Below are 57,671 nucleotides of genomic sequence, written 5' to 3'. Positions count from 1 at the left end.
ACCCGGACTCGGTGGCCTGATGGGTGAGCTGGATCCGCAAGGGGTCGCACGCGAGCAGTTGCGGCCCGGAGAGCACCTGTACTGGGCGGGCACGAGCGACCCGGCGAAGCTCCTGACCGGGCGGGACGTCTTCCTCATCCCGTTCTCGCTGTTCTGGACCGGGTTCATCGCCTTCGCATTCGTCGACGCCGTCCGGAACGGCAACGCCGGCATCGGTGTCCTCATCCCCGCGTTCATGTCGATCATCGGCCTGCACCTCGTCCTCGGGCGCTTCCTCGTGAAGATCCATCGGAAGCGCACGACCGTGTACGCCGTGACGGACCGCCGTGCGCTGGCCATCACCCCCCGAGGCTCACGCGAGGTCCCGGTCGGCCGGACCGACCGCACGATCACGTGGAGCGGCGGGCGACGCCATTGCTCCGTCGAGTGGAACTCCGGCGCACCGTCGGGCATGGCCGTCTTCTCCGGATGGGCTGCGACCGCTCCGGATCTACGCCAACACCGGGCTCGACGGACTGTTCGGCCCGCAGGTGTTCGCGTTCTGGGACGTCCGCGACGGCGAGGAACTCGTGCGGGAGCTCGACCGGGTGCCGCGCTAGCCCTTCCGGTCCTCCTCGGACTGCCACGGCAGGTTGAGGTCGCCCGGCTCCGGCATCGACGTCGCCCGCGTCGTCAGCACCCCCGGTCCCCGGTGCCGCGACGATCCGCGAGGGGTCGATGCCGTCCTCCTCCAGGTCGGCTCGATCGCGCTGCTGGGTCTGCGACGCTTCCGTCTCCCGCTCGCTCGACGGGCTGTAGGAGGTGTCCGCCGCGCGCTGCTCCCGCTCCCCCGAACCCTGCTCGTCGTCGTGTTGCGTCCGCTCGCGCAGGGCGTCGGTGCGGGCTCGGTCGTCGGACGGTTCGGGGCCGGGTGCGTTCGGGATGCTGTCGCTCATGGCACGGACGGTAGTCCGTGGGTCCCGGGGTACCAGTTCGGTCACGACGTCCGGGTCGGGGCCGGGATGCTCGCTACGATCTCGGCGAGGGGGAACGACGATGCAACGAGCAACGACGCGACGGGGACGCACGGCCACGGCGCTGGCCGTCGGGACGGTGGTGACGGGGCTGCTGCTCACCGGGTGCACGGCGTTCGGTGGGGACGACAGCGTGCCGAAGCCGACCCGGCAGGCCTCGGTCGACGGCGGCGGCGGGACGCCTGGGCCGAACGCGACGCCCGGCACCGAGCAGGCCAGCTCCGATCAGGCCTTCCCCGAGGGGACCGTCGTCGCCGAGACCGAGGCAGTGTCGAAGAGCGGTGACACCCGGATCCACGTGCGCGTCGTCGCCGACGACCGAGGGACGTTCGAAGCGGAGTTCTCCGGCTACCACACGACGGAGCCGCAGCCGATGACGGTCGAGTTCCGGCGGAAGGCGGCGTACGGCGACTACTGGGACAACCAGGCGATGGGGCAGGCGACCTGGGACGTCGCCGGGCCGGTCCCCACCGGCGTGACCCTGCGCACGGCTGGGCAGCACCCGGACTTCCTGCACGACGTGGTCCTGGTCCCCGCTCCGTCCGGCAACGGCGACGACGCCGAGCGGCCCTGGGTCGGGTCGGTCCTCGGGCTCGGCACGCTCGATTGGAAGATCCCGAACCCGTTCCCGGACATGCGGGTCACCGTGGGGAAGGCCCGTCCCGGCGCCTACGGGTACGTGTTCGACCGGGACGGCGAGCACTACGACGGGCAGCACGGCACGCCCACGCGGTACCAGGTGGCCCACGGTGACGACCAGACGACGGTCGCGAAGCGCTTCGGGATCACCGTCCCGGAGCTCCGCTGGCTGAACCCGACCATGCAGATCGGGAACGACGGCTGGATCTACGAGGACACCGTCCTCGACCTGGACCCGGCCGCGCGCTGAGCGACGGGGGTCGGTGCCGTCCGTTACGGTTGACCAGCACTCGCACCAGCAGGAGGTCCCCGTGACGATCGTCGCCGCAGCAGACGGCTCAGCCCTCGGCAACCCCGGCCCCGCCGGATGGGCCTGGTACGTCGACGACGACCGGTGGGCAGCCGGCGGCTGGCCCCGAGGAACGAACAACCAGGGCGAACTCACCGCCGTGCTGCAGCTCCTGCGTGCCACGAAGGACACCGGCGAGCCGCTGCACATCCTCTGCGACAGCCAGTACGCCATCAAGGCCTGCACCGAGTGGCTCGCCGGCTGGAAGCGCAAGGGCTGGCGGAAGGCCGACGGCAAGCCGGTCCTGAACGTCGAGATCATCAAGGAGCTCGACGCCGAGCTGCAGGGCCGCAAGGTCACCTTCGAGTGGGTGCGCGGCCACATGGGTCACGAGATGAACGAGGCCGCCGATGTCCGCGCCCGCGGTGCGGCGACGGCGTACCAGCAGGGCACCGACGTGCCGCACGGCCTGGGCTGGCCCGGTGTCGAGGTCACCGAGCCGGCTGCGCTCCCCGAGGCGACCCCGCCCGCGACCCTGTTCTGACCAGCGCCGCGACGTTCTGGAGCAGCGCCGCAACGACCTGAACGCCCGCCGCGTCCGGTCGAACGACCGACCGCGGCGAGCGCGTCACTCAGTACGTGCCGTCGCGGCGGTCCTGCCGCGTGATCTGTTCCCCCGACGCCGGGTCGACGCCCGAGCGGGTGGTCGTGGTGGTCCGGCGTCCGCCGAAGGCCACGGCGAGGCTGATGATGAGCAGCACGACGCCGGCCGCCATCAGGATGTAGCCGATCAGTCGCAGGTCGATGCCCGCGAGCTGGATGTTCAGGGCGAACGCCACGATGGCGCCGATGACGATCAGGGCGATGCTCGATCCGATGCGCACGGTGGGGTGTCCTTCGATGGCCCCGCGACCGGGCGGCCCGGGGCTGGCGTCGAACCTACCCGGTCGTCAGGCTGGCCGTTCCCAGAGCGCCACGGTGCTCTCGAGGTGGTCGTACCGGTACGGCTTCCGTTCGCCCGTCGGCTCGTAGCCGAGTGCCCGCCAGAACGGTTCCGCGACCTCCGCGTTCGTCGCGACGATGCCGAGCCGGAGCCGCGCGACTCCCGGTGCTGAGCGGGCACGATCGACGACGGCCTGGTGCATCGCCGCTCCGAGCCCTTCCTGCTGCCGGTCGCCCCGCACGACGAGCAGGCCGATGAAGGCGAACGACGACGACGGGTACCCGATCAGCACGTCCGCGAACGCGACCAGCTGTGCGCCGTCCCACAGTCCGATGCCGTACTTCCCAGAGGCGTCGCGGCCGCCGACGCCCGGACCGCCGGCCCCGAACCCGTCCGGCACCGACAGCAGCGCGCTGAGCCCGTCCGACGGCCCGGGCGGGTACCCGGTGATCCGCTCGGCGTAGTCGGGGACGCTCTCGAGCAGCCCCTGCAGCGCATCGACGTCGTCCGCGCCGAGGTCACGCACGGTCACCGCCACGGGTTCAGTCCACGTCCACTTCGGACCACCCGTCGAACCGGCCGATCTCGGTCACCCGCACGACGGCCTCGCCCGCTTCGTCCGAGGCGTCGAGGTCGATCGTCGCCGAGAACCCGAAGTCCCGGTCCCCCGACGGGTCGGCGAAGGTCTGCCGCGCCCGCCACACGCGCGGGCTCGACGCCGCGCCCGTCTCATCGAGCGCCAGGTACTGCATCGACCGGGCGTCGGCATCCGTCCCGACCTCGTCGTGCGACTCGTAGCCACTCCTCGAGCACGGTGTCCCACGCGGACCGGTCGAACCCGTCCTGCGCGTCGAGCTCACCGAGACCGTCGGGGTCGTCCGCGGCGGCGAGCAGGACCCGCTGGAACAGCGCGTTGCGGACGAGCACGCGGAAGGCCCGCACGTTGCCGGTGAGCCGCGCGGGCTGTGGCGGCGCGATCTCCTCGTGCTCCTCAGCGGCGAGCAGCACGTCCCCGTTCATGAGCGCTTCCCACTCGTCGACGAGCGAGGAGTCGGTCTGCTTCCACGACCTCGCCGAGCCACTCGATCAGGTCGTCGAGCTCCTGGGTTCGCTGTTCCTCGGTGATGGTCTGCCGCATGGTGCGGTAGGCGTCGGACAGGTAGCGGAGCACGAGCCCCTCGGACCGGGTGAGCTGGTAGAACCGCACGAAGTCACCGAAGGTCATCGCCCGCTCGTACATGTCGCGCACGACGGCCTTCGGGGACAGCTGGAAGTCGAGGACCCAGGGCTGTTCGGCCGCGTACGCCTCGTACGCGGCCCTCGAGCAGCTCGTTGAGCGGCTTGGGCCACGTGACCTCCTCGAGCAGCTCCATCCGCTCCTCGTACTCGATGCCCTCGCGCTTCATGCGGGCGACCTCTTCGCCGCGCTCCTTGAACTGCTGCTGCGACAGGATCGCTCGCGGGTCGTCCAGTGTCGCCTCGACGATCGAGACCATGTCCAGCGCGTAGCTGGGGGAATCGGGGTCGAGCAGCTCGAACGCGGCGAGCGCGAACGGTGACAGCGGCTGGTTGAGCGCGAAGTTGGGCGCGATGTCGACCGTGAGTCGGTAGGCGCCGTCGACCTTCTCGATCACCCGCGCGTTGATGAGGGTCCGGGCGATGACGAGTGCCCGCCGGGCCATCGCGAGCTGCCGAGCCCGGGGCTCGTGGTTGTCGTAGACCAGCGACCGGACGTCCGCGAAGGCATCCCCTCCACGGGCGACGACCGAGAGCACCATCGCGTGGGTGATCCGCATCCGCGACACCATCGGTTCGGGCTCGGCGCCGATCAGCCGCTCGAACGACGCCTGCCCCCAGGAGACGAACCCCTCGGGGGCCTTCTTCCGCTTGATCTTGCTCTTCTTCGGGTCGTCGCCGGCCTTGGCCACGGCCCGGGCGTTCTCGATGTCGTGCTCGGGGGCCTCGGCGACGACGTCACCCTCGGTGTCGTACCCGGCTCGTCCGGCACGTCCGGCGATCTGGTGGAACTCGCGCGCGGACAGCTGCCGCATCTTCGTGCCGTCGAACTTGGTCAGCCCGGTGAACAGCACCGCGCGGATCGGCACGTTGATCCCGACGCCCAGGGTGTCGGTCCCGCAGATCACCGGCAGCAGTCCGCGCTGGGCGAGCTGCTCGACGAGCCGTCGGTACTTGGGCAGCATGCCGGCGTGGTGCACGCCGATGCCGGCGCGGATCAGGCGGGACAGGGTCTGTCCGAAGCCGGCGCTGAACCGGAAGCCCACGATCGCCTCCGCGATCTGGTCACGACGCGCCCGATCAGCGACGCGAGCCGACATGAGCGACTGTGCACGTTCCAGCGCCGCGGCCTGCGCGAAGTGCACGATGTAGATCGGCGCCTTGCCCTCCTCCAGCAGCCGCTCGACGGTCTCCTGCACGGGCGTCATCACGTACTCGTACGCGAGCGGCACGAGGCGCGAGACACCGGTCACGCGGGCCGTCGGCCGTCCGGTCCGCCGCGACAGGTCGTCGGCGATGGTCGTCACGTCGCCGAGGGTCGCGGACATCAGGAGGAACTGCGCCCGCTCGAGCACGAGCAGCGGCACCTGCCAGGCCCAGCCGCGGTCGGGGTCGCCGTAGAAGTGGAACTCGTCCATCACGACGACGTCGACGTCGGCGTCCGACCCCTGTCGGAGCGCGAGGTTCGCCAGGATCTCGGCGGTGCAGCAGACGATGGGTGCGTCGGCGTTGACGCTCGAGTCGCCCGTGACCATGCCGACGTTCTGGGCACCGAACAGGTCGACGAGCTGGAAGAACTTCTCCGAGACGAGCGCCTTGATCGGTGCCGTGTAGTAGCTGCGCTTCCCCTCGGCGAGCGCCGCGAAGTGCGCTCCGGCTGCCACGAGCGACTTGCCCGTGCCGGTGGGGGTGCTGGAGCACCACGTTGTTGCCGGACACGAGTTCGATGTAGTGCTTCGTCCTGCGCCGGGTAGAGCGGGCGACCCCCTTCGGCCGCCCAGGCGGCGAACGCCTCGTAGACCTCGTCGGGGTCGACGGCGCCGCCGTCGGCCGCGGGGAGCGCCGCGACGAGCGGTGGCAGGGTGGTGACGTCCGTCATGCGTCCATCCTCCCAGGTGACACCAGGACCGACTGGAGGCGCGGTGCGGGGCCGCCACGTGCCTCCAGTCCGGATCGGTGCCGGACCAGCGCGCTTGTCGATACGCGCGCACAGACTCGCGTCGTGCGCGAACTCGGCTTCCTCTCCTTCATCCCGAACCACGGCGGTACCGCCGGCGCGGCCCCGCGCTCGAGGACGGGCTCCGCCTGTTCGAGACCGCCGAGGCCCTCGGCTACGGCACCGGCTGGGTCCGGGGGCGGCACTTCGAGCCGTTCCTGACGAGCCCGATGACGTTCTTCGCGGCGGCGGCGCAGCGGACCAGCACGATCGGCTTCGGCACCGCCGTGCTCGGCATGCGCTACGAGGACCCGGTGCGCCTCGCCGAGGACGCCAGCACGGTCGACCTGCTCAGCGGCGGTCGCGTGCAGCTCGGCATCAGCACGGGCATCGCCGGCTACGGACCGATCCTCGACCCGGTGTTCGGCGCCTCGGAGCGCAGCTTCCGCGACGAGGCCGAGGCGCGGGCCGCACGCCTGCTCGAGGTCCTGCAGGGCGAACCGCTCGGAAGCGCGGGCAAGGGCTACGAGAGCATCCCCGCCGGTGCCGACCTGACGCTCCAGCCGCTCAGCCCGGAGCCCGGAACCGCGTCTGGTGGGGCGGCGGCCAGCATGGGAACCGCGGTGCGCACGGCCGAGAAGGGCCTGCTGCTGCACTGCTCGACGCTCAACACCGAGGACACCGGCGCACCCTTCGCCGAGGCGCAGGCGGACCAGATCGCGGCGTACCGCGAGCGCTTCGCCGCGTTGCACCCCGACCGCACGTCGAAGGTCGCCGTCGGCCGGATCGTCGTGCCGCTGCTCGACGACCACGACCGCGCCGTGCACGAGGAGTTCCTCACCGGGTACGCCGCCGGCATGGACGACGAGGGTCGCCCGCTGTCGGGCACGCCGCCGTTCCGGTTCAGCACGGTGCTCTCCGGCGAGCCGTCCGCGATCGTCGACGCCCTGCTCGCCGACCCGGCCGTCACCGCGACGGACGAGCTCGTCATCACCCTGCCGGCGAACGGCGACGCGGCGTCCCACGAGCGCATCCTGCGCATCGTCGCCGAGGAGATCGCGCCGGCCGTCCGCGTCGCGGGCTGAACCGCGGTCGACGCGGGCTGAGCCACCATCGAGGGGGCCGACGAGACTCCCCACGAGGACCAGGGCATCCGGCTGGGCCCGCGCCGAGGTTGGTGAGTCCCCGGGAGCCCGGCCGGATGACCATCTCGTCCCTGATCCGCACGGGATGGTGCACTCATCGTTCCACCTACCGAGCGGTTTGTCACACTGACTTGCGGTTACTGGCCGGGAAACATGACGATCGATCACCCGTTTCTCCAGCGCCGCAAGAAGTCAATCGGTTGACGTGAGGAAAAACGAATGCGTCCCCGCGCGGACGCGGGACGCATTCTTGACGCACCGGGGCCACCAGGGCTCCATCGGCCGGATCAGGAGACCGTGTCGCACGCGTGGCGACCCCGTTCTCGGTGCGCACGCCGACGGTAACCAGCCGCCTGGCGCAAGTAGATGCTACTGAATGAAGATCAGGTCAGCGCGGAAACCGGACGAATCACTCCAATTCGAGGGCCACTGTCCCGGATACGTCAGCAACCGACGCACCCACGTGCAGTGTGAAGGCGCCCGACTCGTACTGCCACGAGCCGCCCCAGTGCGCGAACGCCCGCGCCGGAACGTCGATCGAGACCTCGGTCGACTCCCCCGCGCCGAGGCGGACCGGGGCGAACCCGACGAGCCACCGCACCGGACGGTCGACGGCGGAGTCCTCCCGCGAGGCGTACACCTGCACCACGTGCTTGCCGGCCCGGTCGCCCGTGTTCGCCACCGTCGCGGTCACGATCACCGCGTCGCCCTCGCGGACGGTCAGGGTCGCCGTGACCCCGTCGATCGTCCAGGTCGTGTAGCCGAGGCCGTGCCCGAACGGGTACGCCGGCTCGGCGCCGGCGCGCAGCCAGGCCCGGTAGCCGATGTGCACGCCCTCGTCGTACGCGACCTTCCCGTCGACCGGGGTGACGTCGAGCACGGGGACGTCGGCCATCGCCACCGGCCACGTGGTGGGCAGGCGACCGCCGGGCTCCTGCGCGCCGGTGAGCACGTCGGCGAGGGCGTTGCCGTACTCCTGCCCGCCGAACCAGGTGAGCAGGACCGCGGCGACGTCGTTCCGCCACGGCATCTCCACCGGCGACCCGGCGTTGACGACCACGATCGTGTTCGGGTTCGCGGCGGCGACGGCACGGACCAGGTCGTCCTGGTGCCCGGGCAGCGCGAGCGAGCTGCGGTCGTAGCCCTCGGACTCCACCTTCGAGTTCGTGCCGACCACGACGACGGCGACGTCCGCACCGGTGGCAGCGGAGACGGCGGCGTCGATGAGCGCCGCCGGGTCCTCGTCCGAGGGCTCGGTGCCGAACTGGTACGCGAGCACCCCGCCGAGCGTCTCGTCCTGGATGACGTCGTACTCGATCCGGATCGCCATGTCCTGCCCTGCGGTCACCGACACGGGCACCGAGCGCGCCGGCGGGTTGAGGAACGCCGCGCCGAGCTGGTCGCCCTCGAACGGCACGTCCTCGTCGAGCACGAGCTCCCCGTCGATCCACATCCGCGACCGGCCGGCCGCACCGATGCCGATCCGCACGGTGCCGGTCGACTCGGCGGTGTAGGTCGTGGTGATGTCGAGCCGGTCGGCCTCGCGCGTGGGGGCGTCGCCGCCGAACCAGAACAGTGCCGTCGCGCGGCGGTCCTCGACGAACAGCTCCTCGCCGTCCTTGACGAACGCGACCCGCGCTCGGGCTCACCGGTGCCGGGGTTCGTGATGGTGGACAGCGGGAACTCCGCGATGCCCTCCTGCACGACGGCGCCGATCGCGTAGTCCACGCTCGCCCCGGGGAACGCCGAACGGATGCCGTCCAGCGGCGACACGACCTGCGACGGCACGACCGTGGCCGAGCCACCGCCCTGCGTGCGGGCCTGGTCGGCGTTGTGGCCGATCACCGCGATGCGCGAGACGGCGGGGGCGTCGAGCGGCAGGACACCGGTGTTGCGGACCAGGACGGCGCCCTCGGCCTCGGCCTCGCGCACGAACGCGATGCCGTCCTCGACGTGCACCGGGGACGCGGCGACGGGCTCGAAGCCCTCGAGTGCGCCGACGCGGGCGGCCAGGGTGAGGATCCGGCGGACCTTGCGGTCGATCGCCGCCATCGACACCTCGCCGGACTGCACGGCGGCGAGCAGCGGCCCTTCGCTCCACCACGGGTTCGGGCCGGGCATCGCGACGTCCTGCGACGCTTTCGCCGAGTCGACCGAGCGCACGCCGGTCCAGTCGGACACGACGATGCCGTCGAAGCCCCACTCCGAGTTGAGCGGCGTCTCGAGCAGGTCGTGCTCCGACGCCGTGACGCCGTTGATCGCGTTGTACGACGACATGATCGCCCAGGCGTGCGCCTCGGCCACGGCCTTCTCGAACGCGAGCAGGTACAGCTCGCGCAGCGCACGGTCGGAGACCTCGGTCGAGGCCGTGAAGCGGTCGGTCTCGTAGTCGTTCGCGATGTAGTGCTTCGGGGTGGCGGCGACACCGTTCTCCTGCACCCCGTCGACGTACGACGCCGCGAGGTCACCCGTGAGCACCGGGTCCTCGCTGAAGGCCTCGAAGTGCCGGCCGCCCAGCGGCGAGCGGTGCAGGTTGATGGTCGGGCCGAGCACGACGTCGACGCCCTTGCGGCGGGCCTCGACTGCGGCGGCGGCGCCGTAGCGCTTCGCGATCGCGCGGTCCCACGACGCACTGAGCGCGGTCGCGGACGGCAGGTTCAGCGACGGGTTGCGCTCGTCCCACACCTCGCCGCGGACACCGGAGGGCCCGTCCGACATCAGGATCCGGCGCAGCCCGATCTTCTCGATGGGCCAGGTGGTCCAGAAGTCGCGCCCGGTGAGCAGCTGCACACTTCTCGTCGGTGGTCAGTTGGTCGACGAGCGCGTCGATGCGCTCGTCCGTACTGGAGGCAGCGGTCACGTCGTTCACGGTAGTCACGGTGGTCGGTCCTTTCGTTCAGAGCCTGGGAAGCATGGTCAGCGCACGCCGCGGATGCGGGACACCGAGACGATGCCGAGCAGCCCGACGACGGCGCCGGTGATGAAGAAGCCGCTGTAGCCGCCGGTCAGGGCGATCACCCCGGGGGCGGCAGCGGGCACGATCGACTGCGGCAGGGCCTGCGCGATGTTGACGACGCCGAGGTCCTTCGCGTTGTCCTCGTCGGACGGCAGCACGTCGGTGATGAGTGCCAGGTCGACGGCGTAGAAGACGCCCATCCCGGCGCCCATCACGAACTCGCCGACCAGGACCATGCCGAGCGACGGCGCGAGAGCGATGATCACGAGCCCGACGACGCCGACGATGCCCGCGACCGCGACGAAGAGCTTCCGGCGGCCGAGCTTGTCGGACAGCCAGCCGGCGACGAGCGACGTCAGGACGATGCCGACCACGTTCCAGAGCGTGCCCTGGAACACCGCGTTCGCCAGGTTCGAGGCGTTCACCCCGATGTCGTCACGGAGGAAGTAGGTCAGGTAGCTCACGGCCGTGTACTGCGCCGCGACCATCATGAAGCGCGTCAGCCAGGCCCAGCCGAGGTCGGGGTGCTTCACCGGGTTGAACACGAACGAACCGAAGAGCTGCCCGATGCCGAGCCGCGAGGTCGGACGGTTCGGCAGCACACGGTCGCGGAAGAGCAGCGCGTAGAGGACGACCACGACCGAGCCGATGGCGCCGGGGACGATCATCTGCGTCGCCGAGGTGGAGAACAGCTGCACCAGGAAGGTCCCGCCGACCAGCGCGAGGTTCTGCGCGAGCCCGAGGAGCGCCGCCACGCGACCGCGCTGGGACCGGGTGACGTGGTCCGGCAGGACGGCGGTGAGCGCGGCGATGGTCGCGTTGTAGGCGATCTGCGCGACACCCCAGCCGATCACGAGCACGACGGTGGACGACGTCGTCGCGACGACCACGAGGGCCGCGAAGCCGACCACGGTGCCACCGATGATCCACGGACGACGCATGCCGAGCCTCCCGGCGGTCCGGTCGCTGAACCGACCGGCCAGGGGGTTGGCGACCATCGCGGCGAACGCGCCGATGCCGAGGGCCAGGCCGAGGACACCGGCCTGGTTGTCGGGCGCGATCTCGGCGACCTTGAGCGCCATGGCGACGAGCACCGGCGGCAGCAGCGCGATGTACAGGCCGAGCATCGCGATCGGCATGCCGAGCGTGTACATCAGCGGTCCACCGCGGCCGTGGGTCAGGGCGACCGCAGTCGGGGTGTCGGAAACGGTCAGGGCGTCGTTGGCCACCCGCAGCCTTCTCTCGGGTACGCCACCGACGTCGGTGACTCGCACGCCTCCGTCGGCGGCTCCGGCCACCGTACCACCAAAACCAACTACCGCTAGGTTTTGCGGATCGACGGCGGGCGGTAGGGTCCTGCCATGGCACGACGGGGTTCGTACGCGAAGGGCATCGCGAAGCGCGAGGAGATCCTCACGGTCGCGCTCGACCTCGTCGCGCAGCAGGGCTTCCGTCGCACGAGCATCAAGGACATCGCCGACGCGGTCGGCCTGACCCAGGCCGGGCTCCTGCACTACTTCGACTCGAAGGACGAGCTCTGGGTCGAGATCCTCCGGCGCCGTGACGAGATCGACCTCGCGCACGACTGGCACGCCGAGGACCCCGCTGCCCTGCTGGCGGCGATCGTCGGCACAACACCGAGGTTCCCGGGCTCGTGCAGATGTTCGTGAACCTGTCCGCGGCTGCAGCGACCGACCCGGAGCACCCGGCGCACGAGTACTTCCGCGAACGCTACGAGCGCAGCCGGCGCGACCTCTCCGCCGACTTCCGCGCCATGCAGGAGGACGGTCGGCTCCGCGCCGACGTCGACCCCGTCGAGCTGACCAGCGTGCTGCTCGCGGTGTCCGACGGCATGCAGATCCAGTGGCTGTACGACCCGACGCGCGACATGGCGCAGCACGTCGAGCTGGTCGCGCGGCTCGCGATCGCGCAGACGGTCGCGTCGGCCTAGCCGGGAGGCGCGGCGAGCCCCGACGGGCAGGTACCGCCAGTGCCTGGTTGCGTCCAGGGCGCGCACGGCAAGATGGGGCTCCCGACGACGATGTGGAGTGACGCGATGACGCGTGTAGTGGTGACCGGTGGCAGCGGCAAGCTCGGACGAGCGGTGGTGCGCGACCTCGATGCGCACGGGTACGACGTGGTCCTGGTCGACCGCGTGCCCTCCCCCGACAAGCCCGAGCGGGTCCAGTTCGTCCGCACCGACCTGACCGACCACGGCCAGGTCCTGAACGTCCTGCTCGGCGTCGACGACCGGTACGACCACGTCGACGCGGTGGTGCACCTGGCGGCGGTCCCGGCTCCCGGGCAGGTGCCCGACGTCGCCCTCATCACGAACAACGTGACGTCGTCGATCAACGTCTTCCACGCCGCACGGGCCGCGAAGATCAAGAACGTCGTGTGGGCGTCGAGCGAGACCCTGCTCGGCATCCCGATGGGCGAGCACCACCCGCCGTACCTGCCGGTGGACGAGGACTTCGCGGTCCGCCCGCAGTCCTCGTACTCCCTCGGCAAGGCCGTGGAGGAGGAGATGGCTCGCCACTTCACCCGCTGGGACCCTGAGCTGAAGATGATCGGCCTGCGGTTCTCCAACGTCATGGACGAGTCGGACTACCCGGCGTTCCCGTGGGACGCCAGCCCCGAGGCGAAGACCTTCAACCTGTGGTCGTACATCGACTCACGGGACGGCGCCCAGGCCGTCCGGAAGTCGCTCGAGGCGGAGCTCACCGGCTTCGAGGCGTTCGTCATCGCGAGCCCGGACACCGTCATGGACACCCCGACGATCGAGCTCGTCGAGCAGTTCGTGCCGGACATCGAGCGCCGCGCGGACATCGACGGCGTCAGCTCGCTGCTGTCCTCCGAGAAGGCGCGCGAGCTGCTCGGCTACGCCCCGAGCACACCTGGCGCAACCACCGCGCCTGACGCCCGCCCGCCGGTCCCGCCCCGCCCCGCCCCGCCCCTTCCGCAAAACGCAACGTCGGCGGTTGCTCGCAGCGACACAGCCCTGCGAGCAACCGCCACAGTTGCGTTTTGCGGGCGGGGGCAGAGTCGAGGCGGGGAGCAGCAAGCCGTCGAGCACGAGGTCACGGGCGCGTGGCAGCAGGTCCGCCGTCAGCGCCCCCTCGTCCGCCCCGGTGATCTGGGCGATCGCGCCGATGATCGCCGCGACGGACAAGTCACCGTCGCACGCACCGACGAACGCGGCGAGCGCCGTGTCCGCGTCGACCCGTCGGCCGAACCCGCCGCCCTGCACGAGCGTCATCACCGTGGGGTCGTCGTTGCCCGGCCAGTAGAAGCGTTCCTCGGTCACGTCACCGGCGACGCGGAGGTGCGCCGCGGCGAGCGCCTCGTCGTCGTGCGCGCCGAGCCAGGCGGCGGCGTCGAGGACCCGGGCGACGGTCGCGCCGAGCCCCGCGGGGTTGGAGCCGAGCGTCTCGGGGACGCGCTCGAAGCGGCGGAGGCAGGACGTGCCTCCCGGCCGTGGCTTCCGGACCACGACGTAGCCGAAGCCGACGCCGGTCACCCGCCGATCGTGGAAGTCGTCGAGCCACGCGTCGACCAGACCGTCGAACTCGGCGGTGCCGGGCTTCGTACCGCCGTCGCGGATCCACGTCTCGGCGTACGCGGCGGGGTCCTGGCGTTCGCGTTCGATGACCCAGACGTCGAGCCCGGTGTCGGCGAACCAGGCGCGCACGCGGTCGAGCCCGTCGGAGCCCCAGCGGTACTCCCAGTTGCCGAGCAGCTGGGCGGTCCCGCCGGGCTCGAGGTGGTCCGCGAGGCCCCGGAGCACGGTCTCGACCAGGGTGTCACCGACCATGCCGCCGTCGCGGTACTCGTACGAGGGCACGCCCTCGCGGCGCGGGGTGATGACGAACGGCGGGTTCGAGACGATGCGGTTGAAGCGCTCCCCCGTGACCGGCTCGAACAGCGAACCGAACCGGAAGTCGATGCCGTCGATGCCGTTCAGCTGCGCGTTGAACCGGGCGATGTCGAGCGCACGACGGGAGATGTCGGTGGCGACGACCTCGTCGGCGAAGCGCCGCGCGTGCATGGCTTGGATGCCACAGCCGGTCCCGAGGTCGAGCACCCGGCGGACGGGCACGGGGACCTGCAGGCCGGACAGCGTCGTGGTGGCACCGCCGATGCCGAGGACGTGCTCCTCGCCGAGGGCCGTGCCGAGCGCGAGCTCCCCGAGGTCGGACACGATCCACCAGCTGCCGGCGCCGAGGTCGTCGACGAAGGCGTAGGGGCGGAGGTCGACCGCGGGGTGCACCGCGTCGGCCGTGACGCCGTAGCGCACGAGGCCGGCCGCGACGGCGGCGTCGAGTCCGGCTTCGGGGAAGGCCGCCGCGGCGTCGGCGCCGGGCGCCGGCAGGCCGAGGACGAACAGGGTGGCGAGGGTGCTCAGCGGGGTGGTGTCGCGCCCACCCAGGGCACGGAGCGCGGCGACGCCGGAGCCGCGGTGCAGCGACGCGGCTGCCTCCGCGCCCCAGAGCGCGTCGAGCCGGTCGACGGTGAAGCCGGCGGCGGTGAGGTCGTGACGAAGCGCCTCGGTGACCGCGGGTTCCGCGACGATCGTCGGCAGGGTGTGCACCAGGGCCGGTCCGCCGCTCACGCGGGGACCTCGTCGCGCATCAGGGCCGCGGGGACCTGCCAGGCGAACACGAGGTCGAGCAGACCGGGGAACCGCTGCTCGGCGTCCTCGATGCGGGCGCGGCTCGAGCGGGTGAGCCCTTCCTGGTGCTGTTCGAGGAGCCCGGCCTCGCGCAGGACGCGGAAGTGGTGCGTCAGCGTGGACTTCGGCCGGTCGATGCCGACCCAGCCGCAGCTGCAGATCCGCCGGCGGCGTCGACCAGGTAGCGGTGCAGGATCGCGAGCCGGATCGGGTCGCTCAGGGCGTCCATCACGACCGGGAGGTCCATCTCCGCCACCGACGGTTGCGGCGGGTGTTCGGGGGCTTCCACGTGCGCGGGCATGGACGGGACGCTCTACCGTTCCCCTCACAGTACGACTTGCGTCGTACAGCCATCTCCTGTACCAATGCAGTCGTACATCAGCGTCCCGAGGCGCACGAAGGAAGGGGCGCCCATGGCGCAATCCAGCTCGCTCTGGTCGCCGGGTTCTGGATCCTCGCGGCGATGCTCCTGGTCTCGGTCGCCTCGTCGGCGGTCCCGTCGCCGATCTACCCCGTGTACGCCGCTGAGTGGCACCTCACCCCGCTCATGCTCACCGGCGTCTTCGCGATCTACGTCGCCGGACTGCTCGCGAGCCTGCTCGTCGCCGGTCGCCTCTCCGACCACGTCGGTCGGAAGCCGGTGCTCGTCGTCGGCGGGCTCGGCGTCGCCTCTCCCTCGGTCTGTTCGCCGTGGCGGACGGCGTCGCGCGCTCATCGTCGACCGCATCGTGCAGGGCGTCTCGGTCGGTCTGCTCATCGGCGCGCTCGGTGCCGCGCTCATCGACAACTCGCTCGAGCGGCACCCCGCGCTGGCCGGCGTGCTGAACGGCGTCATCCCGCCGATCACCCTCGCCACCGGAGCACTGTCGAGCGGCGCCCTCGTCGAGTGGGGTCCCGCGCCCGAACAGCTCGTGTACGTCCTCTTCGGCGCCCTGCTCGTCCTCATGGTGATCGCGCTCGTGGTCGTCCCCGAGCGCGTCACCCCGACCCGGGCGCTCCGTTCCCTGCGCCCGCGCATCAGCGTGCCCCGGACCTCGCGTCGCCTGTTCCGCAGCGTGGCCGGTTCCCTCGTCGCCAGCTGGGCCCTCGGCGGGATGTTCCTGTCACTCGTCCCGTCCGCCCTCGGCGCCGTGTTCGGCATCGAGAACCACTTCGCCGCCGGCGCGCTCATCGCCGTCGTCACCGGTGTCGGTGCGCTCACCGGGCTCACGATCCGGCGGATGGACGCCCGCAAGGCCGTGCTGATCGGCCTCGTCGCCCTCGTGCTCGGACCGGTCGTCACCGTCGCGTTCGTGATGGCACTCCTCCTGCCGGGCCTGGTGATCGGCAGCGCGATCGCCGGCGTCGGCTTCGGTGCCGGGTTCCAGGCGCCGCTCCGAAGTGCTGCTCGCGACCGCGGCCCTGACCCACCGCGCGGGGCTCCTGTCGACGATCTACGTCGTGAGCTACCTGGCGTTCGGTGTCCCCGCCGTCATCGGTGGCCTGCTCGAGCCCTCGATCGGCCTCGGTGCCCGTCATCGCCGGGTACGGCGGGTTCATCGTCCTCGCCGCGGTCGTCGCCCTCGTGCTGCAACTCACGTCGAAGGAGGCCGCCACCGTCGAGGAGGCGGCCGCGCCGGCCGCCGTCGAGCGCACCGCCACCGGCACGATCCGGGTCGCCCCCACCGACTAGAGCGCGCCCGCCGTCCGGCACCCCGCCGCCCGGCACCCGCCGTCCGGCACCCGTTTGGTGCGAGGTTGACCACATGGTGCGAGGCCACAGCAGCCGCACGGAGTGATCAGCCTCGCACCAGCTGATGGCTAGTGCCCCGGCCGCGCCGAGTTCGTCCCGCGAGCGCGAGCGCGCACCCGACGATCCGCGCGGCGCCGGTGTGCGCAGCGTCGACGTCGGCCTTGCCCCAGTCGGCGGCGTCACGCAGACGCTTCGGTCCGTGCCGCTTCGCCCAGTCCCAGAAGCGGTGCAGCTGCCGCCTTGAGCCACACGATGATCTTGTGGAAGAAGTGGAACTCGCTGGCCAGGACGGTCAGACCGATGAAATACGAGCGAAGCCAGCCCGGGCCCGGCCAGGGGCACCAGGATCAGTCCGATGATGACGACCAGCCCGCCGACGATCCCGATGAGCACCTTGTAGAAGAGGTGCACGTACGGAGACGCGCGTCGGATCCAGGCGCGCATCGAGGTGCGAACCACTGGAAGCGCTGACGAGGAGCGTCATCAGGCCGGACTCGACGGCTCGCTCGTTCCGGGTCGCCTTCCATGCCGAAACGGTAGGGCTCCCGGCTGGGAATCCGCGGCGCACGCGGTGGACACACGGGTGCGCATGACGGGAGGTGCGTGACGGCGCCGACTCGCGCCTCCCGTCCGTCAGGTCGTGACAGCCTGGAGGCGCGTCATGCGTGTGCAACACACGTCGCGGCCCAGCAGGACGGCGGCGAGACGGGCCTCCGGGATCGGCTCCCCGCCGACGGCGCACCGCCCGTAGGTGCCCGCGTCGAGCCGCGCGAGCGCGGCGTCGACCAGACGGATCCGCTCGCGCGCGTCGTCACGGACCGCCCCGAGCGAACCACGCTCCCACGCCAGCGTCGCGCCCTCCGGGTCGTTGCTCGTCGTCCGAGTTGGCGTCCTGCCGGGCGTCGCTCACGTCGCGCATGCTCCGCTCGACGTCGGCGAGGAGCCACTCGTTGCGTGCGTTCGGCGTCGAGAGCCGCGCGGGGGTCGTCCATGCCGGACACGGTAGTCGCGAGGAATGGCTCCGGCGTCGGATGCGTTCGTATCGACATGACCAAGATCGGGTTCCTGTCATTCGGACACTGGCGCGACGTACCGGGGTCGAAGGTGCGCAGCGGGCGTGAGGCGCTCGTGCAGGCAATCGACCTCGCGGTCGCCGCAGAAGGAGGCGGGCGTGGACGACTCTACTTCCGCGTCCGCACCACTTCGCGCCGCAGCCGGCCGGCACCGTTCCCCTGCTCTCGGCGATCGCCGCCCGCACCAGCCGCATCGAGATCGGCACGGGCGTCATCGACATGCGCTACGAGAACCCGCTCTACATGGCAGAGGAGGCCGCGGCGACCGACCTGATCTCCGGCGGACGACTGCAATTGCTCGGCGTCTCCCGCGGGTCACCCGAGACCACCCTCGCCGGTTACCAGCAGTTCGGCTACGTGCCGGACGCCTCCGACGAGAACGGCGGCGACATGGCGCGGTCGCACACCGACGTGTTCCGCCGCGCGATCTTCGGCGAGCCGATGGCGAACGCGAACCCGCAGATGACCGGCTCGGTCAAGGTCCTGCCGATCTCGCCGCTCTCCGACGGCCTCGGCGACCGCATCTGGTGGGGCGCGGGCTCCCGCGCGACCGCGGAGTGGACCGCTGAGCAGGGCATGAACCTCATGTCGTCGACGCTCCTCACCGAGGACACCGGCGTGCCGTTCGACGAGCTGCAGGCCGAGCAGATCGAGCGCTTCCGTCGAGTGTGGGCGGAGTCGGGCTGGGAGCGCACCCCGCACGTCTCCGTCTCGCGCAGCATCATCCCGATCATCGACGACGAGTCCCGGCACTACTTCGGCGTCCGAGCCCAGGTCGAGGGGCAGGACCAGGTCGGACACCTCGACGGCGGACTCGCCCGCTTCGGCCGCTCGTACATCGGGTCGCCCGAGGACCTCGTCGCGGAGCTCGCGGCGAGACCAGGCCGTCCGTGCCGCCGACACCGTGCTTTCGTCACGCGTGCCGAACCAGCTCGGCGTCGACTTCAACGCCCGGCTGCTCGCCGCGGTGAAGGACGTCTTCACCGAGGTCGACGCGGCGCCCGTCCCGGCCTGACCGACCAGGTCGCGGCCGTGGGGGTCGTGCTGGAGGGTCCGAACCTCGTCCACCTCGCGCGCGGGCACCCGCATGTGGGTGCAACGAACCCACTTCAGCCTGACCGGCTCGGCGGAGGTGTCCGGCGACGAAGTACTCCAGTTCGCTTGCTCTCGGCGGACTGGAACGTGGCGCACGACTACGCGGCGCCGTTCCCCGGGCGCAACACCGACGGCCACGTCGCCGTGCACGGACGGTGGACCCTGCAGAGCATCACCGCCGGTTCGTTCGAGCGGACAGCCGTCGCCGAAGGCGGCCGTGTCATCCGGGAGGTGGTCGGCCGAGCAGGACTGGACCCGACCCCGGACTTCCGGCAGCCCGAGGAGGTCGTCCATGGCCTCGACGACGTGATCGACGGACTCGGCTTCAGGGCCCTGTACCGGCTGCGTGACCCCGGTCCCGAGTGCGAGCACGACTACGGCTGGGTGACGGGCGGCAACGGCTTCCACGAGTTCGTCGTGATCGACCGTAGCGCGCGCCGGGTGTCGGTCGTGGTCGCCTCGGACGACTGACGGTCCCCCTACCCTGCCGGCACCCGGGATGGGACTGTGGCGGCTCCTCGCGCACCCGTAGCGTCGAGGAGCACCATCCGCCGCACCTCGAGGAGCACCAGTGACACTGCCGGCCGCCGGCTGGTTCCCGGACCCGCAAGTACACGCCAGTCGCCTGCGCTGGTGGGACGGTCACGCCTGGGGGAGCGGCGACCCGCGTGCTGCCGAGCCGCGCGGAGTCGATCGTGCCGGTTGTCGTGACGCCGGTCGGGCCGTCGTTCTCCGTCCAGCCCTCGGTGGTGCAGACCGTGTCGTGGGCGTCCGGCGGCTCGCGGGTGCACCGTGTCAGCGTGTTCTCGTCGCTGGCGGTCCTGCTGGCGGCGGCCTCGGTCATTGTTCAACCCCTGGGGGCGCTCTGCAGCGCAGTGTTCGCGGCGCTCTTCTGCGGGGTCGTCGGGATTGCTCCGTCCGGGTAGCGACGGGCGGCTGGCGAGTCGTCGCCCGCAGCGCTTCGGCGAGCGCCCTCGTCGTGGCCGTGGCGACGGCCGCGGTGGCTGCATCGACGCAGTTCCACCTGTTCCTGAGTCGTCGCTCGCCCGCGCGGACGATCGTCGAGGGCGCAGAAATCGTCCGAGGTCGATCGAGACCAGCACGACGATTCCTGCTCCCTCGACGCGAGGACGCTCGACGCACGACAGCGGCGCCCGCCCGCGCCAGCTACCGCCGCGCCCGCGGGTGCGACGTCTGGTACACGTCGCCGGAGCATGTCCGCCGTCAGCCATCGTGTAGATCTGCGTCGTCGCGACGCTCGCGTGCCCGAGCGGCTCCTGCACGACCCGCACGTCGGCCCCGCCCTCGAGCAGGTGCGTCGCGAACGAGTGCCGGAAGGTGTGCGGCGACACGTGGTCGGCGAGCTCGGCGCGTGACCGCTCGCCGCCTGGATCACGAGCCAGGCACTCTGCCGCGATAGCCGCGCTTCCCCGAGCACCGAGGAACAGTGCCGGTGTGGAGGTTCCCCGCGCGGCGAACACCGGTCGCGCCCCGCACCAGGTACGCATCGATCGCCGCCCGGGCGAAGCTGCCGAGCGGCACCACGCGCTGCTTGTTGCCCTTGCCCGGTGAGCCTTCACCACGGCGAGGCCCGTCAGCATCCGGCGCCGAGTCGTCCGACAGCGTCGTCACGTCGTCCACCGACAGGCCGACCGCCTCGGAGATGCGCGCCCCCGTGGCGTAGAGCAGCTCGAGCAGGGCCCGGTCGCGCAGCTGCACGGGGTCGTCGTCGAGGAGGTCACCCGCCGCTCCCGAGCAGCCGCTCCATGTCGTGCACGGAGATCGCCTTCGGCAGCCACATCGCAGACCTTCGGCGGTCGCACTGGACGCGCCGGGGTCGAGCGGGAGCCAGCCCGCCGCGGCGGCGAGCGCCGTGGACGACCGGACGGAGCCTGAGCATCGGGCAATCGACCGCCGTGCGAGGGGGCCCGACGGCCGGGTCGCCAAGGTATCTCGACGAACCCCGCGAGGTCAGCGCGGGCGATCCGGGCACGACGTCGTCGAAGCAGCGGCCGCGCCCCCGGCTCGGTCTGGCCCGTCGGAGGTCGACGACCAGTGCCATCGCTCAAACCAGTCGGCGAACATCGGCGAGATCGCGCCGGTACGCCGACAGGGTGTGCTGCGAGAGCCCACGCTCGATCGCGATGTGCCGCAGGTACGTCTCCGTCGCGCGGTCGAGGGGCATCACGTCACGAGGCTAGCCGCAGAACGACCGAACCCTCACCGAGAGCGACCCCACCCGCTCAGTGCAGCGACCCGTCCGGCTCGCCCACCCGGTACCCCGTGAACGCCACGGTCAGCCCGGCCCGCGTCGGCGCGGCGCACAGCAGCCCCGCCGACACCACGGCATCCAGGTCGAGGTACGCGACCCACTACGAGCCGCAGCTCCTCGCCCTCCGCCCACGCCCGCACCATCATCGGCGTCGCCGTCACGACTCGCTCGGACCGTCACGACGCGTCCGGCCCACTCGGCCACAGGCGCCACCGACCAGTCCGAGAACTCCCGCGTGACGACCGCACCCAGCTTGCGGCACGCCGTCCGAGAACTCGACCCCCGCCTTGATCCACGTGTGGTCGTCGACGCGGAGGAACACCCCGGCCTGGTCGAACTGCTCCGTGTAGTCGAGGACGAACGACACCTCGACCGAGGACCGTCCGGCGATCGGCTGCAAGCAACGCGTGCTAGGAGTCGTGCACGAACCCGTACGAGGTGGTCCGCCAGGCATCGCTGCCATCGACCGCGGTGACCACCAGGACGTCGCCGTCGAGCGTCACCGCTTCCGGCTCGTGCGTCCGACGTCCCGACGTCGAGCAGCAGTCCCGCAGCCCCTGCGCAGCCGACTTCGCCCGCTCCGCTTCCCGCGCGCTGCTCGATCGCCTCGACGGCGAGGGCCGCGCGGCGACGAAGGGCGGAGTTGTTGAGCCGACCCGCGAAGATCCCGTCGATCACCTCGGAGCGCGGCACCCACCGCGTCACGATGTCGGCCTCTTCGGCCTCGCGCTCGAACGCCGACGCGGTCGCACGCACTCCGCGCGCGCGGTAGATCTGGATGAACTCGTCGCTGCCACCCGACGACGTGTTGTAGCGAACGAGCGGCTCCCATTGTCGGCCTCGGGGTCGGCTTCCTCACCCAGCTCGCGCTGTGCGGCGGTGAGGTGGTCCTCGCCCTCCATGTCGAGCAGGCCCGCGGGCAGCTCCCAGTCGCGCAGCCGCACGGGGTGTCGGTACTGCTGGATCACCAGGACGCGGCCCTCGTCGTCCTCGGCGTACACGGCGACGGCGCCCGTGTGGTCCACGTACTCCCGGACCATCGAGTCGCCGTTGTAGGCGATGGTGTCACGACGGATGTCCCACACCGCCCCCTCGTAGACGACGGTGGAGTCGGTGACCTCGAAGGAAGGCGGATTCGTCGGAGGAAGGGGCGCGTCAGTCACGTCCCCATCCTGGCACGCGCCCCTGACGCGGCGCTGACCCCAGGAGCGGTCGGGAGGCGCGGTGCCAGCTTGGCGCCGCTCGCCCCGTCCGGCCGTGGGGACCGGCGCTTACGCGACCTGCTCCTCGGTCTGCGGGTCGAAGAGGCTGGACTGCGCCTCGTGCCGCTCGATCGCGGCGACGACGGGCCCCGCGAACAGCGGGTGCGCGTCGGTCGGACGCGAGCGGAGCTTTCCGGGTGCGCCTGCGTGGCGATGTAGAACGGGTGCACGTCGCGCGGCAGCTCGACATAGCTCGACCAAGTGCAGTCAGGGCGACGTGCCCGAAGGCCAGGCCGGCGTCCACGATCTGCTCCTTGACGCGCACTTGTTGTTCACCTCGCTGGCGGTGGCCACGAATTGCCGCTCGGAGGCCTCGGGCGCGCCGTACAGCTCCGCCGCCAGCGAGCCTTCCGTGAACGACGCCGGGTACAGGCCCAGGCGCATCGTGCCGCCCAGGTCGCCACCGGCGATGATGTCGACCTGCTCCGCCATCGTCGCGATGACCGGGGTCGAGGTCTCCGGGTCGAACTCGGTGCTCGACGCGTCGGTCAGGCCGACCTCGTGCCGGGCGTACTCGATGACCATGCACTGCAGGCCGAGGCACAGGCCGAGCGTCGGGATGCCCTGCTCGCGCGCGAACTTCAGCGCGCCGAGCTTGCCCTCGATGCCGCGCACCCCGAATGCCCGGGATGCAGATGCCATCGACGTCGCCGAGCTGCTTCGCCGCACCCTCGGGCGTGGTGCAGTCGTCCGACACGACCCACTTCAGCGTGACCTTCGCGTCGTGCGCGAAGCCCTGCGCGGAGCGCTCGGTGACGGACAGGTACGCGTCGGGCAGGTCGATGTACTTGCCGACCAGCGCGATCGTGACGGCCTTCTTCGGCTCGTGCACGGCACGCAGGACCGGGGTCCACGCGGTCCAGTCCACCGGACCGGCGTCGAGCCAGGGCGCGTCGACGATGACCTGGTCGAGGCCCTGGTTGTTCAGCAGCGTCGGCAGGTCGTAGATCGAGGGGACGTCCACGGCGTTCACCACGGCGTCCTCGTCCACGTCGCACATCAGCGCGATCTTGCGCTTGTTCGACTCCGACACCGGGCGGTCCGACCGCAGCACGAGCGCGTCGGGCTGGATGCCGATCGAGCGGAGCGCGGCGACGGAGTGCTGCGTCGGCTTCGTCTTCTGCTCGCCCGAGGCGTTCATGGAACGGCACGAGCGAGACGTGCACGAAGAAGACGTTGTTGCGGCCGAGCTCATGCCGCACCTGACGAGCGGACTCGATGAAGGGCTGCGACTCGATGTCGCCGACCGTGCCGCCGACCTCGGTGATGACGTCGGGCTGCGGGTCGTTCTGCGCCTGCTCGCGCATCCGACGCTTGATCTCGTCCGTGATGTGCGGGATGACCTGGACCGTGTCGCCGAGGTACTCGCCGCGACGCTCCTTGGCGATCACCGTCGAGTACACCTGACCGGTGGTCACGTTGGCCGACTGCGACAGGTTGATGTCGAGGAAGCGCTCATAGTGCCCGATGTCGAGGTCCGTCTCCGCCCCGTCGTCGGTCACGAAGACCTCGCCGTGCTGGAACGGGTTCATCGTGCCCGGGTCCACGTTGAGGTACAGGTCGAGCTTCTGCATGACGACCTTGAGGCCCGTGCCGTGAGGAGGTTGCCGAGGCTCGCGGCCGTCAGGCCCTTGCCGAGAGACGAGACGACCCCGCCGGTCACGAAGATCTGCTTCGTCACCTTCGGGGTCGGGGTGTTCGAGTTCTGGGTGCTTGCCTGGGTACCGCTGCTGAGAGTGTCCGCCACGGGATTCCATCGTACGTCAGAACTGCCGGGAGGCGCGACCTCGGTTCGCCCTGGGCGTTGCGCGGGCGGGTGGCCGGGTGTTCGGGCCCCGCTCGGCCCCGCCTTCCGGCCGTCTGTCCGCCTGTCCGCCTGTCCGTGTCCGTCTGTCGGTCTGTCCGTCTGTCAGGCCTTCTGGCCGGCGACGTCGAGCAGCTCGCGCGCGTGTTCGATGCCGCTGGCGCTGTCCCCGAGCCCCGAGAGCAGCCGCGCCATCTCCTGCAGGCGCTCCTCGCCCTCGAGCCGCCGCACGTCTCGACGAAGGTCACCGCACCGCTGGCGTCCTTCACGACGTTGAGGTGGTTGTTCGCGAACGCCGCGACCTGCGCCAGGTGCGTGACGACGATGACCTGCGTGCGCTCCGCCAGCTTCGCCGGCCGCCGCCCGATCTCGATCGCCGCGGCGCCGCTACCCCGGCGTCGACCTCGTCGAAAGACGAACGTCGGCACGGTGGTGCTGCCGGCCATGACGACCTCGATCGCGAGCATCACGCGTGAAGGCTCGCCACCCGAGGCGCCCTTGCTGATCGGCCGCGGATCCGTGCCGGAGTGCGGCTGGAGCAGGATCGACACCTGGTCGCGTCCGTGCCGCCGGTACTCGCCGGCGTCGGTGACCTCGACCACCAGGGTCGCACCGGCCATCGCGAGGGTCTTCAGCTCCGCCGTCACGCGCTTCGCGAGGTCCGTCGCAGCCTTCGTACGGGCTGTGGTGAGGGCGGCGGCGGCGGCCGCGAGTGCCTGTTCGTCCTGTTCGACCGCCGCCTGCAGCGCCACGATCCGGTCGTCGTCACCGTCGAGTTCGAGCAGGCGGTCGCTCGCGCGTTGTCCGTACGCGATGACGTCGTCGATGGTGTCGCCGTACTTGCGGGTCAGCCCGGCCAGGAGCGCTCGACGCTCGTTGATGAGTTCGAGGTCGTGTCCGGCATCCGGCTCGAGCGACCCGATGTAGCTCGACAGGCTCGCCGAGGCCTCGCTCGCCTGGATCCCGAGCTCCGTCAGCTGTTCGAGCACCGGCTGGAGAGCCGCGTCGGAGCCGGCCACACGCTCGATCGCCCGGCGGGCGGGCCTCGACGAGCCCCACCACGTCCTGCACACCGTCGAGGGACTCGCTCGACGCCCAGCGCTTCGTGGGCGAGCCCGGCGGACGGCCGGAGTTCCTCGAGGTTGCCCAGGCGATCGGCGCGTTCGCCGGGCTCGACGTCCTCGCCGGGCTGCGGGTCGGCGGCTTCGATCTCGTCCGACGCCGCGCGGAGCCGCTCGGCCTCGGCCAGGCGGTCGTCACGGTCACGGGTGAGGGTCTCGAGGTCGCCCGTGTGCTGCCGCGTGTCGTACGCCGAGACGTACCGCCGCAGGACCTTCTCGAGCGCGGAACCACCGAAGCCGTCGAGCGCCGCACGCCGGGCGGTCGCCGAGGTCAGGCGGATCTGGTCCGACTGCCCGTGCACGGTGACGAGCTGGTCGGCGAGCTCGCCGAGCACCGCCACCGGGGCGCTCCGGCCGCCGACCGTGGCCCGGCTGCGGCCCTCGGCCGAGACGGTGCGGGTCAGGATGAGTTCGCCGTCCTCGACCGTGCCGCCGGCGTCCTCGACGCGCTCGGCGACGGCGTCGTGGTCCGGCACGTGCCAGCGGCCCTCGACGACGGCGCTCGATGCACCGCGACGGCCGAGGTCGCGTCGGCCCGGGCACCGAGCAGGAGTCCGAGGGCGGTGACGATCATCGTCTTCCCCGCACCGGTCTCGCCGGTCACGACGGTGAAGCCGGGGCCGAGCTCGAGCGTGGTCTCACCGATCACGCCGAGGTCGGAGATCTGGATCTCCTCGATCACAGCGCGACCTCGCAGCCCTCGGCGATCACTGCTGGTCCTCGTCGTCCTGCTGCGGGCCGCGCCACCCGGCGACGGAGCAACTGGAACTTGGCCACGAGCCGATCGGTGAACGGAGCGTCCTTGAGGCGCGCGACACGCACCGGGTCCGGCGACCGCGCACCTCGACACGAGCGCCGGGCGGGGGGGGGGGGGGGCAGGTCGTGCCGTCCGCCGGCCGTCGCACCAGAGCACTCCGACGCCGCTCGTCCGCCGCAGGACCTCGACCGCGAGGACGCGGTCCGGCCCACCACGATCGGACGGGCGAACAGGGCATGGGCGCTGAGCGGCACCATGAGCAGCGCGTCGACGTCCGGCCACACGATGGGACCGCCGCCGGAGAACGAGTAGGCCGTGGACCCGGTCGGCGTGGAAGATGACGACCCCGTCGCAGCCGAAGGACGACAACGGGCGCCCGTCCACCTCGGTCACGACCTCGAGCATGCGCTCCCGCGAGGCCTTCTCGATCGTCGCCTCGTTGAGCGCCCAGGACGTGTAGAGCGACCTTCTGCCCGACGACCACGTCGACCTGGAAGATCACGCGTTCCTCGACGTGGTACTCGCCGGCGAGGACCCGCTCGACCGTCGAGGTCAGGCCGTCCCGCTCGCTCTCGGCGAGGAAGCCGACGTGGCCGAGGTTCACGCCCACGATCGGGGCACCGGTGCCCCGGACGAGTTCGGCGGCGCGCAGGATCGTGCCGTCACCGCCGAGGACGATGACGATCTCGAGCTGGTCCGCCTGGATGTCGACCCCCAGGATGTCGACCTGGCCGACCGAGGCTTCGGCACGGCGGATGTCGGCGTACTCGTCGAAGGGCATCACCGGCACGAGGCCGGCCGCGTGCAGGAGGTCGCAGACCTCGACCGCGGCGTCGATGGAGTCACGGCGACCCGTGTGGGACACCAGGAGGATGTGCCGGTCGTCGCTCATGCCGTCCCTTCCGTCAGTTCTGTCGCCCGGACGATCCATTCTGTCGGATTGGCACCGACATCCCGCTGGAAGCGCGCCAGGTACTCGTGGTTGCCGTGCGTGCCGACGATCAGCGACGCGGCGAGCCCGGTCGTGCCGAGACCGAGGTCCCAGGCCGCCCAGAGCACGTTCATGAGCGCGTCGTTCCGGAGCGCTGGGTCACGGACGATGCCCTCGCGGACACCCGTGCGCCCGACCTCGAACTGCGGCTTCACGAGCAGGACGAAGTCGTCCGCCGGGACCGCCTCGACCAGCGCGGGCAACACCAGGCGCAGCGAGATGAACGACAGGTCCCCCACCACCAGGCTGGTCTCCGCCGCGGCGGGATCGAGCGCCGCGTAGTCCGCGGCGGTGAGGTTGCGTGCGTTGACACCCTCGACGACGACGACGCGCGGGTCGAGCGCCACGGCCGGGTCGAGCTGGCCGTGGCCGACGTCGAGTGCCACCACCCGACGAGCCCCGCGGTGCAGCAGGACCTGCGTGAACCCGCCCGTGCTGGCGCCGACGTCGAGCACGACGCGGTCGGTCAGGTCGACGCCGAGCGTGTCGAGCGCGCCGACGAGCTTCCGGGCCGCGCGGGAGACCCACTCGTCGACCGTGTCGACCTCGATCGCCGCGGAGGGCACGAACGCGGCGGAGGGCTTCACCACCGGTGTGCCGGCGACGGTCACCCGCCCGGCCTGGATGAGTTTGGCCGCAGCGGTCCGCGACTTCGCGAGCCCGCGCGCGGCGAGGAGCGCGTCGAGCCGGACGGGCGCGGTGTCCTGTCCGACCGTGGGGTCGTCAGGCACTCGCCGAGCCACCGCTATCGAGCCGTGTCCGGAGTTCGTCGTGCAGCGCGGCAAACGCGTCGGCGCGCTCGGTCAGCGGGAGCGCCTCCACCGCAGCGGTGCGCTGCGCGAAGTCGTCGGTTCCCTGCTCGTCGTCCGGCACGTGGGACACGCTACTCGCCGCCGTACAGCTTCGGGTCGACGTCGAGGCCGTAGATCGCGAGCCCGGACTCCCAGATGAGCGCCGTGCCGGCACGCAGCAGATCGAGGGCGTCGCCGTCGTCCAGCACGCGCACGACGTGGCCGCGCATGGCGACCGTGACGTCGCCGACCACGTCGCGTACTTCGTGCCGTCCGGGTCCTCGCGCCGGATCGTCACCAGGTACGGCTTCGAGAGACCGCGCAGGTCACCGAGGATGTGCGTCGGACGCGAACGCTGGTCGGCCGCGAGCACCTGCTTCGCCGTGTCGATGCCGGTCAGCACGAGCACGCTCGGGATACCGGCGTCGTTCGCACCCTTGATGTCCGTGTCGAGACGATCGCCGATGAACAGCGGGTGTTCACCGCCGAAGCGGGCAATGGCCGCGTCGAAGATGGGCCGCTCGGGCTTCCCCGACGACCGGCATCCGGCCGACGGCCTGGTGCACGGCGGACACGAGCGTGCCGTTGCCGGGCGCGATGCCGCGCTCGACCGGGATCGACCAGTCCATGTTCGTCGCGACCCAGGGCACGTCCGGGTCGGCGAGGGCGAAGGACCGCCTGCGAGGTGCGTCACCCGAGGTCCGGCGAGAACCCCTGGATGACCGCCGCCGGGGAGCTCGGCACTGGCCGTCACGGTGAACCCGGCTTCCTCGACGATGCTCGTCAGGCCGAGGCCCCAGTCACGAGGACCGTCGACCCGGCGGGCACGAGAGTCTCGAGCAGCCGGACGCCGGCCTGCGACGAAGGTCACGACGTCGTCCGCCGACACCTCGAGCCCGTAGCGCTCGAGGTGCTCGGCGACGTCGACCAGGCGACGGGACGCGTTGTTCGTGATGTACCCGACGCGCTGTCAGCGAGGGCGCGGGTCAGCGCCTCGACCGCGTGCGGGATGGCGTTGCGCCCGCGGTAGACGACGCCGTCGAGATCGGTGAGGACGACGTCCACACCGTCGCCGTCGGCGGCTTCGGGGTGTCAGTCGGCTGCGGAGCCGTCGACGTCGACGGGGTTGTCGTCGTCGATCTCGCCGAGGTCGTCGTCGGGCTCGTCGTGCTCGGGGTCGGGGTCTCCGAGCGGCTCGAGCTGGTCAGGCTCGCCGGGTTCGTCGGACTCGAGCTCGTCGGACTCGGGCCCGTCGGAGCTCGGGCTCGCCGAGCATCGTCGACGTAGCCTTCGACTTCTTCCTCGACCACATCAACTGTCTCCAAGGCGTTCTCGTCGGCGACCTCGGCCAGGGCCTCGGCAGCACGATCGGCACGGGCCCACCACTCGTCGGCCTCGTCCTGACGGCCGAGCTCCTCGAGCGATGGCCGCGTAAGCACTGTAGAGCGCGCCGGGGACCAGGTGTAGGCGGTGGACGAGGTCGAGCTGTAGGAATCTCCAGCTCACCGTGCGCGGCTGTACCGGGATTCCCGAGGTCGAGGCGGGCCCCGGACATCGCGATCGCCAGTTCCGCACCACGCCGTGTCCAGCTGCCGCACGGTCGACCGAGCGCCCGAGCTCGAGCGCACGCTCCGGACGGCCGAGACCACGCTCGCAGTCGACCATCATCGGCAGCTGGTCGTTGCGACCGGAGATGCGCCGGTAGGTCCGGAGCTCGCGGAGCGCCGTTGGCGAAGTCGAGGCGAGTAGGCCGTGATCGCGGCCGGTCTCGCGCACGACACCGACCCGGCCGGCACGCCGAGCGGCGCTGAGGGCGTGCTGGTTCGCCAGCGTCTCCAGATGTCGTCGTCGACGAGAAATCGCGGCTGCGACGAGGGTGGCGGGCCGCCCGGTTGGCGTTGTCCTTGCTGAGGGTCTTCGGCGCGGCGCGACCTTGTCGAGGGTCGCGCGCCGTCGATCTCCTCGGAGATCTCCGGGTCCTCGTGACGCGGGCGAATGGACTTCGTGCCGTACGGGTCGCGGTCCTCCCAGTCGTCGCGCGCCTTCGCCGAAGCGGGCGCCGGCGATGACGGCTGCCGTCGCCGAAGCGCTGGCGGTCGTCCCGGCCACCGCGGTCGCGGTCGGAACCGCCACGGAACGGACGGTCACCGTCGCGCTGCGGCCGGTCGCCACGCGGGCGGTCCGATCCTCCACGGAACGGAGGGCGGTCTCCGTCGCGACGGGGGCGATCACCGTCGCGGGCAGGGCGGTCCGGTCGGTCGAAACGGTACGGACGGTCGCCGTCGCGAGCGGGGCGGTCCGAACGGAACGGACGATCCCCATCGCGACGCGGACGATCCCCATCGCGCGAAGGACGGTCGGAACGGTACGGTCGATCGCCGTCACGCGAAGGACGGTCGGAACGGTACGGACGGTCTCCATCGCGAGCGGGGCGGTCCGAACAGAACGGACGGTCTCCATCAGCGACGCGGACGATCACCGTCACGAGCCGGACGGTCCGAACCGGAACGGACGATCCCCGTCACGCGAAGGACGGTCGGAACGGTACGGACGGTCGCCATCACGAGCGGGACGGTCCGAACGGAACGGACGATCCCCATCGGAGCCGGACGGTCCGAACGGAACGGACGATCCCCACCACGAGCCGGACGGTCCGAACGGAACGGACGATCCCCATCACGACGCGGACGGTCAGCACCGCGAGGACCGTCCCCCCGGGAGGGCCGGCTCGACTCATCACGGTCACCGCGCCACGCCGGACGACGGTCACGGGGGGGGGTCGCCGAAGGACCGGTCGCCGTCACGGAACGAGCGACCACCATCCCGAGCGGGTCCACCAGTGCGCGGACGATCTGCGTCACGACGGGGCGCATCGCGCCGCTCGCCTTCACGACGCTCGAAGTCACGGGGGCCGGACGACCAACGATCTCCGCCGTCACGCCGGGGAGACCGGTCGCCATCGCGCCGAGGTCGGTCTCCGCGCTCGCCGTCGTTCCGTCGCTGCTCGTCGTCGTTCGCCACCGTTGCTCCTCGTTGCGTGCACGAGCTCGAACCCGTGCGATCGTCCGCTGTGTCGTTGTGTCGGTGCCGCACCAGTCACCCGGCGCTCCGCTCTAGTCCATCACGGACCAGGGCGCACGTCGAGTGACCTGCGGCAGAAACAGAAATGGCCACCGGCCTCCCGAGAACGAGGGAGTCCCCTACGAGTTCTCGATGGAGGCGCCGATGGCCACATCTGGTGTTGCAAATTGAGTCCGGCGGCGTCCTGCTCTCCCACAAGGTCCCCCTTGCAGTACCATCGGCGCTGAGAGGCTTAGCTTCCGGGTTCGGAATGTGACCGGGCGTTTCCCTCTCGCTATGACCACCGGAACACCTTCGACTTGACCTGTTACGGATCAAGAAAGCTGTCCCGCGCGTCGGCGCGGTATTCAGTTTCATGTTCCCGATCGTCTGTCGGGAACCACAAAGTGGACGCGAGCCCCACACCCGAAGGTGTGGGAAATAGTTGTGTTGTCAAGTCTTCGGCTTATTAGTACCGGTCAGCTCCACGGGTCGTTAGTCCCCGCTTCCACATCCGGCCTATCAACCCAGTAGTCTGCTGGGAGCCTCTCACTCAAGGTGCATGGAAATCTCATCTCGAAGACGGCTTCCCGCTTAGATGCTTTCAGCGGTTATCCGGTCCGAACGTAGCTAATCAGCGGTGCCCTTGGCAGAACAACTGACACACCAGAGGTTCGTCCATCCCGGTCCTCTCGTACTAGGGATAGATCTTCTCAGAATTTCCAACGCGCGCAGCGGATAGGGACCGAACTGTCTCACGACGTTCTAAACCCAGCTCGCGTACCGCTTTAATGGGCGAACAGCCCAACCCTTGGGACCTACTCCGGCCCCAGGATGCGACGAGGCCGACATCGAGGTGCCAAACCATGCCGTCGATATGGACTCTTGGGCAAGATCAGCCTGTTATCCCCGAGGTACCTTTTATCCGTTGAGCGACAGCGCTTCCACAAACCACTGCCGGATCACTAGTCCCGACTTTCGTCCCTGCTCGACCTGTCAGTCTCACAGTCAAGCTCCCTTGTGCACTTACACTCGCCACCTGATTGCCAACCAGGTTGAGGGAACCTTTGGGCGCCTCCGTTACTCTTTGGGAGGCAACCGCCCCGGTTAAACTACCCATCAGGCACTGTCCATGAACCCGATCAGGGTCCTACGTTAGACATCCAAAGTGACCAGAGTGGTATTTCAACAATGACTCCACGAACACTAGCGTGCCCGCTTCACAGTCTCCCACCTATCCTACACAAGCCACTCCGAACACCAATACCAAACTGTAGTAAAGGTCACGGGGTCTTTCCGTCCTGCTGCGCGTAACGAGCATCTTTACTCGTAGTGCAATTTCGCCGAGTTCGCGGTTGAGACAGCTGGGAAGTCGTTACGCCATTCGTGCAGGTCGGAACTTACCCGACAAGGAATTTCGCTACCTTAGGATGGTTATAGTTACCACCGCCGTTTACTGGGGCTTAAATTCAGAGCTTCGCCCAAAGGCTAACCCCTCCTCTTAACCTTCCAGCACCGGGCAGGCGTCAGTCCGTATACATCGTCTTGCGACTTCGCACGGACCTGTGTTTTTAGTAAACAGTCGCTTCCCACTGGTCTCTGCGGCCTTCAACGCTCACGGAGTAAATCCGGTCACGTGTCCGGCCCCCTTCTCCCGAAGTTACCGGGGCATTTTGCCGAGTTCCTTAACCACGATTATCTCGATCTCCTTGGTATTCTCTACCTGACCACCTGAGTCGGTTTCGGGTACGGGCGGCTGCAACCTCGCGTCGATGCTTTTCTCGGCAGCATAGGATCACTGATTTCCCCTTACGGGTACGCGTCGGATCTCAGGCACACAGACGACGGATTTGCCTATCGTCAGCCCTACATCCTTACACCAGGTTCACCTTACGGATACCATCGCCTGGCTCAGCTACCTTCCTGCGTCACACCTGTTCATACGCTAACCGCACCAGCATGGGTTCGAGCGTTAGGACCGGACCGCATCACCCCGAAGGGATCCGCTGGAACCGGGTTAGGACTCTTAGCACCACTGGATTAGCTTGGGCGGTTGTTCGCCGGTACGGGAATATCAACCCGTTGTCCATCGACTACGCCTGTCGGCCTCGCCTTAGGTCCCGACTTACCCAGGGGCGGATTAACCTGGCCCTGGAACCCTTGGTCTTTCGGAGGACGGGTTTCTCACCCGTCTTTCGCTACTCATGCCTGCATTCTCACTCGTGTAGCGTCCACGGCTGGATCACTCCGCCGCTTCACTCGCCACACGACGCTCTCCTACCACTCCGCACGACTGAACCACGAAGGCTTATCGAGTGTGCGAAATCTACAACTTCGGTGGTGTGCTTGAGCCCCGTTACATTGTCGGCGCGGAATCACTTGACCAGTGAGCTATTACGCACTCTTTCAAGGGTGGCTGCTTCTAAGCCAACCTCCTGGTTGTCTATGCAACTCCACATCCTTTCCCACTTAGCACACGCTTAGGGACCTTAGTTGGTAGTCTGGGTTGTTTCCCTCTCGACGATGAAGCCTATCCCCCACCGTCTCACTGCTGCGCTCTACTCACCGGCATTCGGAGTTTGGCTGACGTCAGTAACCTGTTGAGGCCCATCGGCCATCCAGTAGCTCTACCTCCGGCGAGAAACACGCAACGCTGCACCTAAATGCATTTCGGAGAGAACCAGCTATCACGAAGTTTGATTGGCCTTTCACCCCTATCCACAGCTCATCCCCTCCATTTTCAACTGAAGTGGGTTCGGTCCTCCACGACGTCTTACCGTCGCTTCAACCTGGCCATGGATAGATCACTTCGCTTCGGGTCTAGGACATGCGACTGAATCGCCCTATTCAGACTCGCTTTCGCTACGAGCTGCCCCACACGGGTTAACCTCGCCACATATCACTAACTCGCAGGCTCATTCTTCAAAAGGCACGCCGTCACCCCTACAAGGAGGCTCCGACGGTTTGTAAGCAAACGGTTTCAGGTACTATTTCACTCCCCTCCGGGGAGTCTTTTTTCACCTTTCCCTCACGGTACTTGTCCGCTATCGGTCATCTGGGAGTATTTAGGCTTGTCAGGTGGTCCTGACAGATTCACACGGGATTTCTCGGGCCCCGTGCTACTTGGGATACACATCCGGCCATAACACCATTTCGTCTACGGGGCTATCACCCACTACGGCCCGGCTTTCCAACCAGTTCGACTATGATGCGCTGTAACCGCCCCAATCCGGCAGAACTGAGCGACGTGTCCCACAACCCCGACCATGCAACGCCCGCCGGCTATCACACATGATCGGTTTAGCCTCATCCGCTTTCGCTCGCCACTACTCACGGAATCACATGTTGTTTTCTCTTCCTGTGGGTACTGAGATGTTTCACTTCCCCACGTTCCCTCTACCCGCCCTATATATTCAGGCGGGAGTCACCCAGGTCACAAAAGCGCCCAGCGGGGTTTCCCCATTCGGAAATCCTCGGATCGAAGCTCGATTATCAGCTCCCCGAGGCTTATCGCAGATTTCTACGTCCTTCTTCGGCTCCAGATGCCAAGGCATCCACCGTTTGCTCTTAGAAACTTGACCACAAAGATTAAAATTGCGACCAACTCGTCAACAACAACCACCCGAAGGTGATCATCATCGCGAGTGATCTAAAAGATGCTCGCGTCCACTGTGTAGTTCTCAACATACGATCGGCACCACACTCCCCAGGCAAACCTGCCCAGCTTCACGTGGCCCACCGAAGGACACCCACAAGCCAGTAACGACTCATGCAGCCCAACCCCCACCAACACCACCCTCACGGGCATGCGGCAGGAAGCCTGGTCCCTCAGGACCCAACAACGTGCACCAGCCAGCAGCTCCACCCCGACCTGTTCCGACCCTGCAAGCAGGATGTACTACGACCGGAAGCTTCACTCCCGACTGCACTGTCAATGTTCCACCCATGAGCTACCGGCAACCACGTTCGGGTTACTAGGCGCCTGGATCCCAGCAAGCTGGAACCAGATGCTCCTTAGAAAGGAGGTGATCCAGCCGCACCTTCCGGTACGGCTACCTTGTTACGACTTAGTCCTAATCACCGATCCCACCTTCGACGGCTCCTTCCACAAGGGTTAGGCCACCGGCTTCGGGTGTTACCGACTTTCATGACTTGACGGGCGGTGTGTACAAGGCCCGGGAACGTATTCACCGCAGCGTTGCTGATCTGCGATTACTAGCGACTCCGACTTCATGAGGTCGAGTTGCAGACCTCAATCCGAACTGAGACCGGCTTTTGGGATTCGCTCCACCTTACGGTATCGCAGCCCTTTGTACCGGCCATTGTAGCATGCGTGAAGCCCAAGACATAAGGGGCATGATGATTTGACGTCATCCCCACCTTCCTCCGAGTTGACCCCGGCAGTCTCCTATGAGTCCCCGCCATAACGCGCTGGCAACATAGAACGAGGGTTGCGCTCGTTGCGGGACTTAACCCAACATCTCACGACACGAGCTGACGACAACCATGCACCACCTGTACACCGACCACAAGGGGGCGACCATCTCTGGCCGTTTTCCGGTGTATGTCAAGCCTTGGTAAGGTTCTTCGCGTTGCATCGAATTAATCCGCATCGCTCCGCCGCTTGTGCGGGCTCCCGTCAATTCCTTTGAGCTTTTCTTTCTTAGCCTTGCGGCCGTACTCCCCAGGCGGGGCGCTTAATGCGTTAGCTACGACACAGAAACTCGTGGAAAGGTCCCTAGGCATCTAGCGCCCAACGTTTACGGCATGGACTACCAGGGTATCTAATCCTGTTCGCTCCCCATGCTTTCGCTCCTCAGCGCGTCAGTTACGGCCCAGAGACTCTGCCTTCGCCATCGGTAAGTTCCTCCTGATATCTGCGCATTCCACCGCTACACTCAGGAATTCCAACCTCCCCTACCGCACTCTAAGTCTGCCCGTACCCACTGCGAGCCCGAGGTTGAGCCTCGGGATTTCACAGCAGACGCGACAAACCACTTACGAGCTCTTTACGTCCAATAATTCCGGACAACGCTTGCCCCCTACATGTATTGCCGCGGCTGCTGGCACGTAGTTAGCCGGTCCTTCTTTTCTTGTAGGTACCGTCAAGAGCAAGCTCCCTTCTTCCCTACTAAAAAGAGGTTTGCAACCCGAAGGCCGTCATCCCTCACGCGGCGTTGCTGCATCAGGCTTTCGCCCATTGTGCAATATTCCCCACTGCTGCCTCCCGTAGGAGTCTGGGCCGTGTCTCAGTCCCAGTGTGGGCCGGTCACCCTCTCAGGGCCGGCTACCCGTCGTCGCCTTGGTGAGCCATTACCTCACCAACAAGCTGATAGGCCGTGAGTCCATCCCCAACCAAAAAATCTTTCCACCACCAGACCATGCGGCCGGCAGTCATATCCAGTATTAGACGTCGTTTCCAACGCTTATCCCAGAGTCAGGGGCAGGTTACTCACGTGTTACTCACCCGTTCGCCACTAATCCACCCAGCAAGCTGGGCATCATCGTTCGACTTGCATGTGTTAACCGCCGCCAGCGTTCGTCCTGAGCCAGGATCAAACTCTCCCGTAAAAAATTACAACCAACACCGAAGTGCCAGCGAGTTGATTCTGGACTGTTGACTGTCTACTGACAATCTTCAATCCAAAAGGAATTGTCTCCGAACCCACCAGCAAGCTGATGAGTCACGGGGTCAATAGAATTGGTATTGACAATGTGCACGCTGTTGAGTTCTCAAGGACCAGACGCACTACCCACTCGACCCCGAAAGAGGTTCCGCCAGAGAGGGCATTTCGATCTTGGTGTCCACCCGGTCAGACCGAAGCCCGCCGTCCGGACCAGAGGCCCTGTGGCTCATCCCGAGGGAGAGAACCGGTGGAGTAGTCATCCTAGGCGTCGAAGCCGATCCAGCGCAAGGCCAGATCTGAACTTCAGTGGAGGATGGTCCCGCTTGAGGGCCGGCGTGCTCTGGGCTTTCAGCTCCAGCCGCTCCGCCGCACCTTTGGGGTGACGAGTAAGAACCCCATACGCAGCGTTCGGCGGGTGCGCCAAGACGCGTCACATCCCGGGCGTGTCGCCTTCTGCAACAAGGGGCCCCGAACGGGGCGGTGCCCGGCTCCCACCAGGGGAACCGGGCACCGACGGACGACGACGATCAGGAGAGGGTCACGCCCGCGAGGGTCTTCTTGCCACGACGGAGGACGAGTACTCCCCCCCCCCCCCCCCCCTTTTCGCAGTGGGGCAGGGGCGAGGTCGGACAGCGGGGTCGCCGGATCCTCGGCGCGGGTGTTGTTCACGTACACACCGCCCTGGTCGATCGCACGACGGGCTTCGCCGAGGGACTTCACGAGTTCGGTGTCGACGAGCGCCCGGGCCACGTCCGCATCGCCGGCCAGGGTCACCGAGCCCGGCAGTTCCGGGCGGATCGCCGAGCGCAGGGTCGCGGTGTCGAGCGCCCCGAGGTCGCCGTTGCCGAAGAGCGCAGCCGACGCGTCGAAATCGCCGCTTGCGTCGCCTCGGGCCCGTGCACGATCGTGGTGACCTCGACCGCCAGGGTCCGCTGGGCCTCTCGGCGGAAGGGCTCGTCGGCCACCGCCTGCTCGAGCCGCTCGACCTCTGCGCGGGACAGGAACGTAGACTGCCGCAACGCGGGATCACGTCGGCGTCCGACGTGTTGAGCCAGAACTGGTAGAAGGCGTACGGCGACGTCATCTCCGGGTCGAGCCAGATCGCGTTGCCCTCGCTCTTGCCGAACTTCGTGCCGTCCGAGTTCTTCGTGATGAGGGGCGTCCCCAGCGCGTCCACCGCCTTGCCCTCCCGGTCCGCCGGATCAGTTCCGTCCCCGAGGTCAGGTTGCCCCACTGGTCGGAACCGCCCGTCTGGAGCGTGCACCCGTACTCAGGAAGAGCTCGCGGTAGTCGAGCCCTTGCAGGATCTGGTAGCTGAACTCCGTGTAGCTGATCCCCGCGTCCGAGTTGAGACGCGCGGCGACGGCGTCCTTCTTGAGCATCGAGGTTGACGCGGAAGTACTTGCCGATGTCGCGGAGGAAGTCGATCACGGACAGCGGTGCCGTCCAGTCGAGGTTGTTCACCAGCCGGACGCCGTTGGCCCCGTCCTCGAACAGGAAGCAGCGGAGACCTGGTCCTGCAGGCGGGTCACCCAGTCGGCGACCGTCTCCGGGGTGTTCAGGGTGCGCTCGGCGGTGGGACGCGGATCGCCGATGAAGTCCGGTCGATCCACCCACCAGCGCGAGCAGCCGGTGCCCGGCCAGCTGGATCCGCCGCATCGTCAGGAGCTGCAGGAGGTTGCCGCGGTGCAGCGACGCCGCGGTCGGGTCGAAGCCGCAGTAGTACGTGATCGGCTCGCCGTCGAGGGTCTCTTGCAGTGCGGTCTCGTCGGTCGAGACGTGGCCAGGATCGCGCCAACGCAGTTCGTCCAGGGACCGAGGCGAAGGTCGGGTCGTTCTGCTGGCGCGTCAGGACATCGTGAGCGGCTTCACTGGACACCCCGCCATCGTAGCGGCGCGGGCAGGCCTGGAGGCGCGGTGCGGCCCCCGCTAGTCCAGGGCGCCCCCTTGTGCCGTCGGTACGTCGAGACCGTCGGGTCACCCGTCAACCAGAACCGCCAGGGGAGACCCCGCACCGCCGGCTATGCCGCCGACGCCGGTGCGCGCGCCCGCGCGAGATGCGCGGGGACCGGACCGGTCCCGCGGCTGCCGCGGGGAGGGTCTCGAGCAGGAGTTCCTCGACGACGCGGGCCGGACCGGCGGAGGTGAGCTGCGCCCCAGCGCCAGCCGGGTGCGAGCGTCAGCATGTACGGACTCGGAACCGTCCGAGGAGCATCGTGCCCGTCGTCCTCTGCCGAGGACCGCTCCGGAGCGCGCCGCCGAGGTTGCCGGGTCCCGCGCCAGGGCGACGTCCGCGACGGGACGGGCCACGCCGCGCACGAGCCACCTCGACGCCGTCGGTCACCACCAGCGCCCCGCAGCAGCGAACCGGAGGACGTCCCCGCCGGCGCACTCACCACGTTGACGCAGGTGTGGATGCCGTACGACCGGTACGCGTCCACGGTCCCCGGTGGACCGAACAGGTGCCGGTTGCGCGGCGTCGGCCCACGGTGACCGTGCGAGCCGGGGTCGGTCGGGCCGAAGTAGGCCCTCGACCTCGGTGATGCGGAGCGTCACGCCCTTGCCGGCGATCGTCGCACCGAGGAGCGCCGGTGCGGACCACCGGGGCCGGCTCGGAGAGGAGCGCGAGGACGGGGTCGGTCATCGCGTGAAGGGCGCGCCCTCTGCCAGGTCGTGCACGCGACGGGTGAGCGAGGCCGAGCTGCTCGGCGACCCGGTCGGGCGCCGTACCGCCCACGCCGGAACGCGACGCGACGCTTGCCCTCGATCGTCAGGACGGCGCGGACCTCCGGCGTCAGGTGCTCGGACACCGAGCGGTACTCGTCGTCGGTCGGCTGGTCGAGCTCGAGGCCGTGGTCCTCGCAGTACCGGACGAGCGCACCCGAGGATCTCGTGCGCATCCCGGAACGGGACGCCCTGGCGCACCAGCCACTGGGCGACGTCCTCGATCGCGAGGGCGAAGCACCTGCGGGGCGAAGCTCGGCCATCCGGTCGGCGTCGAAGGACAGCGTCGCGACCATGCCGGTGGAGCTGCCGGCAGGAGCACCTCGAGCTGGGCGACGGAGTCGAAGACGGAGCTCCTTGTCCTCCAGGCAGGTCGCGGTTGTACGCCATGGGCAGGCCCTTAGCGTCGCCAGGAGACCGGTCAGGTTGCCGATGAGCCGACCGGACTTGCCGCGTGCGAGGCTCGGCGATGTCCGGGTTCCTCTTCTGCGGCATGATGCTCGACCCGGTGGAGAACGCGTCGTGCAGCCGGACGAAGCCGAACTCCTTGGTGTTCCAGAGGATGATCTCCTCCGCCAGACGCGACACGTCGATGCCGACCTGCGCCAGGACGAACGCGAACTCCGCCACCACGTCGCGGGCCGCCGTGGCGTCGATCGAGTTGTCCGCGGGGCGGGCGAAGCCGAGCTCGCGGGCGATCGCCGCCGGGTCGAGGCCGAGCGAGCTCCACCCGCACCCGCGCCAGCCACGGGCTCACGCTCGCCCGGTCTGCCCAGTCGCGGAGCCGTTCGGAGGTCGCGGACCAGCGGCCAGGCGTGCGCGAGGAGGTGGTGGGCGAGGAGGACCGGCTTGCGCGTGCAGCAGGTGGCGTGCGGCCCGGCATGATCGCGCCCGGGTGCTCGTTCGCCTGCTGGCTCAGCGCGTCCACCAGGTCGATCACGAGCCGACCGGATGCGCCGGCCGTGGTCGAGCATGTGCATGCGGCCGAGGGTCGCGATCTGGTCGTTGCGGCTGCGCCCGGCGCGGAGCTTGCCACCCAGCTCGGGACCGACGTCCGCGATGAGGGAGCCGCTCGAGGGCGCCGTGCACGTCCTCGTCGCCGTCGTCCGGCACGAGGGTGCCGTCGGCGTGCGCGCTCTTCGAGACGGTCCAGCCCGGCCAGCATCCGCTCGAGCTCGTCGTCGGTGAGGTACCCGGCGGTCTGCAGTGCGCGGGCGTGGGCGCGGGACCCGGCGATGTCGTAGGGGGCGAGCTGCCAGTCGAACTGCGTCGACCGGGACAGCGCGGCGAGTTCGGCGCTCGGGCCGTCGGCGAAGCGGCCGCCCCAGAGGGCGCCGGTGTTGGTGGCGTCGGTCTTGGCGGCGGGCTGGTTCGCGTCGGTCATGTCTCTGCTCTGCTCGTTCGTGGGGGTGGCTTGGTGTCCGTGGTGGGGCGTTCTTCGTGGTGGGGCGTTCTTCGTGGTGGGAGCGTTCTTCGTGGTGGGTGTTTCGTCGTGGCGGGCGTTCGTCGATGCGGTCAGTTGGCGCGATCGCGGCGGGCGGTGATGCGGCTCGGCAGCGCCCAGATGTCTGCTGGAACCCCTTCGCCTGCTCGATGGTCGAACCCGTCACCGGCGTCGGAGGTGGCGAGCTCGAAGTCGTAGAGGCTCTGGCTCGACCGGCGCCCCCGTCACCACCGCGCGCCCGCCGTGCAGCTGCAGCACTGACGTCACCCGACACGTGCAGCTGGGTGTGGTCGATGAAGGCGTCGAGGCTGCGCTTGAGCCCCTCGAACCACAGCCCGTCGACCGAGGAATCCCGCCCACTCGGCCTCGACGTGCCGCTTGTACCGGTTCACGTCGCGCTCGAGCGTCAGGCTCTCCAGCTCCTCGTGCGCCGCGATGAGCGCGACCGCGGCCCGGTACCTCGTACACCTCGCGCGACTTGATGCCGACCACGCGGTCCTCCACGACGTCGATGCGCCCGACGCCGTGCTTGCCGGCCAGGGCGTGTCAGCTCCTGCACGATCCGCAGCACGCTGAACCGCTGCCCGTCGATCGCGACCGGGACACCCTGCTCGAACGTGATCGTCACCTCGTCCGGGTCGCGCGGGATCGTCGAGGTCCTGCGTGTACACGTAGAGGTCCTCTGTCGGCGCGCTCCACGGGTCCTCGAGCGGTCCGGTCTCCACCGCACGCCCCCACACGTTCTGGGTCGACCGAGACGTTGCCGGTCGGCCGGGGCGCGCTCCTCGATCGGCAGCCCGTGCTCGTTCGCGTACGCGATCGCCCGGTCGCGCGGGAGTGCGAGGTCCCGCACCGGCGCCAGGCTCGTCAGGTCGGGGGCGATCGAGGCGACGGCGGCCTCGAAGCGGACCTGGTCGTTGCCCTTGCCGGTGCAACCGTGCGCGACGCTGTCCGCGCCGAGCTGCTTCGCCGTCAGGGCCAGGTGCTTCGCGATGAGCGGACGGCTCAGGGCGGAGACCAGCGGGTAGCGCTTCTGGTGGAGGGCGTTCGCCTTCAACGCGGGTGCGACGTGGTCGTCGGCGAACTCGTCCTTCGCGTCGACGACGATCGCCTCGACGGCGCCGCAGTCGAGGGCGCGCTGCCGGATCGCGCCGAGGTCCTCGCCGCCCTGGCCGACGTCGACCACGAGTGCGACGACGTCCTTGCCCGTGACGTCGCGCAGCCGACCGATCCCGACGGAGGGTGTCGAGGCCGCCGGAGTACGCGAGGACGACGCGGTCTTGCCACTTCGGACTCCTGGTCAGACGCCTGCGGTCGCGTTCGCGGCGGTAGCGCCCGAGGCGGTCGCGCCTGCGGCGGTCGCGCCTGCAGGCGGTCGCGCCGCGGCGGTCGCGTTCGCTGCGAGGAGCCAGGCGAGGAGGGCCTTCTGCGCGTGCAGACGGTTCTCCGCCTCGTCCCAGATGATGCTGCGCGGGCCGTCGATGACCTCGGCCGTGACCTCGAAGCCACGGTCGGCGGGCAGGCAGTGCATGAACACCGCGTCGTCGGCGGCGTGTGCCATAAGGGCGTCGTCCACCCGGTAGCCGTTGAAGGTGTCGAGCCGCGCCTGCTTCTCGTCTTCCTTCCCCATCGACACCCAGGGTGTCGGTGACGACGACGTCGGCTCCGGCGACCGCGGCGACCGGGTCCGTGACGACCAGGACCGACCCGCCGGTCTCGGCCGCGCGACGCTCGGCGTCGGAGACGACCTCGGCCGCCGGCGAGAACTCGGCGGGTGCGGCGACCCGGACGTGCATGCCCGCCGTCGCACCGGCGAGCAGGTACGACTGCGCCATGTTGCTCGCCCCGTCGCCGATGAAGGCGACGGTCTGGCCGGCGAGGGTCCCGCGGTGTTCACGGATGGTCAGCAGGTCGGCGAGGAGCTGGCACGGGTGGAAGTCGTCGGAGAGCGCGTTCACCACGGGCACGCTGGTGTTCGCGGCCATCTCCTCGAGACCCGCCTGGCCGTAGGTGCGCCAGACGATCGCGGACACCATGCGCTCGAGGACACGGGCGGTGTCCGTCGGGGTCTCCTTGCCGCCGAGCTGGCTGTTCGCCGTCGAGATGATGAGCGGGCTGCCGCCGAGGTCGGAGATGCCGACGTGGAAGGACACCCGGGTGCGCGTCGACGACTTGTCGAAGATCACCGCGACGCTCTGCGGCCCGGCGAGGGCTTCGCGCCCCAGCGGTCGGCCTTCATCTGGGCCGCGAGGTCGAGGATGGCGGACTGCTCGGCCTGGCTGAGGTCGTCGTCCCGGAGGAAGTGGCGGGTCATGCGGTGGTCTCCTGGGCGGCAGCGACGGCCGCGAGGCTCTGGGCGAGGATCGACACGAACTCGTCGATCTCGGCGTCGGACACGATGAGCGGCGGCGCGATGCGCAGGCTCGACTCGTTCGGGGCGTTGATGATGAGGCCACGCCCGAGCGCGTCTGCGCTGATTGCGGCCGCGACGGGGCCGGCGAGGCCCACGCCGATGAGGGAGGCCCGTGCCACGGACCTCTTCGACGAGCAGGGACCCCAGCGCGGCGATGCCGGCCCGGATGCGTTCGCCCTTGATGACGGCGCCCGCGACGAGGTCGGCACGCTCGATCTCGGCCAGCACGGCGTTCGCCACGCGGGTGCCGAGGGGGTTGCCGCCGAACGTCGAACCGTGCTGACCGGCCGAGAAGAGGTCGGAGGCCCAGCCGAAGGTCACGAGTGCGCCGATCGGGAACCCGCCGGCGATGCCCTTCGCGACCGTGACCGCGTCGGGCTCGAAGCCGTGGCCCTGGAAGGCGAACCAGTTGCCCGTGCGGCCGACGCCGGTCTGGATCTCGTCGAGGACGAGCAGCGCGCCGTGTTCCTCGGTGAGGCGTCGGGCGGTCTGCAGGAAGCCCTCGGGCAGGTCGACGACGCCGGCCTCGCCCTTGATCGGCTCGATGAAGAGCGCGGCGACGGTGTCGTCGATCGACTCCTCGAGCGCCGCGACCGTGGAGTCGATGTGCTCGACACCCGGCACCATCGGCAGGAAGTCCTCTTGCAGGGCGGGCTTGCCGGTGAAGCGCGAAGCGCACCCATCGTGCGGCCGTGGAAGCCCTGCTTCAGCGCGAGGATGCGGGTCTTGCGGCCGTCGGCGCCCTTGTTGAGCCGGGCGAGCTTGAACGCGGCCTCGTTCGCCTCGGCGCCGGAGTTGCCGAAGTACACGCGGCCGGCGTCGCCGGCGCCGGTGATGCGCTTCAGTCGTTCGGCGAGCTCGAGCTGCGGCGGCGTCGCGAAGTAGTTCGACACGTGCACGAGCTTCGCGGCCTGGTCCGAGATCGCCTCGACGAGCGCGGGGTGGGCGTGTCCGAGGGAGTTCACCGCGATGCCGGCGAGGAAGTCGAGGTACTCGTTGCCCTCGACGTCCCACACGCGGCAGCCCTGACCACGCTCGAGCATGATCTTCGGCGGCGTCAGGGATCGCATGAGCGACGCCCCGAACCGGTCGTTCCAGGTCTCGGTCTGCGTCTCGGTGCTCACTGCGCGTGTCCTTCCTCGGTCGTGCTGGGTCGCTCGATCGTGCTGGCTTCGTGGCGGCCGCCGGTGCTCCAGGGCGGCCGGCGCCCAGGGCCGGCGGTGCTCGTCGGCGACGCGAGCGTCGGCCGATCTCGGCGTGGGTCATCTGGTTCTCGGTGCGGCGGCTCGGGTCCGGGATCACCTCGGTGCCCGCGCCCCGCAGGGTGAAGACCTCGAGCAGGATCGAGTGCGGGATCCGGCCGTCGATGATCGTGGCGCCGCCGACCCCGCCGACCACGGCGTCGAGGCACGCGGTCATCTTCGGGATCATGCCCGACTCGAGGGACGGCAGGAGCTCACGGAGTTCCTCGACCGCGATGAGGTCGACGATCGAGTCGCGGTCCGGCCAGTTGCGGTAGAGGCCCGGGACGTCGGTGAGCATCATGAGCTTGGACGCCTTGAGGGCGATCGCGAGCGCACCCGCTGCGGCGTCGGCGTTCACGTTGAGCGCCTGGTCGGGGTGGGCGTCGTCGATGGCGATGCTCGAGACGACCGGGATGCGGCCCGCCTCGATCGCCGCGAGGACTCCCGACGGGTCGACGTGCGTGATGTCCCCGACGTGTCCGAGGTCGAAGTGCTCGCCGTCGACGACGACACCCTTCTTCTCGCCGGTGAAGAGGGACCCGCCGTCGCCGAACACGCCGACGGCCAGACCGTCGCCGTGCTCGTTGACCAGGTCGACGATCTCGCGGTTGACCTCACCCGCGAGGACGTCACGCACCACCGTGATCGCCTCGGTCGTGGTGACCCGGTAGCCGCCGCGGAACTCGGACTCGATGCCCTGCTCCTTGAGCGCGGCGGAGATCTGCGGGCCGCCGCCGTGCACGACGACCGGGTGCAGGCCGGCGTACCGGAGGTAGACCATGTCCTCGGCGAACGCGCGCTTGAGGTCCTCGTTGATCATCGCGTTGCCGCCGAACTTGACGACGACGATCTTGCCGGAGAACCGCTTCAACCACGGCAGGGACTCGATGAGCGTCGCGGCCTTGACCGCCGCGAGCTCGTGCTCTTCTTGCTTCGTCAGGTCGGTCATCAGCTGGAGTACGCGCTGTTCTCGTGCACGTAGTCGTGCGTGAGGTCGTTCGTGAGGATCGTCGCCGCGTGGGGACCGACGCCGAGGTCGATGAGCACGTGCGTGTCGCGCGGCGTCAGGTCGACGCTGTCGCTCGGCTGGTCCGGGGCGCCGGCGTGGCAGACGCGGACCCCGTTCATCGAGACGTCGACGGCGTACGGGTCGAACTCGGCGTCGGTCGTGCCGATGGCTGCGAGCACCCGGCCCCAGTTCGGGTCGTTGCCGAACACCGCGGCCTTGAACAGGTTGTTCCGCGCCACGCTCCGGCCGACGGTCACGGCGTCGTCCTCGGTGGCGGCGTTCACGACCGTGATCGCGATGTCGTGGCTCGCGCCCTCGGCGTCCTGCTGCTAGCTGGCGCGCGAGGTCGGCGCACACCGCGGTCAGGGCCTCCTGGAAGTCGCCGACCTCGGGTGTGGACGCCGCTCGCGCCGGAGGACATCAGCACCACGGTGTCGTTCGTCGACATGCAGCCGTCGGAGTCGACGCGGTCGAAGGTCACCCGGGTCGCGGCACGGAGCGCCTGGTCGAGCTCGTCCGCCGACAGGACGGCGTCGGTGGTGATCACCACGAGCATCGTCGCGAGGCCGGGCGCCAGCATGCCGGCGCCCTTCGCCATGCCGCCGACGGTCCAGCCGTCCTCGGTCACGGCGGACTGCTTCGCCCGGGTGTCGGTGGTCATGATCGCCGCGGCGGCATCGGGGCCGCCGTCGTCGGACAGCGCCTCGGCCGTCAGGGAGACACCCGCGAGCACGCCGTCGCGGAAGCTCTGGTCGCCGACGCCGATGAGCCCGGTCGAGCAGACGACGACGTCGCCGGCACCGATCCCGAGGGCGTCACCCACGGCCTCGGCCGTCATGTGGGTGGTCTGGAAGCCGAACGGGCCCGTGAAGCAGTTCGCGCCGCCGGAGTTGAGGAACACGGCCTTCGCGACGCCGTCCCCGACGACCTGGCGGGACCAGATCACGGGGTGCGCCTGTGCGCGGTTGCTGGTGAACACCGCGGCCACGGCCGCTGACGGGCCGTCGTTCACGACGAGTGCCACGTCGGGGTTGCCGCTCGTCTTCAGTCCGGCGGTCGCACCGGCGGCGCGGAAGCCCGCTGCCGCGGTGACACCCTGGAGGCTCGGGTCGGTCTGGTCGGTACCGGTCACGTCGGTCTCGGTCACGGTGCAACCCCGTCCACGGTGAGGCCGAGGGTCTCCGGGAAGCCCAGGGCGATGTTGGTCGACTGCACGGCGGCACCCGCCGTGCCCTTCTCCAGGTTGTCGAGCGCGGTCACCGCGACGACGCGGCCTGCGGCCTCGTCGACGGCGATGCCGATCAGCGCCGTGTTGGCCCCGATGGTGTCGGCGACCCAGGGGAACTCGCCCTCGGGCAGCAGGTGCACGAACGGCTCGTCGCCGTAGGCCTGCTCCACGCGAGGCGGACGTCGCGGGCGCTGACCCCGGGCGCGAGCTTCGCCGTCGTCGTGGCGAGGATGCCGCGGGACATCGGGACGAGGACCGGCGTGAACGAGATCGTGACGTCGGAGGCACCGGCGACCGCGAGGTTCTGCTGGATCTCCGGGATGTGCCGGTGCTTCCCGCCCACCGCGTACGCGCTGGCGGACCCCATGATCTCGGACGCCAGGTAGGTGGTCTCGAGCTTCTTGCCGGCGCCGCTCGGGCCGACGCTCAGCACGGCGACGATGTCGTCGGCGTGCACGAGGCCGGCCTGGATGCCGGGCTGGATGCCGAGGGTGACCGCCGTGACGTTGCAGCCCGGGACCGCGATCCGCTTCGTGCCGACGAGGGCTTCGCGCTGGCGACCCTGCGTCTGGATGTCGTCGACGTCGCGCCACTCTTCGGCGGAGCCGGGCGTCGGTGCCGCGTGCAGCAGTTCCGGGAGGCCGTAGGTCCACGCGCCGTGGTACTCGCCGCCGTAGAAGGCCTGCCATGCCGCAGGGTCGGTCAGCCGGTGGTCCGCACCGCAGTCGACGACCAGGGCGTCGTCGCCGAGCTCGGCCGTGATCGCACCGGACTGGCCGTGCGGCAGCGCGAGGAAGACGACGTCGTGCCCGCGCAGGTTCTCCGCCGTCGTCTCGACGAGGGTCAGGTGCGACAACGAGCGGAGGTGCGGCTGCGTCGCGATGAGCGGCTGTCCGGCGTTCGAGAACGCCGTCACCGTCCTGACGTCGAACTCGGGATGGGCGGAGAGCACCCGAAGGAGCTCACCGCCCGCGTAGCCGGAAGCTCCCGCCACGGCGACGGATACGGACATGGGATTCCACCTTTGGTCGGACTGGTCGTCGAGAGAGTCGGAGGCGGCGACCCCGGGCGGTGCTGATCCCGTGGATCAGTCGCGCAGGGTCGCCCCGAATCCTCGCCGGCACGTCGGACGGCGCCGTCACGGGCCTCGGTGGCCTCGGCAGCGGTCAGGGTGCGGTCCGTGGCGCGGAAGCGCAGCGCGAACGTCAGGGGACTTCTGTCCCTCGTCCACGCCGGTGCCCCGGTAGTCATCCACGAGCCGAGCATACCTCACAGGAGGTCTCCGGCGCCAGTCTCGACCGCATCCAGTACCTTCGCCCGCCGGACGTCGGAACCGACGACCAGCGAGAGGTCCTGCGTCGCCGCCGGGTAGGACACGATCGGCGCCACCGACACTGAGAGTTCGGGTGCGGCACTGACCAGGGCGTCGAGGTCGAGCTCGACGACGGCGACCAGCGCGCGGCAGCACCGCGGCGTCGGTCAGTTCGGGCAGCAGTTCACCCGCGACGCCGACGACGGTGTCGCCCACGAGGAGCGACGCAGCACGGCCCGGGTGGAGCGACGGGTGGCTGGTCTGGGCCACGGTCAGCTCCACACCGACGGCCCGCGACGGCCCGCGCGACCTCGAGGGCGTCCGCGATGCCGTACGGCTCGGGCAGCACGCCGGGCTGCTTGACGACGCGGTTGCCGGTGAGCAGCGCGGACACGTGGAACGGCTGCGGGGGCAGGGACGAAGGCGTCGAGCGCGGCGAGGGTCTCGCGGTCCGGCAGCGCCGCACCGACGGGCACCGAGTCGGTGCCGAGGGTCACGTCCGCGACCGGCAGGAACACCCGCGAGGGTCTCGTACAGGGCGACGTCGACCAGGCCGCGCGACACGTTCCGACGAGCGGCGTCGACGAGGGCCGGCAGACCGCTCGCCGCAGCAGGCTCTGCTCGCTGTCCGAGCGCGTTCGCGAGCACGACGCTCGGTCCGCCGTCACCGTCGATGCCCGGGTAGGCGTCCTGCGGCGGAGCGCGAGACGAACGGGGCGGTCACGACCTCGACCAGACCGTCGGCGGCGAGGGCCGCGGCGACCAGCGCGGCGTGCGAGCTGGTGCCGGTCAGACCGCGGCCGGGCGGCGCGACCGGCAGGACGCTCGGGATGCGGTCGTACCCGACGATGCGGGCGACCTCTTCCACCAGGGTCGTGTCGTCGGTGAGGTCGGGGCGCCAGGTCGGCGGGGTGACGACGAGCAGCTCGCCGTCGGACTCGACCGCGGCACCGATCGCCCGGAGGGTGTCGATGACCTCGCCCTCGGTGTACTCGACGCCGACCACCTCGGCCGGACGGGTCAGGCGCATCGACCACGGTCGGGCGGGGAGCGGTGTCGACCAGCGTCGAGCCGAGCGCATCGGGAGTGCCACCCGCGAGGCTCGACGAGCAGGTCGACGGCACGGTTGGCCGCGGCCTCGGCGACGAGCGGGTCGACCCCGCGCTCGAAGCGGCGGGACGCCTCGCTCGGCAGCTTGTGACAGCGAGGCCGTGCGTGCGATCGACACCTGGTCGAAGCCGGCGGCCTCGATGAGGACGTCGGTCGTGGTGTCCGAAGATCTCGGTCCGGGCGCCGCCCATCACGCCGGCGAGGCCGACGGGGCCGTCGTCGTCGGTGATGACGAGGTCCTCGGGGTCGAGCGCCCGCTGGACGTCGTCGAGGGTCGTCAGCGTCTCCCCGCAGTGGCCTCGCCGGAGCACCGAGTCCGCGCCCTGCACCTTCGCGGAGGTCGTACCCAGTGCAGCGGCTGCCCGAGCTCGAACATCACGTAGTTCGTGATGTCGACGGGCAGCGAGATCGAGCGGACACCCGCCAGTGCCAGGCGAGACACCATCCAAGCCGGTGTCTTCACCGTGGGGTCGATGCCGCGAACCACGCGATGACGACAGGTTGACCTCGCCGACCCGTCCACGGATCGGGGCCCGGTCGTCGACCGTGACGCGGAAACCCTCGCCTCGTCCGGGGGCGTGACCCGGTCGACCGGGTCGTGGAAGGTGGCGCCGGTGGCGGTGCGAGTACTCCCGCGCGACGCCGCGCATGCTCATCACGTAGCCGCGGTCCGGGGTGACGTTGATCTCCACCGCGGCGTCGTCGAGGCCGAGCAGTTCGATGGCGTCCTTACCCACCGCCGGGTCCATGCCGAGGTCGGCGAAGCGCAGGATGCCGTCGTGCTCGTCGCCGAGGCCCAGGTTCCTTGATGCCGAGGCGATCATGCCGTCCGACACGTGGCCGTAGGTCTTGCGCGCGGCGATCGGGAACGGCCCGGGCAGGACGGCGCCGGGGAGCGTCACGACGACGAGGTCCCCCACGTCGAAGTTGTACGCACCGCAGACGATGCCGCGGGGCTCGGCCTCGCCGACGTCGACCTGGCACCAGTTGATGGTCTTGCCGTTCTTCTGCGGCTCCGGCTCGCGCTAGCATCACGCGGCCGACGACGATCGGTCCGGTGAGGTCGTAGGTGTGGACGTCCTCTTCTTCGAAGCCGACCGACACGAGCGCCGCGTGGACGTGCTCGAGGGTGACGTCGTCGGGGAGGTCGACGGACTCACCGAGCCAACGGAGTGGGACGGCATCCAGACCACCGTTCCGAACTGCTGCGAGAAGCGGATGTCGCCCTCGAGGAAGTCACGCATGTCGTTCAGGCCGTTGCGGAACTGCAGCGTCCGCTCATGCCCATGCCGAACGCGAAGCCCTGGTACTCGTCCGGGTCGATGCCGGCGGAGCGCAGGACGTTGGGGTTGACCATGCCGCAGCCACCCCACTCGATCCACCGAGCGCCGCCCTTGGCGTTCGGCTGCCAGACGTCCATCTCGGCGCTGGGCTCGGTGAACGGGAAGTAGTTCGGGCGGAGACGGATCTGCGCCTCGGCGCCGAACATCTGCCGCGCGAGGCGCTCGAGTCCGATGCCACGCAGGTGCGCCATGGTCAGGCCCTTGTCGATCGCGATGCCCTCGACCTGGGTGAAGACCGGCAGGTGGGTCGCGTCGAGCTCGTCCGCGGGTACACGCGGGCCGGGGGCGATGACGTAGAGCGGCAGGTCACGCGACAGCAGGGAGCGCACCTGCACGGGCGCGAGGTGTGCGTGCGCATGACCAGGTGCCGGTCGACGGGTTCGACGAAGATCAGTGTCCGCCATCGCCCGTGCGGGAGTGGTCGGGGTCGAAGTTCCAGGGCGTCGAAGTTGAACCACTCGTGCTCAGCTCGGCCCCCTCTGCCACTTCCCACCCCATGCCGACGAAGATGTCAGCGACGGTCTCGTTGAGGAGCGAGAGCGGGGTGGCGTGCGCCGGGTGTGCGGCGGGACGGCAGCGCGGTGACGTCGACGCGCTCGGCGTCGAGCCGCGCGCGTTCCTCGGCCTCGGCGAGCACGGACTCCTGCTCGGCGATCGCCGCGTTCACCCGGCCGCGGGCCTGTCCGACGAGCTTGCCGGCGGCGGCCTTCAGCTCGGTGAAACGCTGCGCATCGACGCGTTCATCCGTGCCAACGGCGACTGCTCACCGGTGTGCTCGGCTCGGGCCTGCTTCAGCTCGGCGACGGTCGTCGTGGCGCGGACCGCCGCGAGGGCCTGGTCCACCGCGTCGGCGACGGCCGATTCGCTGATCTCGAGAGGTTCTGACACGAGGCCCAAGCCTACCGGCCCGTGGGATACCGCCGACCTGCCCGCACGGACGGTGGAGGGAACCGGACACCGGCCTCCTTGTGGAGGACTACGCCGTCTTATGGATGACTACGCCGTCCGGTGCGCGAAGGCCGATTCGTACCAGGCAGACGGACGCGGCGGTCGCGAGGTTCATCGACTCGGCCTTGCCGTAGATCGGCACCTTCACGGCGCGGTCGACCAGTGCGAGGTCCTCCGCCGTCAGGCCGCGGGCCTCGTTGCCGAACACCCACGCGGGTCGGGCCGTCGAGCATCCCCGGCACCTGGGTCATCGGCACGGACGTCCGGCAGGTCGTCGCCGGAGACGTCGGCTTTCTGCGAGGATCGTGTAGCCGAGGCCCGCGCCCGGGACACCGCGTCGGCCAGGGTCACGCCGACCGACACCAGGACGTGGAAGAGCGACCCCGTGGTCGACCGCACGACCTTCGGGTTGTACGGGTCGACGCTCCGTCCGGTGAGGACCACCGCGTCGGCACCGGCTGCGTCCGCGGCGCGGATGATCGTGCCGGCGTTGCCGGGTCAGGCCGCACCTCTTCGAGGATCGCGACGATCCCCGGCAGGCCGCCACGCGCCTCCTGGCTGTCGGCCGTGTCCGGGAAGACGTCCTTCACCGACGTCGGGAACTGCTGGCACACCCGACCACACCCTGCGGGGTGACGGTGTCGGCCATCGCGTCGAGCACCTGCTCGGTGACGAACCAGGTGTCCACCAGGGCGTCGTCGAGCGCGTAACGCGCGGCGCGGCGGTTCGGCTTCACGTAGAGCTCGCGGAGGAGCTCCGGTCGGTACTCGATCGCCTCGCGCACCGCCTGCGGTCCCTCGAGCAGGAAGAGGCCCGTCTCGGCACGGACGTCCTTCTTGGACAGGGCGGCAACGGCCTTGACGCGGCCGGCACGGGGGTTCTCGAGGAGATCGCCTTCACCCGACCAGTCTCGCAGCATGCACACGAGCCCCCCGTTCCGCGGACGGAACGAGGGCTTCGGGAACAGCAGGACGGGACTACGCGGCCTTCGGGGCCGAGGTGTCGGCCGGGAGGGCGTTCTTCGCGGTCTCGACGAGAGGCCGTGAAGGTCTCCGGAGTTGTTCACCGCGAGGTTTCGGCGAGGATGCGACGGTCGACCTCGGACGCCGGCCAGGCTCAGTTGCAGCAGACCCTGGATGAGGCGGTTGTAGGTCAGGCCGTTCGCACGCGAGGCAGCGTTGATGCGCTGGATCAAGAGGCGACGGAACTCCGCCCTTCTTCGCGTGACGGTCGCGGTACGCGTAGACGAGGGAGTGGGTGACCTGCTCCTTGGCCTTGCGGTACAGGCGCGAACGCTGGCCGCGGTAGCCCTCGGCGCGCTCGAGGATGACGCGGCGCTTCTTGGCGGCGTTGACCGCTCTCTTTACTCGTGCCATTGATCTGGTTCCTTGCCGTTCTGCGGGGCTCAGTGGCCGAGGAGCTTTCTTGCACGTTCTTCGCGTCACGAAGCCGGCGAGGACCTGGTCCTCGTTGAGGCGAACTTGCGCTTGGCAGACTTGCACCTCGAGGTTATGACGCATACCGGCCTGCTGCTTCATGATCTTGCCGCTGCCACATGACCTTGAAGCGCTTCTTCGACCCGGAGTGGGTCTTCTGCTTGGGCATCGTGGTGCCTTTCCGTGGGGTGGATGGGGGCCGCGTCGTTGCGGTTGGGAGAACTGCGGTTCAGGTCGGGATGACCTATTCGGCGGGAGCTTCGGCCTGCTCGGACTCGGCGGGCTCGTCGGCGCCGTCCTTGCCCTTCGCAGGCGTACTCCGTCGCACGACGCTCGGCCTTCTGGAGCAGCGCGCTTCCGCGTTCTGCTCGCCCTTGACGTCGGACTTGTTCTTGAGCGGGCGATGATCATCGTCATGTTGCGGCCGTCCTGGGTCGGACGCGACTCGACGACACCGAACTCGGCGATCTCTTCCGCGAACTTCTGGAGGAGACGGACACCCTGCTCCGGACGCGACTGCTCGCGGCCACGGAAGAGGATCATCGCCTTCACCTTGTCGCCACCGAGGAGGAAGTCTCCTCGGCGCGCTTGCGCTTCGTCTCGTAGTCGTGCACGTCGATCTTCAGGCGGAAACGGACTTCCTTGAGGTCCGTATTCACCTGGTGGCGACGCGCTTCCTTGGCCTTCTGAGCGGCCTCGTACTTGAACTTTCCGTAGTCCATGATCTTGGCCACGGGCGGCTTCCGAGTTCGGCGCGACCTCGACCAGATCCAGCTCGGCTTCCTGCGCGAGGCGCAGTGCGACGGCGATGGGGACAACGCCGACCTGCTCCTGCCCTGGGGTCCCGACAAGACGGACCTCGTGGACGCGGATTCGGTCATAGCAGTACGGGGATCAGGAATGCTGGAGCTCCTTCAAATCAGGTGGTGGCCGTCCGGGAGCGTTCTTGCCCTGGACGACGGCACGAGAGAGGGCGATCTGACGCACGGATCGTGACCCGTTCGGCAGCCGCCCGACGCCACCCCAGCGGGGTGACCGACCGGCGCGGACGCCGGTGGAGCGGTGTGGACCCGGGTAGCCTGGTGGTGCGCGGCCGCGGGTGGGAGAGACCCTCTTTCGTGACGCTGGCGGTGTGTTCGGCCTCGTTCGCACGAGTTCGGGCACGCAGACAGCATCTGCCGCCCACACAGCCTCAGCAGAGGAGCACCGTGACCGACACTCCAGCACCGTTCGACGCAGTGTGAACGCCGCCGACGACGCCGCGCGCGACATCTCCGGAGGTGCCCGCGGTCGAGCTCATCAACACCATCCCGTGCACCTGCTCAGCGCCGCCGCCGTCAAGGTCGGCCTGGCGGACGACCCGCAGGAGCAGACCGACCTCGACGAGGCCCGGAAGCCTCATCACGGCCCTCGCGGGCCTGGTCACCGCGGCCGCGACCGAGATCGGCGACCACCACGCCCGTCCGCTGCGCGACGGACTCCGGTCGGTGCAGCTCGCCTTCCGCGAGGCCTCCGCGATCCAGGACCGCCCCGGGCGCCGGACCCGGGCGAGAAGTACACCCGGCCCGGTCAACTGAGCGAGGTGACCCGATGGACGGACGGGAGGCGCGGTGCCAGCTAAACTGCGCCTCCCGTCCGTCGGGGTGGGGTCGCGGTCCTGCAGGCGCGCTGCGGGTGGCGAGAGACGCGTCACCGCTGCGAGCGGGATGCCGACCCAGTCGGGTCGGTTGCGGGTCTCGTAGACGACCTCGTAGACGGCCTTGTCCAGTTCGAACGCGTCGAGCAGTTCGCGGTGCGTGACGAGTTCGGCACCCGTGCCGCGCTCGTACCCGTCGAGGAACGCCGACCGTGCGGCCGACGCCCACGCTCCCGCGTCGACCGGTTCGGCGTCCTGCGCGAGTGCGCCGGCCACGTAGTCGAAGGACCGGAGCATGCCGCCGGCGACGTCACGGAGGGTGACGTCGGGCAGGGACCGTTCGGTGAGCGGGGCGGGAGCGGTTCGCCCTCGAAGTCGAGGAAGACCCAGCCGCGCGGATCCGGCTCGGCGAGGACCTGTCCGAGGTGCAGGTCGCCGTGGATGCGTCGCAGGTCCGGGCCACGCCACGGCAGCGGCCCGGGCGGCCAGACCGCGCGGACGGCGTCGACGTGCTCGGCGATCGCCGGGGCCTCGGCTGCCGCAGCGTCGAAGGCGCGCGTGCATCGTGGCGACCGCCGCGTTCCGCCGGGTGTCGTCGGCCGCCTCGGTCGGCAGCGCGCGGGCGAGGGTGCCGTGGACCTCGGCGAGCGCCTCGCCGAGCCGGTCCGCCCCCGTCGTGAAGCGACGTGCCCTGCCTGGCGTCCCGGAGCGCCACGCGCCAGGCGTCCTCGTAGCCGGGGAGGAACTCCTGCGCGAAGGCGAGGTGCCCCGTGGCCGTGCCGTCGGGTCGGCCGGGGTCGGGCCAGGAGCCCCCGAGCGCACCGGCCACCCGCGGGACCCGGGTGCTCCCGGCTGCGGACAGGGCGAGCTGCGTGGTCACGTCGGGGTTGTCGCCGTGGTAGCGGGACGCGGAACACCTTCACGATCACCTGGTCGCCGGAGTCGGTGTCGCAGATGACCGAGGTGTTCGACTGCTCGCCGCTGAGGACCCGCGAGAGGACGTCACCGTGCCGATCGGGCCGAGGCTGTCGGGGTCGGCGTCGATCCAGGGCTGCCAGCGAGGCGACCCAGGCGGGGTCCGAGGTGGCGTCGCGGAGCGAGCCGTCGGCGTTGCTCGTGACGGGTGCCTGGTAGAGGACGGGGCCGGTCGGTGCGTCGTCGAGGACCAGACGGGTGCCGTCGGACCGGGCGACGGTGCGGAGCCGCGGGCTGGCCCCCTTCGCCGTGTACCAGCGCTGGTGGGCGATCCAGCCCTCGAGCACGGTGTCGGTGGGGTCGCTCTCCGGCTCGGGCGTGGTGTCGTGCCGGGGGTCGGTGGGGCGCTCGGGGCCTCGTCGCTCATGCAGCGAACGGTACGCGTCGGGGCCTGGAGCGGTGTCGGGTCCTCGGGGCGGGTCCTCGGATCGGGTCCTCGGATCGGGTCCTCGGATCGGGTCCTCGGATCGGGTCCTCGTGTCGGGCCCCTCGTGTCGGGTCCTCCACAGGGCGCTGCCTGCGACCGGCACCGTCCACAGAACGCGCCGAGCGTCGGGACGGGACAGGTGGAGCGGACGACACTCGTCCCCATGCCGACCCCCCGCACCGTGACCCAGAGGCCCGCACCGACCCCCGCTGCACCTGGCGGATCCCCGACGACCGTCGCCTCCCCGCCCTCGAGCCTTCGCCGACGACGTCCGCCGCCCCGAGCCGGTCGTCCTGCGCGAGACGCTGTGGGACACCGAGGACCGCGTCCTCGCCACCGAGGGGGTCGAACTCGCTGCGGTCCGACGCGGGGTGGTCCGTCGACCGCGAGGCACGGGCCCGTGGCGGTCGGACCCGACCTCGACGGCGACGGGGACGGCGAGCAACCCCCTCGGGACCCGGTCGAGGTGTTCGTGCGCGGGCGGGCGCTCCGGGTGGTGCGGGTGCGGGACACGGCGACGACACTGGTCGAGCTCTGCGGGCGCGACGGACGAATCCGTGCCGAGGTCGCCGACGTGCGCGTGGACGAGGGCGACCCGGAGAGCGACACTGCTGCGGTCGGCACGGTGGTGGGCGCTGAGCGACGACGGGAGCACGGGGCGGTCGCGCGGGCGGCGGAACGCGCGTTGGCCGACGCCGCCGAACCAGCAGCACCCGGCGGCGGACGGGCCGGCGGCCACGACGAAACCGGCGCCGCGCGAACGGCACCACTCCGGCGCGGCGGGACCTCGAAGCGTCCTCGCGGCGCGGCACCGCGGCGGGCGGCTCTGGCGCGAGGTGCTGCGCGCGTTGCGGGTCGACCTCGTCGCGGTCGATCCCCATGTCCGCGCCGACGAGCGAGAGTCGGTCCAACGACCTCCGGAAGGTGCTGCGCCGCCTCCGGAGTGTGCTTGCCGCGTACCGGGGCGCCCTCGACCGCGGTGTGGACGGAGGTGCTGCGGGCGGAGCTGGCCGGTGTCGCCCGGGTGGCGGGGGTGGCAACGGGACGCCGAGGTCCTGCGCGACCGGCTGCTGCGGACGGCCGCACGCGCACCGGACGGGGTACGTCGACGCCGGCACGTGCTCGACCGGATCGGCGCGCACGTGGACCGGGCTCGAGCAGCCGCCGCCGCGGACTTCCGTCGGACCATGCGTTCCCCCGCGTGGGCCGCGACGCTCGACCACCTCGACGACCTGATCGAACGGGCGCCACGGGACCGCATCACGCCGACGACGACGCCCGGCCTTCGCCGTGCACCGGATCCGGAAGGAACGGCACCGGGTCGGCGCCACGCTCGACGGCCGGGTCGAGGGACCTCGACGACCTGCACGAGGTCCGGAAGGCGGCACGGCGATAGCGCTACGCCCTACAGGCCGCGGGCGAGGGGCCGGACCTCGGGAAGCGCCGGCTCGGGTTCCTGAAGCGGCTGCAGGAGTCCCTCCGGTGAAGTGCTCGACGCCGCGCACGCGACCGCGGCCTACCGGGAGCTGGCGGTGGCTGCGGCGGAGCGGGGCGAGGACACGTTCGGCCACGGCGTGCTGACGACGACCGAACACGCGGCCGTCGAACAGGCACGGTCCCGGGCGCGGCAGAAACCCTCGCGAAGGTGTGAACGGCCGCGAAGCGGTGCCGGTCTGCGAGGATACGACGTGCCGCACTACCTCGAGGACCTCGCCGCCGGACAGAGCCTTCACGACCCCGGGTCGCACGATCACCGAGGCGGACGTGGTGTCGTTCGCCTCGTGGACGAACGACAACAACCAGGTCCACACGGACGTCGAGTTCGCCTCGCGGACGCGCTACGGCCAGCGGATCGTGCACGGACTGCTCGGTACGTCGCTGTGCCTCGGCCTCATCGCACGCACCGGGGTGTTCGAGGGCTCCCGCGAGTCGCACTCCTCGGCATCGACCAGTGGCGGTTCACGGCCCCGGTCTTCATCCCGGCCGACACCGTCACGTGCGACGTCTG

General features: G+C 69.8%; 36 protein-coding genes, 3 rRNA genes and 27 pseudogenes (1 of these 66 running past the window's edge). 17 read left to right on the top strand and 49 right to left on the bottom strand.

What is annotated here, in order from left to right; all coding sequences use genetic code 11:
• Nucleotides 1-20, top strand: partial view of an aldo/keto reductase gene (locus tag ACZ8AI_RS18125; protein ID WP_464859313.1) — the final stretch only. 799 nt of this gene lie to the left of the window's left edge; the window shows 20 of its 819 coding nt (coding positions 800-819); its start codon lies beyond the left edge, outside the window; the stop codon is at nucleotides 18-20.
• 369 nt (nucleotides 21-389) lie between these two features.
• Here ACZ8AI_RS18125 and ACZ8AI_RS18120 read toward each other — a convergent pair whose 3' ends face one another.
• Complete coding sequence (locus ACZ8AI_RS18120; protein ID WP_464859312.1) at nucleotides 390-935, bottom strand: hypothetical protein; 546 nt, start codon at nucleotides 933-935, stop codon at nucleotides 390-392.
• Nucleotides 936-1,095: 160 nt separating this feature from the next.
• On the opposite strand from ACZ8AI_RS18120, the gene ACZ8AI_RS18115 reads away from it, so the two are divergent.
• Both ACZ8AI_RS18115 and ACZ8AI_RS18110 read left to right on the top strand, forming a co-directional pair.
• Nucleotides 1,096-1,902: a hypothetical protein gene (locus ACZ8AI_RS18115; RefSeq protein ID WP_464859311.1), complete on the top strand. Its 807-nt coding sequence runs from the start codon at nucleotides 1,096-1,098 to the stop codon at nucleotides 1,900-1,902.
• A 61-nt stretch (nucleotides 1,903-1,963) separates the two neighbouring features.
• Nucleotides 1,964-2,485, top strand: a complete 522-nt coding sequence (locus tag ACZ8AI_RS18110; protein WP_464859310.1) for a ribonuclease H family protein — start codon at nucleotides 1,964-1,966, stop codon at nucleotides 2,483-2,485.
• 88 nt (nucleotides 2,486-2,573) lie between these two features.
• On the opposite strand, the gene ACZ8AI_RS18105 is transcribed toward ACZ8AI_RS18110, so the two are convergent.
• The 3 genes and pseudogenes from ACZ8AI_RS18105 to ACZ8AI_RS18095 all read right to left on the bottom strand — a co-directional run bounded on the left by ACZ8AI_RS18105 (nucleotide 2,574) and on the right by ACZ8AI_RS18095 (nucleotide 5,999).
• Nucleotides 2,574-2,825, bottom strand: coding sequence for a DUF6458 family protein (locus ACZ8AI_RS18105; protein ID WP_027465939.1), 252 nt, complete (start codon nucleotides 2,823-2,825; stop codon nucleotides 2,574-2,576).
• Between the two features lie 66 nt (nucleotides 2,826-2,891).
• On the bottom strand, nucleotides 2,892-3,416 hold the full coding sequence (locus tag ACZ8AI_RS18100; protein WP_464859309.1) for an N-acetyltransferase family protein: 525 nt from the start codon (nucleotides 3,414-3,416) through the stop codon (nucleotides 2,892-2,894).
• A 10-nt stretch (nucleotides 3,417-3,426) separates the two neighbouring features.
• Nucleotides 3,427-5,999 (bottom strand): annotated as a pseudogene (locus ACZ8AI_RS18095) (DEAD/DEAH box helicase).
• Nucleotides 6,000-6,076: 77 nt separating this feature from the next.
• Between ACZ8AI_RS18095 and ACZ8AI_RS18090 the strand changes: the two are divergent.
• On the top strand, nucleotides 6,077-7,141 hold the full coding sequence (locus ACZ8AI_RS18090) for an LLM class flavin-dependent oxidoreductase (protein WP_464859308.1): 1,065 nt from the start codon (nucleotides 6,077-6,079) through the stop codon (nucleotides 7,139-7,141).
• A gap of 469 nt (nucleotides 7,142-7,610) precedes the next feature.
• Here the strand turns inward: ACZ8AI_RS18090 and ACZ8AI_RS18085 are convergent.
• Nucleotides 7,611-10,079, bottom strand: a pseudogene (locus ACZ8AI_RS18085) (beta-glucosidase).
• Nucleotides 10,080-10,117: 38 nt separating this feature from the next.
• Nucleotides 10,118-11,386, bottom strand: coding sequence for an MFS transporter (locus ACZ8AI_RS18080; RefSeq protein ID WP_464859307.1), 1,269 nt, complete (start codon nucleotides 11,384-11,386; stop codon nucleotides 10,118-10,120).
• Between the two features lie 132 nt (nucleotides 11,387-11,518).
• On the opposite strand from ACZ8AI_RS18080, the gene ACZ8AI_RS18075 reads away from it, so the two are divergent.
• The 3 genes and pseudogenes from ACZ8AI_RS18075 to ACZ8AI_RS18065 form a co-directional block, all read left to right on the top strand.
• Complete coding sequence (locus ACZ8AI_RS18075; protein WP_464859306.1) at nucleotides 11,519-11,827, top strand: TetR/AcrR family transcriptional regulator; 309 nt, start codon at nucleotides 11,519-11,521, stop codon at nucleotides 11,825-11,827.
• Entirely contained in the window at nucleotides 11,818-12,108 is a 291-nt protein-coding gene (locus ACZ8AI_RS18070; RefSeq protein WP_464859337.1) for a TetR family transcriptional regulator C-terminal domain-containing protein, read from the top strand. Before ACZ8AI_RS18075 ends, ACZ8AI_RS18070 begins: the two co-directional genes overlap by 10 nt.
• A gap of 72 nt (nucleotides 12,109-12,180) precedes the next feature.
• Nucleotides 12,181-12,693 (top strand): annotated as a pseudogene (locus ACZ8AI_RS18065) (NAD-dependent epimerase/dehydratase family protein); the annotation flags it as partial.
• Between the two features lie 138 nt (nucleotides 12,694-12,831).
• Here ACZ8AI_RS18065 and ACZ8AI_RS18060 read toward each other — a convergent pair.
• On the bottom strand, nucleotides 12,832-14,769 hold the full coding sequence (locus tag ACZ8AI_RS18060) for a DUF7059 domain-containing protein (protein ID WP_464859305.1): 1,938 nt from the start codon (nucleotides 14,767-14,769) through the stop codon (nucleotides 12,832-12,834).
• Complete coding sequence (locus ACZ8AI_RS18055) at nucleotides 14,766-15,158, bottom strand: ArsR/SmtB family transcription factor (protein WP_464859304.1); 393 nt, start codon at nucleotides 15,156-15,158, stop codon at nucleotides 14,766-14,768. The genes ACZ8AI_RS18060 and ACZ8AI_RS18055 overlap by 4 nt, the downstream gene beginning before the upstream one ends.
• 134 nt (nucleotides 15,159-15,292) lie before the next feature.
• Between ACZ8AI_RS18055 and ACZ8AI_RS18050 the strand changes: the two are divergent.
• Both ACZ8AI_RS18050 and ACZ8AI_RS18045 read left to right on the top strand, forming a co-directional pair.
• Nucleotides 15,293-15,493 (top strand): annotated as a pseudogene (locus ACZ8AI_RS18050) (MFS transporter); the annotation flags it as partial.
• A 64-nt stretch (nucleotides 15,494-15,557) separates the two neighbouring features.
• The gene (locus tag ACZ8AI_RS18045) at nucleotides 15,558-16,607 is read left to right on the top strand and encodes an MFS transporter (protein WP_464859303.1); all 1,050 of its coding nucleotides are present in this window, start codon (nucleotides 15,558-15,560) and stop codon (nucleotides 16,605-16,607) included.
• 133 nt (nucleotides 16,608-16,740) lie between these two features.
• Here ACZ8AI_RS18045 and ACZ8AI_RS18040 read toward each other — a convergent pair whose 3' ends face one another.
• Entirely contained in the window at nucleotides 16,741-16,857 is a 117-nt protein-coding gene (locus tag ACZ8AI_RS18040) for a hypothetical protein (RefSeq protein ID WP_464859336.1), read from the bottom strand.
• 751 nt (nucleotides 16,858-17,608) lie between these two features.
• On the opposite strand from ACZ8AI_RS18040, the pseudogene ACZ8AI_RS18035 reads away from it, so the two are divergent.
• From ACZ8AI_RS18035 to ACZ8AI_RS18020, 4 genes and pseudogenes are all read left to right on the top strand, one after another.
• A pseudogene (locus ACZ8AI_RS18035) lies at nucleotides 17,609-18,649 on the top strand (LLM class flavin-dependent oxidoreductase).
• Between the two features lie 146 nt (nucleotides 18,650-18,795).
• Nucleotides 18,796-19,200 carry a hypothetical protein gene (locus ACZ8AI_RS18030; RefSeq protein WP_464859302.1) on the top strand — a complete coding sequence of 135 codons (405 nt, stop codon included), beginning with the start codon at nucleotides 18,796-18,798 and terminating at the stop codon, nucleotides 19,198-19,200.
• A gap of 100 nt (nucleotides 19,201-19,300) precedes the next feature.
• Nucleotides 19,301-19,378, top strand: a pseudogene (locus ACZ8AI_RS18025) (DUF2510 domain-containing protein); the annotation flags it as partial.
• 58 nt (nucleotides 19,379-19,436) lie between these two features.
• On the top strand, nucleotides 19,437-19,655 hold the full coding sequence (locus ACZ8AI_RS18020) for a hypothetical protein (RefSeq protein WP_464859339.1): 219 nt from the start codon (nucleotides 19,437-19,439) through the stop codon (nucleotides 19,653-19,655).
• 360 nt (nucleotides 19,656-20,015) lie between these two features.
• Here the strand turns inward: ACZ8AI_RS18020 and ACZ8AI_RS18015 are convergent.
• The 11 genes and pseudogenes from ACZ8AI_RS18015 to ACZ8AI_RS17965 all read right to left on the bottom strand — a co-directional run.
• Nucleotides 20,016-20,081, bottom strand: a pseudogene (locus tag ACZ8AI_RS18015) (tyrosine-type recombinase/integrase); the annotation flags it as partial.
• A 40-nt stretch (nucleotides 20,082-20,121) separates the two neighbouring features.
• On the bottom strand, nucleotides 20,122-20,448 hold the full coding sequence (locus ACZ8AI_RS18010) for a tyrosine-type recombinase/integrase (RefSeq protein ID WP_464859301.1): 327 nt from the start codon (nucleotides 20,446-20,448) through the stop codon (nucleotides 20,122-20,124).
• 19 nt (nucleotides 20,449-20,467) lie between these two features.
• The gene (locus ACZ8AI_RS18005; protein WP_464859300.1) at nucleotides 20,468-20,629 is read right to left on the bottom strand and encodes a hypothetical protein; all 162 of its coding nucleotides are present in this window, start codon (nucleotides 20,627-20,629) and stop codon (nucleotides 20,468-20,470) included.
• Nucleotides 20,630-20,794: 165 nt separating this feature from the next.
• On the bottom strand, nucleotides 20,795-20,914 hold the full coding sequence (locus ACZ8AI_RS18000; RefSeq protein ID WP_464859299.1) for a site-specific integrase: 120 nt from the start codon (nucleotides 20,912-20,914) through the stop codon (nucleotides 20,795-20,797).
• Between the two features lie 244 nt (nucleotides 20,915-21,158).
• Nucleotides 21,159-21,401, bottom strand: a complete 243-nt coding sequence (locus ACZ8AI_RS17995) for a DUF1349 domain-containing protein (protein ID WP_464859298.1) — start codon at nucleotides 21,399-21,401, stop codon at nucleotides 21,159-21,161.
• Nucleotides 21,402-21,702: 301 nt separating this feature from the next.
• Nucleotides 21,703-22,164, bottom strand: coding sequence for an NUDIX domain-containing protein (locus tag ACZ8AI_RS17990; RefSeq protein ID WP_464859297.1), 462 nt, complete (start codon nucleotides 22,162-22,164; stop codon nucleotides 21,703-21,705).
• A 108-nt stretch (nucleotides 22,165-22,272) separates the two neighbouring features.
• Nucleotides 22,273-24,010 (bottom strand): annotated as a pseudogene (locus tag ACZ8AI_RS17985) (CTP synthase).
• A 162-nt stretch (nucleotides 24,011-24,172) separates the two neighbouring features.
• Nucleotides 24,173-25,870: pseudogene (recN, locus tag ACZ8AI_RS17980) on the bottom strand (DNA repair protein RecN).
• A 25-nt stretch (nucleotides 25,871-25,895) separates the two neighbouring features.
• Nucleotides 25,896-26,837: pseudogene (locus ACZ8AI_RS17975) on the bottom strand (NAD kinase).
• A complete protein-coding gene (locus ACZ8AI_RS17970; RefSeq protein WP_464859296.1) occupies nucleotides 26,834-27,667 on the bottom strand; it encodes a TlyA family RNA methyltransferase in 834 nt (277 codons plus the stop codon). The pseudogene ACZ8AI_RS17975 and the gene ACZ8AI_RS17970 overlap by 4 nt, the downstream one beginning before the upstream one ends.
• Nucleotides 27,660-28,598, bottom strand: a complete 939-nt coding sequence (locus tag ACZ8AI_RS17965; RefSeq protein ID WP_464859295.1) for an HAD hydrolase-like protein — start codon at nucleotides 28,596-28,598, stop codon at nucleotides 27,660-27,662. Before ACZ8AI_RS17965 ends, ACZ8AI_RS17970 begins: the two co-directional genes overlap by 8 nt.
• Nucleotides 28,599-28,729: 131 nt before the next feature.
• Between ACZ8AI_RS17965 and ACZ8AI_RS17960 the strand changes: the two genes are divergently transcribed.
• Complete coding sequence (locus ACZ8AI_RS17960) at nucleotides 28,730-29,014, top strand: hypothetical protein (protein ID WP_464859294.1); 285 nt, start codon at nucleotides 28,730-28,732, stop codon at nucleotides 29,012-29,014.
• Between the two features lie 24 nt (nucleotides 29,015-29,038).
• Here the strand turns inward: ACZ8AI_RS17960 and ACZ8AI_RS17955 are convergent, their stop codons facing one another.
• From ACZ8AI_RS17955 to ACZ8AI_RS17820, 28 genes and pseudogenes are all read right to left on the bottom strand, one after another.
• Nucleotides 29,039-29,860, bottom strand: coding sequence for a hypothetical protein (locus ACZ8AI_RS17955; RefSeq protein WP_464859293.1), 822 nt, complete (start codon nucleotides 29,858-29,860; stop codon nucleotides 29,039-29,041).
• A gap of 1,119 nt (nucleotides 29,861-30,979) precedes the next feature.
• Nucleotides 30,980-31,096, bottom strand: a 5S ribosomal RNA gene (rrf, locus tag ACZ8AI_RS17950).
• 140 nt (nucleotides 31,097-31,236) lie between these two features.
• Nucleotides 31,237-34,368 (bottom strand): 23S ribosomal RNA (locus ACZ8AI_RS17945).
• A 437-nt stretch (nucleotides 34,369-34,805) separates the two neighbouring features.
• Nucleotides 34,806-36,358, bottom strand: a 16S ribosomal RNA gene (locus ACZ8AI_RS17940).
• Together the 16S, 23S and 5S rRNA genes form the textbook arrangement of a ribosomal RNA operon.
• A gap of 404 nt (nucleotides 36,359-36,762) precedes the next feature.
• Nucleotides 36,763-37,134, bottom strand: coding sequence for a S4 domain-containing protein (locus tag ACZ8AI_RS17935; RefSeq protein WP_464859292.1), 372 nt, complete (start codon nucleotides 37,132-37,134; stop codon nucleotides 36,763-36,765).
• Nucleotides 37,135-37,501: 367 nt separating this feature from the next.
• Nucleotides 37,502-37,591: pseudogene (locus tag ACZ8AI_RS17930) on the bottom strand (hypothetical protein); the annotation flags it as partial.
• Between the two features lie 269 nt (nucleotides 37,592-37,860).
• Nucleotides 37,861-38,106 (bottom strand): annotated as a pseudogene (locus ACZ8AI_RS17925) (tyrosine--tRNA ligase); the annotation flags it as partial.
• A gap of 329 nt (nucleotides 38,107-38,435) precedes the next feature.
• Nucleotides 38,436-38,882 (bottom strand): annotated as a pseudogene (locus ACZ8AI_RS17920) (DNA-3-methyladenine glycosylase); the annotation flags it as partial.
• 230 nt (nucleotides 38,883-39,112) lie between these two features.
• Nucleotides 39,113-40,522: pseudogene (gene argH, locus ACZ8AI_RS17915) on the bottom strand (argininosuccinate lyase); the annotation flags it as partial.
• 131 nt (nucleotides 40,523-40,653) lie between these two features.
• Nucleotides 40,654-41,886 (bottom strand): annotated as a pseudogene (locus ACZ8AI_RS17910) (argininosuccinate synthase).
• Nucleotides 41,883-42,896 (bottom strand): annotated as a pseudogene (argF, locus tag ACZ8AI_RS17905) (ornithine carbamoyltransferase). Before argF ends, ACZ8AI_RS17910 begins: the two co-directional pseudogenes overlap by 4 nt.
• A pseudogene (locus tag ACZ8AI_RS17900) lies at nucleotides 42,893-44,065 on the bottom strand (acetylornithine transaminase). The pseudogenes argF and ACZ8AI_RS17900 overlap by 4 nt, the downstream one beginning before the upstream one ends.
• 223 nt (nucleotides 44,066-44,288) lie before the next feature.
• Nucleotides 44,289-45,188, bottom strand: a pseudogene (argB, locus tag ACZ8AI_RS17895) (acetylglutamate kinase); the annotation flags it as partial.
• Nucleotides 45,188-46,380 (bottom strand): annotated as a pseudogene (gene argJ, locus ACZ8AI_RS17890) (bifunctional glutamate N-acetyltransferase/amino-acid acetyltransferase ArgJ). The pseudogenes argJ and argB, both read right to left, overlap by 1 nt.
• An 11-nt stretch (nucleotides 46,381-46,391) precedes the next feature.
• Nucleotides 46,392-47,488: pseudogene (locus ACZ8AI_RS17885) on the bottom strand (N-acetyl-gamma-glutamyl-phosphate reductase).
• Nucleotides 47,489-47,614: 126 nt separating this feature from the next.
• Nucleotides 47,615-48,058, bottom strand: coding sequence for a hypothetical protein (locus ACZ8AI_RS17880; RefSeq protein WP_464859291.1), 444 nt, complete (start codon nucleotides 48,056-48,058; stop codon nucleotides 47,615-47,617).
• 2 nt (nucleotides 48,059-48,060) lie between these two features.
• On the bottom strand, nucleotides 48,061-48,456 hold the full coding sequence (locus ACZ8AI_RS17875) for a hypothetical protein (RefSeq protein WP_464859290.1): 396 nt from the start codon (nucleotides 48,454-48,456) through the stop codon (nucleotides 48,061-48,063).
• The gene (locus ACZ8AI_RS17870; RefSeq protein WP_464859289.1) at nucleotides 48,453-48,818 is read right to left on the bottom strand and encodes a hypothetical protein; all 366 of its coding nucleotides are present in this window, start codon (nucleotides 48,816-48,818) and stop codon (nucleotides 48,453-48,455) included. The genes ACZ8AI_RS17875 and ACZ8AI_RS17870 overlap by 4 nt, the downstream gene beginning before the upstream one ends.
• A 307-nt stretch (nucleotides 48,819-49,125) precedes the next feature.
• A pseudogene (locus ACZ8AI_RS17865) lies at nucleotides 49,126-49,890 on the bottom strand (phenylalanine--tRNA ligase subunit beta); the annotation flags it as partial.
• A 257-nt stretch (nucleotides 49,891-50,147) separates the two neighbouring features.
• The gene (locus ACZ8AI_RS17860; protein WP_464859288.1) at nucleotides 50,148-50,645 is read right to left on the bottom strand and encodes a tRNA ligase subunit PheS family protein; all 498 of its coding nucleotides are present in this window, start codon (nucleotides 50,643-50,645) and stop codon (nucleotides 50,148-50,150) included.
• Between the two features lie 107 nt (nucleotides 50,646-50,752).
• Nucleotides 50,753-50,908 (bottom strand): hypothetical protein, encoded by a 156-nt coding sequence (locus ACZ8AI_RS17855; RefSeq protein ID WP_464859287.1) that lies wholly within the window; start codon nucleotides 50,906-50,908, stop codon nucleotides 50,753-50,755.
• A gap of 41 nt (nucleotides 50,909-50,949) precedes the next feature.
• The gene (locus tag ACZ8AI_RS17850) at nucleotides 50,950-51,129 is read right to left on the bottom strand and encodes a hypothetical protein (RefSeq protein WP_464859286.1); all 180 of its coding nucleotides are present in this window, start codon (nucleotides 51,127-51,129) and stop codon (nucleotides 50,950-50,952) included.
• A 108-nt stretch (nucleotides 51,130-51,237) separates the two neighbouring features.
• Nucleotides 51,238-52,108: pseudogene (locus ACZ8AI_RS17845) on the bottom strand (TrmH family RNA methyltransferase).
• Between the two features lie 58 nt (nucleotides 52,109-52,166).
• Nucleotides 52,167-52,565 (bottom strand): annotated as a pseudogene (gene rplT, locus ACZ8AI_RS17840) (50S ribosomal protein L20).
• Between the two features lie 75 nt (nucleotides 52,566-52,640).
• Nucleotides 52,641-52,794: pseudogene (locus ACZ8AI_RS17835) on the bottom strand (large ribosomal subunit protein bL35); the annotation flags it as partial.
• A gap of 287 nt (nucleotides 52,795-53,081) precedes the next feature.
• A pseudogene (locus ACZ8AI_RS17830) lies at nucleotides 53,082-53,141 on the bottom strand (translation initiation factor IF-3); the annotation flags it as partial.
• 32 nt (nucleotides 53,142-53,173) lie between these two features.
• Nucleotides 53,174-53,359, bottom strand: a complete 186-nt coding sequence (locus ACZ8AI_RS17825; protein WP_464859285.1) for a translation initiation factor IF-3 — start codon at nucleotides 53,357-53,359, stop codon at nucleotides 53,174-53,176.
• A 79-nt stretch (nucleotides 53,360-53,438) separates the two neighbouring features.
• Nucleotides 53,439-53,498, bottom strand: a pseudogene (locus tag ACZ8AI_RS17820) (hypothetical protein); the annotation flags it as partial.
• Nucleotides 53,499-53,865: 367 nt separating this feature from the next.
• Between ACZ8AI_RS17820 and ACZ8AI_RS17815 the strand changes: the two are divergent.
• Nucleotides 53,866-54,246, top strand: a pseudogene (locus ACZ8AI_RS17815) (DUF1844 domain-containing protein).
• A 68-nt stretch (nucleotides 54,247-54,314) separates the two neighbouring features.
• On the opposite strand, the gene ACZ8AI_RS17810 reads toward ACZ8AI_RS17815, so the two are convergent.
• On the bottom strand, nucleotides 54,315-55,523 hold the full coding sequence (locus ACZ8AI_RS17810; protein WP_464859284.1) for a hypothetical protein: 1,209 nt from the start codon (nucleotides 55,521-55,523) through the stop codon (nucleotides 54,315-54,317).
• 511 nt (nucleotides 55,524-56,034) lie between these two features.
• Here ACZ8AI_RS17810 and ACZ8AI_RS17805 point away from each other — a divergent pair.
• Nucleotides 56,035-57,123, top strand: coding sequence for a CHAD domain-containing protein (locus tag ACZ8AI_RS17805; RefSeq protein WP_464859283.1), 1,089 nt, complete (start codon nucleotides 56,035-56,037; stop codon nucleotides 57,121-57,123).
• A 304-nt stretch (nucleotides 57,124-57,427) separates the two neighbouring features.
• Nucleotides 57,428-57,671 (top strand): MaoC/PaaZ C-terminal domain-containing protein (locus ACZ8AI_RS17800; protein ID WP_464859282.1); only part of this gene is annotated, 244 nt, incomplete at its 3' end.

Source organism: Curtobacterium sp. AC273 (assembly GCF_979253735.1).
This window is presented reverse-complemented; position numbering and strand designations above follow the sequence as displayed.

Excerpts from the sequence above, each read along its gene's own strand:
- ACZ8AI_RS18005 (WP_464859300.1), bottom strand. The coding sequence starts at position 20,629 with ATGCTCAGGCTCCGTCCGGTCGTCCACGGCGCTCGCCGCCGCGGCGGG.
- ACZ8AI_RS17860 (WP_464859288.1), bottom strand. The coding sequence starts at position 50,645 with ATGGCGGACACTGATCTTCGTCGAACCCGTCGACCGGCACCTGGTCAT.
- ACZ8AI_RS18075 (WP_464859306.1), top strand. The coding sequence starts at position 11,519 with ATGGCACGACGGGGTTCGTACGCGAAGGGCATCGCGAAGCGCGAGGAG.
- ACZ8AI_RS18120 (WP_464859312.1), bottom strand. The coding sequence starts at position 935 with ATGAGCGACAGCATCCCGAACGCACCCGGCCCCGAACCGTCCGACGAC.
- ACZ8AI_RS18070 (WP_464859337.1), top strand. The coding sequence starts at position 11,818 with ATGTTCGTGAACCTGTCCGCGGCTGCAGCGACCGACCCGGAGCACCCG.
- ACZ8AI_RS18000 (WP_464859299.1), bottom strand. The coding sequence starts at position 20,914 with ATGCCCCTCGACCGCGCGACGGAGACGTACCTGCGGCACATCGCGATC.
- ACZ8AI_RS17870 (WP_464859289.1), bottom strand. The coding sequence starts at position 48,818 with ATGCGCCTGACCCGTCCGGCCGAGGTGGTCGGCGTCGAGTACACCGAG.